Here is a 57424-nt window from a genome sequence, read left to right as displayed (position 1 = left end):
GCTGGGCGGCGGCGGCCACCGCGTCCGGGTCGCGGGCCGAGAGCACCACCCGCGCACCGTCGGCGACCAGGCTCTGCGCGGTCGCGTAACCCAGACCGCGGGAGGCGCCGGTGAGGACGTACACGCGGTCGGTCAGTCCGAGATCCATAACTCCGATCCTGCCGCATCCGGTACGGCGTCGCCAGCAGGGCCCGATCCCCGTGCGGCGGGGCGCAGCAGGCGTACCCGGCCGGCGATCTGCACCGCGACGGCGCCGCCGGCGCGGCCCACCGCCGGCGCCCGGCGCGGACGCGGCGCCCGAAGCCCGTCGTAGCGCAGGCGTGCCTCCCGGACGGCCAACTCCTCGGCGGCCGCCGGGGGAAGCGTGTGCTGGGCGTGCAGCGCCCGGGCCAGGTCCCAACCGTCGCGCAGCGATCCGGCGGTGGGTCGCCGGGCGGCCCAGTCGGCGAAGGTGGTCGACCACCTGGCACCGAGGCCGGCGGCGAGCAGTGGCCAGTGCCGGGCCACGTCGCCGGCGCGTTTACGCAGCACTGCCGCGCGGGTGGCGGCCAGCGGTCCCGGCGCGAACCCGGGCGGGGGTGGCCCTCCGGCGACCAGCGCCGCGACCAGTTCGGCCTGCCGCTCGGCCAGCCCGGCGCGGGGCGTCTGCGCGGAGGGTGCGCCGGTCATGTCACGGCCGGAAAACCCGCGGCGGTGGCCAGGGCGTCCAGTTCGGCGCGGAGTTCGGCGGCCGGCGGGTAGTGGCCGTCGCGCTCCAGCAGCAGCGCCGGCGGTCGCCGTCGGGCGCAGAGCGCGCCGACCAGCTCCAGCACCGCCGTCGGCACCGGGTCGGTGTGGGTGTCGTGGTAAAAACCGCCGTGCTCGGCGCCGCCGGCCACGTGTGCGTACGCGATCCGGTCGAGCGGCAGGCGGTCCAGCAACGCCAGCGGGTCGGCGCCCCGGTTGCGGGCGTTGGCGTGCACGTTGGCCACGTCCAGCAGCAGCAGTGCCCCGGTCCGGTCGAGGATCTCGGTGAGGAAGTCCGCCTCGGTCAACTCGTCGTCGGGCCAGTCGACAAGCGCGGCGATCGGCTCCAGCGCGATCGGCACCGGAAGCTCGGCCTGTGCCCGCGCCACGTTGGCGCAGACCGCGTCGACGGCTTCCCGGCTGCGCGGTAGCGGCAGCAGGTGGCCGGCCTCCAGGCCGCCGGCCCGGACGAACGCGATGTGCTCGCTGACCAACGGGGCGTCCAGCCGTTGCGCCACAGCGGCCAGGTGGGCGACCCGGGCCATGTCGACCGGCTCGGCGCCGCCGAGGGAGAGCCGCACCCCGTGCGGTACGACGGTCACCGCGCGGTCCCGCAGCTGCGCCAGACCGGGCGGGAGCGGCCCGGAGGCGGACACCCCCTCGGCCACCACCTCGACGAAACGCAGGCCGGGCAGCTCGGCCACGAAGCCGGCGATCTCCGGACGCCAGCCGATGCCGACCCCGGACGGGCCGGTCATCCGCCGCACCCGCCGCCGCCCCCGCACCCGCCGCCTCCGCCGCCGTCCCCACCGGAGCTGTCGCCTCCGCCACCGGACGATCCGTCGGACCCGCCCGTCCAGCCGCCGTTGCCGGAGAGGGCTTGGCGCTGAATCTCGGCCTGCTCGGCGAAGCCCGGGTCGAGAGCCCAGAGCGAGGCGGTGCCGTACAGGGCCACGCCCATCGCCGCGCCGGCCGCTCCGTAGGTGGCGTAGGCCGGCGCGGAGGCCGGCGCGAGGTGGGTGTGTTCGCCGCGGACGGAACGGAGGGCGGCACGACCGGCCCGGGTGCGGACGGGTACCCGGGCCAGCAGCAGGACGGCGCCGAGGAGCACCGCCAGGGTGAGCAGCAGGTAACCCACCGGACGACCGCTGAACAGGCCGGAGATCACCCGGAGCACGCCGAGGCCCAGCAGGGCCAGCAGGAACCGGCTCCAGAGGCGGGCGCGGGCGCGTTGCGCGTCGTTCGTCAACAGCCCGCGCTGCTCCAGGCCGTTGCGGATCTGGTCCAACGCGGTGCGTACGCGCTCGTCCTGCGGCAGGTCCCGGACCCGGGAGTGCTGGTGGGCGGCCCAGTGGACGGCCTGATCCAGTGGGGTGAGCCCGGTCGGCGGGGCGCCGCCGGTGGTCAGCCGACGGTCCGGTCGTACGCCGACCGCGCCGCTGCCGCGCAGCCCGCCCAGTGAGGCGTGCACCGCGAGCTGCGGGCCACCGTTGAGGTACGCGACCTGCTGCGCCCCGAGTGGATCGACTGTGGTGTGCGCCGGGGTGGTCAGCAGGCGGATCCGGTAGTACGCGGCTATCGCCACCACCAGGATGGCCGCCGCGACGTAGTACCGGAGGAAGGTCGGGCCGGAGATGCCCCAGGTGTCGCCGGACGCGGCGTGGACGTTCATCGACTGCTCCTGTCACCGGAGGGGATCGGCGGCCCCATTGTGGAGGAGCCTCGCCACGGGCCTCCGACCGGTGTGCGCGTGGTCAGTGGCGGCGGACCGCCTCCTCCACGAGGTCGAGCACCGGGCCCAGGTCACCGGCCGGCCGGCCCATGGCCAGGTGCAACACCAGGCCGTCGTAGGCCAGCTCCAGGAACTGGGCCAGCACGTCAATGGGTACGTCCTCGCGCAGCACGCCGGCGTCGCGCTGGCGGGCCAGCCGGTCCCGGGTCGCCTCCGCTATCGCGGCGGACCGCTCCGCCCACCGCCTGGCGAACGCGGGGTCGGTGCGCAGCCGCCGGGAGACCTCCAGTTGGCTGCCCAGCCAGCCGGTGGTGTCGGGCGAGACGGCGCGGGCGAGTAGATCGCGCATCACCTGCACCAGGCCGTTGCGGGCCACCGTCTCGACCATCGCCGCGGCGTCGTCCTCGGCGACAGCGAGGAAGAGCGAGTCCTTGTCGCGGAAGTGGTGGAAGATCGCGCCACGGGACAGGCCGGTGGCCTCCTCGAGGCGGCGTACTGTCGCCCCTTCGTAGCCGAGCCGGGCGAAACACGCCCGGGCCGCGGCGAGGATCTCCTGCCGGCGAGCGTCGAGCTGGTCCTGGCTTACTCTGGGCACACGTCGATCGTCGCAGGTCACACGGGGGCATGCAAACCGTACGTACGGCTTGGGATGTCGCCGATTACCATCGCCCGGTGACCCAGCCCCGCACAGTGCCCAGCTCCCCGCTGACAGTGGCCACCGTCCAGGCCACCCCCACGCCGGGCGACGTCGCCGGCAACGCGGTCATCGCCGCCGACCTGGTCCGCCGAGCCGGCGAGCGGGGTGCTCGGGTGGCCGTCCTGCCGGAGCTGTTCCTCTGCGCGTACCACCCGCCGGTCCTCGCCGCCGACCCGGCCGGCACCGACGTCGCGGCCGATCCGGCCGGGATGGTCGCGGATCCCCGGCTCGACCCGCTGCGCGTCGCGGCGCGAGAGGCCGGTGTGACCGCGCTGGTCGGCGCGGCCGTCCGGCACCCGGACGCTCGGCGGACCATCGCGGCGCTGGTGGTGGACCGGACCGGCGAGGTGCGGGTCGGGTACGACAAGCAGCAGTTGTGGGGCGACGAACGGGAGCTGTTCACCCCCGGCGATCGGGGTGCCACGCTGCTCGTCGACGACTGGCGGCTCGGGCTGGGCATCTGCTACGACGGCTGTTTCCCCGAGCACGGCCGAGCCGCCGCCCTCGACGGCGCACACGCCTACCTGTGCCCCAGCGGATACCTGGCCGGCTCCGAGCACCGCCGGGATCTCTACTACGCCGCACGTGCCCTGGACAACACGATGTTCGTGGTCTTCGCCAACGCGGTCGGCGGTGTCGACCCGTGGCGGTTCAACGGCGGTGCGGCCATCTACGACCCCGAGGGACGGGTGCTGGCCCGCGGGGCGGACGACGGCACTGCGGTGCTCGTGGCGACGCTGGATCCCGTCGTGCTGGCGGCCACCCGCACGGCCCACTCGATGCTCGTCGATCGGCTGTCGGACCAGGGCGGCCCGCGGCTGTCGATGCCTGGCTGAGCCCGTCGTCAGCTCGATACCCGCCGCATCTGTTGGCGGACACGTCGGTCCCGTAGGGTGCCCGAGTGCCACTGCTCCTGCTGGACCTGGACAACACCCTGCTGGATCGGGCCGGGCCGTTCCGCCGCTGGGGTGAGCGCTTCCTGGACAGCATCGGCGCGCCCCACACCGACATCGACTGGCTCTTGTCGATCGACGCCGACGGTCTGACCGACCGCTGGGACCTCGCCGACGCCATCCGGGACCGTTACGAGCTGCGCATTCCCTCGATCGACCTCGTCGAGGAGCTGCACGACGGGGTGGTGGCGCAGACCCGGCTCGACCCCCTGACCGCCTGCGCGCTGCGGATAGCCGACGACGCCGGCTGGGTGCCGGTGGTGGTCTGCAACGGCACCGTACGCGTCGAGGACGCCAAGATTCGCCAGACCGGGCTGGACCAGTACGTCGCGGACTGGGTGATCTCCGAGGAGGCCGGCGTCAGCAAACCCAACCCGAGAATCTTCGCGCTCGCCGCCCAGCGGGTCCGGATGCCGCTGCGGGGGGCGTGGGTGATCGGCGACAGCCCGGAGGCGGACATCGGCGGCGCCGCCGCCGTCGGGCTGCCCAGCGTCTGGCTGCACCGCGGGCGTACCTGGTCGGACGTCCGGTTCGCGCCGAGCCGCACCGTGGACGGGTTGATCGCCGCGGTCGCCACCGTCCTGGCCCGCTGAGGGTCTTCGCGCCGCCGGTCGGATGTCCGAGCGACCGTTCGGTAATTCGGTTGACCGGCGGACGTGGTGGTACGAGCATTGTCCGCGCATGGTGCATCCCGGGCGTGGGCCCGGTCGAGGAGAGGGGGTCGGTCATGGCCGTCTTTGCAGGTCGCTTCCAGCTGCCTATCTCAGCCTCGACCAAGGGAACCTCACCACAGTGCGCGATCATGACCTTCCGGCGCTCGAGCGCCGCCGCGGCAAGAGCCGCTTCGACGACGACGAACCGCAGTTTCTGAAGCGCGGGCGGCCCACCGAGCCGCTCGCCGACCCGGACAGTGAGCCCGACCCAGACACCGGCGAGCGCTGGTCGTCCTGGGACGACGCCGTGCACGGGCCACAGCCGCACCCCGCCTGGCTGGTCACCGAGTTGGCCGCCAAGGACACCGAGTTGGGTGTGTTGAAGACCGGCAAGGAGGCGGACGTCCACCTGGTCCGTCGGGCCGTGCCGGACACCGACCGGTCCTGCCTGCTCGCTGTGAAACGCTACCGCGATCCCGAGCACCGGTTGTTCCACCGCGATGCCGGCTACCTGGAGGGCCGTCGGGTGCGCCGGTCCCGGGAGAACCGGGCGATGGCCGGGCGGACGGCGTTCGGCCGGCAGATGATCGCCGGGCAGTGGGCGGCGGCCGAGTTCGCCGCGCTGAGCCGGCTCTGGGAGATCGGCGCCGGGCACGACCGGATCGCCGTGCCGTACCCGGTGCAGGTGCGGGGCACCGAGCTGATGCTGGAGTTCGTCGGTGACGCCGAGTCGGGGGAGGCGGCGCCCCGGCTGGCCCAACTGCGCCCCGACCCGACCGAGTTGCGTGACCTGTGGGCCCAACTGGTGGAGGCGCTGCGGGTGCTGGCGCGGGCCGGCTACGCGCATGGTGACCTGTCGCCGTACAACCTGCTCGTGCACCAGGGTCGGCTGGTCGTGATCGACCTGCCGCAGGTGGTCGACGTGGTGGCGAACCCGCAGGGGCCGGAGTTCCTGGCCCGCGATGTGCGGGTTGTCGGCGCCTGGTTCGCGGCCCGGGGTCTTCCCGCCGAGCAGGTGGACCCCGGCCTGTTGACCGGAGAGCTGCTGCGCGAGGCGGGCCTGCGCTGATCGGAGCGGGTCGGGCGGCCACACCGCCCGACCCGCCATGCCGGCTATTGCAGGTAGCGCTCCACCTCGGGCTTGGGGCGTTCGCCCTGGGCGTCCGGGTCGCCGTGGGTCTCCCGGGCGGCCCGTCGGCGGCGCAGCAGGTCCCAGCACTGGTCGAGGGACTCCTCCAGGGCGCGCAGTCGCTCGCTGGTCTCGCCCTCGGTGCCCGACTCGTGGGCCTGGGCGTCGGCACGCAGCTTGTGTTCCTCGTCGACCAGCTCGGAGATCCGGTTCAGGATGGTCTTGTCGTCCATGTCACAGAGCCTGGCACAGGGTGCCGGGCATCGCCCGGATTCGGGGGTACCGGTGCGTCCTGGGTCACCGCCCGCACCGGCCAGCCCGAGGCCGCCCGTCCGGTGCCGATGCCGCAGCCAGGTCGGCGGCATCGCGGCCGTTTCGCCCACAGCGCTGGGTCGTCGGCGCACCCGGCGTGGTGTCGTTCCTGAGTATCCATTCAGGATTCCCGCAAGGTTCATACATCGACGAACGTGCACGCGCTTAGATGGAAATTGCGCCGTCCGCAAGTCTGGAGGTGCCCCTCGTTTGGTGAGATGCTTCCGGCGGCCCAGAAGGTGAAAGTTTTCATCAACCCGCGCGACCGAAGTGGACCGCTGCGGTCGCCGGGACGACGAGGAGACGTGGTTCGATGTCACAGGTGTCCGAGGCGCGCCCTGTCACCGTCAGCACCGAGCCCCGGACGATCCCGTTACGAAGCGCTCTACCGGCACTGGTCCGCGATCCGCTGGGCGCGCTGGTCGACTTCGCCCAGGACGCCGACGGCGACGTCGTCCGGCTCAACCTCGGCTCGTTCCGCCCCTATCTGGTCAGCCATCCTGAGCACCTGCAACGCGTCCTGCGCGACAACGTTGCCAACTACACCCGGGACGGCGACGGGTTGCTCTGGCGACCCGTGCGCCGAATCGTCGGTGACGCCATCCTGGTCGCCGAGGGTGAGATCTGGGAGTCCAGCCGAGGCGCGCTGCAACCGTTGTTCACCGCCAAGCGGGCCGAGACGCTCGTCGACAAGATGGCCGAGGCGATCAACGAGGCGGTCGACGAGTGGCTCGAACCGGCGCTCGCCGGTCGGCCGATCGACGGCGGCGCCGAGCTGACCCGGATCGTCCTGCGCACCACGATGCGGGTCCTCTTCGCCGACCGGATCTCGGTCCCCGACGCCCTACGGATCAGCGCCGCGCTGAACACCCTCACCACAGCGATGCTCCCCCGGCTACTGATGCCCGCCGTGCCGTACGCGGTCCCGATCCCCGGCGACCGGCGCTTCCGCGACGCGGTGCGCGCCATCGACGAGGTGGTGCTGCCGATCATCCGGGAGGCCCGGGCCCATCCGACCGACGGCGACGACATCATCTCCACGCTCTGCCGGCCACGCGCCGACGGCAGCGAACCCGACGAGTACGCGATCCGCGGCGACGTGGTCGCGATGTTCTCCACCGCCACCGAGACCACCATCGCCCTGCTCTCCTGGCTCTGGCCGGTCCTGGCGTCCCGGCCCGACGTGACCGAGCGGATGACCGACGAGATCGAACGGGTGGTCGGCGCCGAACGGGTCGGCCGCGAACACCTGCCCCACCTGCGCTACGGCCGGATGGTGCTCGACGAGATGCTGCGGCTCTACCCGGCCGGCTGGATGATCCCGCGCACCGCTGTCGGTGCCGACGTGCTGGGCGGGGTGCGGATCAAGGCCGGCGGCACCGTGCTGGTCAGCCCGTACGTCACCCAGCGGATGTCGACGTTCTGGACCGACCCGGCGCTCTTCGACCCGGAGCGGTTCGCGCCGGAGTTGCCCCGGCGGCGCTACCGCTACTCCTACTTCCCGTTCGGCGGGGGCCCGCACCAGTGCCTCGGGCAGTACCTGTTCCTGTTGGAGGCGCAGCTCATCGTCAGCACCGTGCTGAGCCGCTACCGCTTCCGGTTGCGCGAACCAGCCGACCTCACACCTCGGATGGGCGCCTCGCTGCAACCCAAGCAGCGCGCCGAGGTCATCCTCACCCCGGTCGAGCGACCGGCCGCATCGTGATGGAGACCCCGCCTCCGGCGCGGGCCGGTCAGGACGCGGTCGCCGAGCAGGGTCGGGTGTGCGCGCTCGCCGTGCGCGGCGTACGCGACCTCCAGGGCGTCACCGCCGCCCACCCGGAGCTGTTCGACGCCGCGCCGTTCGACCCGGCGCTGCTCAGCTCGGTGGCCACAGTGGTCGCCTTCATCGCACCCTGGCACACCGCCGCCGAACTGCGGATCACCACCCGTACCGTGCTCTGGGTCTTCGCGGCCGACTGGCAGGTCGACTACCTCGCCCGGTCGGTGGACGACGTCCGGCAGGTGGTGAACGACTGCCTGGCGGTGGCCGACGGCGCGGCGCCGCCACCGGGGCGACACCTGGCCCGGCTGCTGGCCGACCTGCGCGACGAACTGGCCACCGTGCCGGCGTTCGCCCGGTTGCGCCCGATCTGGCGCGACGAGCTGGCGCGGATGCTCGCCGCCGGGGCTCGGGAGTGGGACTGGAAGAACCTGCCGACCGACCCGACCACCGGGCGACGCCTGCCGGACCTGGACCGCTACCTGGAGAACGCCGACAACTCCGGCAGCTCCTTCGTCAACGTCACCCACTGGATAGCCACCGGCGACGAGAAGACCCTCGCCCAGTTGACCGACCTGCTGGACGCCGGACGTGGCGTGCAGCGGGTGCTGCGGCTGGTCAACGACCTCGCCACGCAGAAGCGCGACGCCGAGTGGGGTGACCTGAACGCGCTTTCGCTGGTCGACGACCCGGCGCAGGTGCACGACCGGCTGGCCGAGCTGACCGCCCGGTCCCGGGGAGATCTGGCCGCCCTCGCTGAGCGGTGCCCCCGCCAGGCGGACTACCTCAACCGGCAGATCTCCTTCACCGGCGGCTTCTACCAACTGTCGGACTTCTGGGGGGAGCGCGATGAGTGACTGCGCCACCCGGGTGCTCGCCGACGCGGCGACCACCGCTGCCGCAGTCGCCACCACCACCGCCCCGGTCGCCGACGCCGCCCGCGAGTTGATCGCCGGCCTTGGCCTGCGGCCGTGGGGGCAGGTCGCCGCGTCGGTGTACGAGACCGGGCGGCTGGTCGCCGTCGCTCCCTGGCTGACCGGGGACCACCAGCGGATCGCGTTCCTGCTGCGCGGTCAGCGCCCGGACGGGGCGTGGGGCCCACCCGAGGGGTACGCCCTGGTACCGACGCTGAGCGCCACCGACGCGCTGCTCGCGGCGCTGGCGGACGGCAGGGCCGGGACGGAGCTGCTCGCTCCGGTGGCCCGTGGGCTCGGCGCGCTCGTCGGCACGCTGCTCCCCGGCGACGCCCGGAATCTGCCGGACACCCCCGCGCTGGACCTCATCGTCCCGGCGCTGGTCGACGCGATCAACGACCGGCTCGCCGGGCTGGAGCGGGCCACCGCCGCCCGACTGCCCCGCCCACCGTTGCCGCTGCCCACCGGGCTCACCCGGGACCGGCTGCACGCGGTGCGGTCCGCGGTCGCCGCCGGAATGACGCTGCCACCGAAGCTGGCCCACTTCTACGAGATCCTGGACGCGGTACCCACCGACGCCGGCCCCACGCTCACAGCGGTCGGCGCGTCACCCGCCGCGACCGCGGCCTGGCTGACCGCGGCCGGCCCGGCCGCCGGCCCCACCGCGCACGCCTTCCTGCGGGCGTTGATCCGGGACGGAGGCGGTCCGGTGCCCTGCCCGGCGCCGATCACCGTCTTCGAGCGGGCCTGGGTGCTCAGCGGCCTGCACCGGGCCGGGATCACGATCAACCCACCGGCCTCCGTCCTGGAGAGCCTGACCGCTGCCACCGCCGGCCAGGGAATCGCCACCGGCGACGGGCTGCCGACCGACGCCGACACCACAGCGGTGAGCCTCGTCGCGTTGGCCCGGCTCGGCCGTCCGGCGGACCCGGCCAGCCTGTGGGCGTACGAGACGGCTGACGGTTTCTGCACCTGGCCGGGGGAGGACGGCTTCTCGGTCACCACCAACGCCCACGTGCTGGACGCCTTCGGTCAGCGCCTGACCCGGCACCCGGACGCGGGGGAGCGCTATCACCGGGCGGTCGACCGGCTGAGCGCGGTGCTGACCGGGCACCAGCGCGCTGACGGCGCCTGGCAGGACCGGTGGCACGCCTCGCCGTACTACGCCACCGCCTGCTGCGTGCTGGCACTGGCCGAGTTCGGGCGGGGTGCGGCCGCCGCCGAGGCGGTGGATCGGGCGGCCGGTTGGGTGTTGAACAGCCAGCGCCCGGACGGTTCGTGGGGGCGCTGGGACGGCACCGCCGAGGAGACCGCGTACGCCCTCCAGGTGCTGCTGACGGTGCCGACGACGGTGCCACGGGTCGACGACGCCGTGGCGCGTGGACACGCCTACCTACACGAATCCGCTGACCGGGAGCACCCTCCACTGTGGTACGGCAAGGAGCTGTACTGTCCGACCGTCATCGTTAGCGCCGCGGTGCTCGCCGCCTGTCGACTGGCCAGCATCCGTGCTTCCGGCGTGGACCGATCGGTGGTGGATTGCGGTTACCGGTCAACAAAAACAGCAACTTGAGGGGTTGTGTGGACACTGCTAGCGTACGCAGAGCCTCAGCCCCGGATGGCCCGCTGTGGTGGGACGTCGCCCCCTCTGATCATTCGTTGATGAGCTGAGTCAACGCCCGGCCTGGGACGGTTCAATGCGTTCTCGCGGTACGAGTATCCGCACCAAGGTTGTCGCCCTGCTGCTCTCCCTGGTCGCGCTCTGGATGTTCGCGGCGTGGGTGACCCTGCGCGACGGCTTCAACCTGCTCGGTGTCCAGCTGATCAACAGCAAGGTCTACGCGCCGAGTGAGCCGTTGTTGCAGGAGCTCCAGGTGGAGCGGCGGTTGAGCCAGGCGTACCTGAGCAACCCGGAGGCCGCGCAGCGGACGGCTCTCGAGGCCGAACACCGGAAGACCGTGCAGCTGGCCGCCGACTTCGCCGACTCGGTGCGCAACTGGCAGGTCGACGTCGCCGGCAGCTCCGCACTGGACACCCAGCTTGGCATGACGATCGCCCAGGTGAACACCCTGGAGCGGACCCGCGCGGAGGTGCTGGACCGCAAGATCGACCGGATCGCCGCCGCTGAGTCGTACACCGACGCGATCGAGTCGATCTTCCAGATCTACGACGTGACGGGCAGCCTGGACGACAAGCAGATCGCCGGCGAGGCCAGGGCCCTGATCCAGCTCAACCGGATGAAGGAGCTGATCTCCCAGGAGGACGCGCTGCTCAGCGGCCTCTTCGGCAACGGCCGGATGAGTGGGCCGGAGTACGTCCGTTACACCAGCCTGGTCGCCGCGGAGCGGTTCCTCGGCGAGGAGGTCCGGGTCCGCCTCGCCGACGCCGACCAGCGCCGTTACCAGCAGCTCGTCGAGGGTGAGGCGTTCACCCGACTGCGGGCCGTGCAGGACAGCATCATCCGCGAGGGCCGGCCGTCGACCCAGTTGCCGGTCGGCGCCGAGCAGTGGCGGGGCACCGTCGAGCCGGCGCTGGCCGAGGTGAACGACACGGTGACCACCGGCGGCGAGGGCATCGTGGACCGGGCCACCGGCGTCGCCGTGATGGTCGTCGTCCGGCTGGTGCTCGCCACCGGCCTCGGCCTGCTCGCCGTCATCGCCTCGGTCGTCGTCTCCATCACCACGGCCCGGACGCTTCTGCGCCAGCTCGAACGGCTGCGGCAGGCCGCCTGGCAGCTCGCCGACGAGCGGCTGCCCCGCGTCGTCCAGCGGATCGGCCGAGGCGAGGAGGTCGACGTCGCCACCGAGGCGCCCCCGCTGGAGTTCGGCACCGACGAGATCGGCCAGGTCGGCAAGGCGTTCAACGCCGTCCAGGAAACCGCCCTGCGCACCGCCGTCGAGCAGGCCGACCTGCGTCGCAACGTCCGCGAGGTCTTCCTGAGCCTGGCCCGACGCACGCAGGCGCTCGTCCACCGCCAGCTCACCCTGCTCGACGCGATGGAGCGCCGCGAGCACGACGCGGAGGAGTTGGAGGACCTGTTCCGGGTCGACCACCTGGCCACCCGGATGCGGCGCAACGCGGAAAACCTGATCGTGCTCTCCGGCTCCACCCCCGGTCGGGCCTGGCGGCGCAACGTCCCCATTGTCGACGTGGTGCGCGGCGCCGTGGCCGAGGTGGAGGACTACACCCGGGTCAACGTGCTGCCGCTCGGGCCGGTCTCGCTCGCCGGCCGCGCGGTCGGCGACGTGATCCACCTGCTCGCCGAGCTGATCGAGAACGGCCTGTCGTTCTCCCCGCCACACACGACCGTCGAGGTCCGCGGCCAACTGGTCTCCAACGGGTTCGCCATCGAGATCGAAGACCGGGGCCTCGGCATGAGCGAGGAGGACCTGGCCGCGGCGAACCACCGGATCGTCGACCAGTCCGAGCTGAACCTTGCCAACGCCGCCCGCCTCGGGCTCTACGTGGTGAGCCGGCTGACCGAACGGCACGGCGTGCGGGTACGGCTCAAGGAGTCCGCGTACGGCGGCACCACGGCTGTCGTGCTGATCCCGCTGGAGTTGGTCACCGAGACCGGCGCCTCCCCGGAGGACTCCGGCTCGTTCCGGACCGGCTCGGCCATCGCGATGCCGTCGGCGCCGGCCCCTGACACCGGCCGTCCGGCGTCCCTCGCACCGGTCGCGCTCGCCGCACCGACGACCACCGCGTCGGAGGTGGCGGTGACCTCGGCGGCCCCGATGCCGTCCGACGCCACCGCGCCGACCACTGACGAGGAGGCCGAGGCGGACGCCGTTCTCCCCACCCGACAGCGGACCACCCCGGCGACCGGCGTCCCCGACCTGCCCACCCGCGCCCGGCGCGGGCCGGCTCAACCAGCGCTGGAAGCCCCGACCGTGCCCACCGGCCTGCCCGCCGTCGACCGCACCCGCCCGGAGACCCCCGACGCGGAGCCGGCCGCGGCCGGCGACGACAGCCCGGTGCCCGCCGGCGCCGATGCGGAGCGGACCGACTCCGGCCTGCCCGTCCGGGTCCGACAGGCGAACATCGTTCCCGAGTTGCGAGACGACCCGGCGGTGTCCGAAACCGACGACGAGGATGTGGTGCGCCCACCGGAGCAGGTTCGCCGGATGATGAGCTCCTACCAGACCGGCACCCGGCGTGGGCGGACCGACGCGGCTCGGCTGCTCGGCGGCGCCTCCGGCACCCCGGCGGCGACGCCGTCCGAGCCGACCGACGAGGATCCACAAGCGACCTGACCGAGCACCGACGACGCGGGTTGCCGCGCGGTGTGACGGTCGAGCCCAGACGAACAACGGCGCACAGCCGGGCGAGAAGAGGACGACGAAGTGACCCAGAAGACGGCTTCGAGCGCCGACCTGACGTGGTTGCTGGATGACCTGGTGGGCCGGGTGAAGCAGGCCGAACACGCGGTCGCGCTCTCCACCGACGGCCTCTTGATGGCCTCCTCCCAGGGGTTGAGCCGGGACGACGGCGAGCACCTCGCAGCGATGGCCGCCGGCATCCAGAGCCTCGCCCGAGGCGCCGGCAAGCGTTTCGGTGGTGGGCAGGTGCAGCAGACCATCATCGAGATGCAGTCGTCGTTCCTCTTCGTCACCGCGGCCGGCCGCAATGCCTGCCTGGCGGTACTGGCCAGCGAGGACGCCGACGTCGGCCTGATCGCCTACGAGATGGCGATGCTGGTCACCCGCGTCGGCAAGTACGTCGCATCACCGTCGCGGGGCACTGATCAGCAGGTCGGCGAGAGGTAGCGGCGATGACCGTCCAGGGGGAGTCGGCAGACCATCAGTGGGTGGATGACCACGCGGGTCCGGTGGTGCGTCCGTACGCGGTGACGCGTGGTCGGGCCCGCCCGGTCACCGGCACATTCGACCTGATCTCCCTGGTCACGGCGACCCGAGCCGAGGTCACGCCCGAGGTCGGTCTCGGTCCCGAGCATTTGGCGATCGTCGGGCTGTGCCAACGCATACAGTCCGTCGCCGAGATCGCCGCCCATCTCGACCTGCCGGTGGGCACCATCCGGGTGCTCCTCGGTGATCTGGCGGCCCGCAGCCTGGTGCAGGTCCGCGAGCCGCAGACCACGGCCGGTCTTCCCGACAACAGCATCTTCGAGGCGGTAATCAATGGACTACGGGCACTCTGACCGGCCGGCGGGAGCGACGCCACTGCCCACCGCGATCAAGATCCTGGTCGCGGGCGGCTTCGGCGTGGGCAAGACGACAATGGTTGGCGCGGTCAGCGAAACCCGGCCGTTGCGCACCGAGGAGGTGCTGACGGAGTCGGGGGTCGGCATCGACGACCTGTCCGGGGTGGAGGGCAAGACCACCACCACCGTGGCCATGGACTTCGGCCGGATCACCATCAGCGATGATCTGGTGCTGTACCTTTTCGGCACGCCGGGGCAGGACCGGTTCTGGTTCGTCTGGGACGAGTTGGCGTTGGGGGCGATCGGCGCTGTGGTGCTGGCCGACACCCGCCGGCTCGCCGACTGCTTCCCCTCCATCGACTACTTCGAGGGTCGGGGCACGCCCTTCGTGGTGGCGGTGAACTGCTTCCAGGACGCCCGGAAGTACCGGCTCGACGAGGTGCAGGCCGCGCTGAACCTGGACCCGGGTGTGCCGGTGCTGCTCTGCGACGCCCGGCAGCGTGAGTCCAGCAAGGAGGTGCTCGTCACGCTGATGGAGCACGCCATGAAGACCCGCGAGGCCCGTCGTCGCGCCGCCAACGGAGACTGACCGAAGTTTTTCGGGGGAGGGTGTCCGGAACGCCGCCCGCCGATCGTCATGCTGGCGACACCCCGAGAAACCAGGGAGCGACCAGATGAAGTACATGATGTTCGTTTGCAGCGACACCGAGCCGGACACCGACCCCACCGAGCTTCCCGACATCCACAAGTGGGTGGCGGAGAACGACTCTCGTGGCCGCCGCCTGACCGGCAACGTGTTCGCGTCGACCAGCGCGGCCACCACCGTCCGTGTTCGCGACGGTGAGCTGCTGGTCTCCGAAGGGCCGTTCGCGGAGACCGCCGAGGTGATCGTGGGCTTCGACCTGCTCGACTGCGCTGACCTGGACGAGGCGATCGAGGTGGCCCGCACCCACCCGATGGCCCGCGAAGGGCGACTGGAACTGCGTCCGTTCGCGGACCTGTCCGACTGACCGAGTTGTCCACCTCGCAGCGCCGGCCGGTGCGCACCCCGGCACCGGCCGTCGCGGCGGCGGAGGCCGTCGCGGCCGCCAGCGTCGAGGCGTACCCCCGGATCGTCGCGACCCTGATCCGGGTGACCGGGGACTGGGCGTTGGCCGAGGACTGCGCCCAAGAGTCGTTGACCGTCGCGCTGGAGCGGTGGCCCACCGACGGGGTGCCGGCCAACCCTGGCGGTTGGCTCATGACGGTGGCGCGCAACCGGGCGATCGACGTGCTGCGCCGGGCCACAGTGGAGCGGCGCAAGCTGCACGACCTGGCGTTGCTCACACCAGAGGAGGCGCAGCCCGAGCCCGAGATCAGGCAGGACGTGGTGGACGACCGGCTGCGCCTCATCTTCACCTGCTGCCATCCGGCGCTCGCGATGGAGGCCCGGGTGGCGTTGACGCTGCGAACCGTCTGCGGCGTGCCGACCGCTGACATCGCGCGCCTGCTGCTGGTCAGCGAGTCGACGATGACCCGGCGGTTGACCCGGGCACGCACCCGCATCGCCCAGGCCGGTATCCCGTACCGGGTGCCGAGCGGGCCGGCGCTGACCGAGCGGCTGCCCGGCGTCCTCGCCGTGCTGTACCTGCTGTTCACCCGGGGCTACGTCGCCGACGGCGAGCCGGCCTTCGCCGACGAGGCCGTCCGGCTAGCTCGCCTGCTCGACCGGCTGATGCCCGACCAGTCCGAGGTCGCCGCGTTGCTCGCCCTGGTGTTGTTCCAACACTCCCGTCGAGACGCCCGCCGCGACGCCGACGGCAACCTGCTCACCCTGGAGCGGCAGGACCGCGACCGGTGGGACCGGGCCGCCATCGCCGAGGGGCTGGCCGCCCTCGAACGGGTACGCCACGACGGGCCGTACGCGTGGCAGGCCCGGATCGCCGCCTGCCACGCCACCGCCGTCTCGGCCGACGCGACCGACTGGCCGACGATCGCGCGGGCCTACGACGCGCTCGCCGACCTCCGCCCCTCACCGGTGATCGCGCTCAACCGCGCTGTCGCGCACGGCTACGCGTACGGGCCGGCCGCCGGGTTGGTACTGCTCGACGCGGCGCGCGCCGGTGGCGGGTTGGACGGCTATCCGCTCGCCGTGGCGGTGCAGGCCGATCTGGTGGCCCGGCAGGGCGACCGGCCGCGTGCGGCCGGACTGTTCCGGGAGGCGGCGGCAGCGGTGGGCTCAACAGCCGAGCGCCGTGCGCTGCTCGACCGGGCCGACGAACTCACCCGGTAGCGGAGCGGCAACACGCCACCAGGAGCGGTACGTCGGTCATCTGGACCGGCACCGCCTCGCCGATCAGGGAGTTGGTGAACTGCCAAACCAGGCACCACCACTCCATGATCGACGTGCCGGGTCCGTCCCCCGCTCCGCGATCTTGCACTTTCTGTCCCGACGCAAGGGGCATAACCGCTCATGTCGACGACCGAAACTGCAAGATCGGCGCGATCTTCTCGGTTGAGCCGCCACCGTCCTGACGCAACGGTGCTGACTTGCACGGTAGGGCCGCATGGTTGACCGCGGAGAGGGTCAGCCGCTCTTGGCCAACACCAGGAACCGGGTCCAGGCCGCCGGAGTTTTTCCGGATCACCCGCCGGGCGATCCGCGACCTGCGCGGCCAGCCGGGCGGCCCCGGTCCGGTCGCCATCGTCCGCCGTTTCCTCACCGACGAGGAGGCCCGCTCGGTCGCGCCGCGGCTGCGCTGAGCGGTCACCCCGACGGGTGCCGGGCCCTGATCGACCGGGTCGAGGACCCCATCAGCGAGCGAGCGAGAGTCACGCCACCAGGATCGGCACGTCGTACTTCTGGATGCGGTCGTCCCGGGTCACCAGGGTCAGCCCTTCGTGTAGGGCCTGCGCGACCAGCATCCGGTCGAAGGGATCCCGGTGGATCGCCGGCAGCCGACCAGCCGCGATGGCGTGATCGTGGCGGATGGGGAGTTCCCGCAGTTCGGCGTCACGGAGCCGTTCGGTCAGGTTGGCCGGACCGGCCAACGTGCCGAGCGACTGTTTGATCGCGACCTCCCACAGCGTGACCGGGCTCAGGTACACATCGGGTTCGGTGTCGATGCGGTCCTTGATGTCCGCAGCGAGGAGCGGGTCGTCGGTTAGCCACCAGAGCACCACGTGCGTGTCGAGCAAGAGCCTCATCCGGACAGCCCGAAGCCACGAGCAACCTCATCGTTGACCTCGTCGGAATCCCAGTCACCGGTGAGATCCAGCGAACCGCGCAGAGACCCGCGACCGGTGCGTGTCGTACGACGAAGAGGAACGACCTTGGCGACCGGGTTGCCAGCCCGGCTGATCACGATCTCCTCGCCATGCTCGACCCGTTCGATGATGCGTGACAGGTTCGTCTTCGCATCGTGAATGTTGAACTGCGCCGCAGCTTCACCGGCCACCGAGCCACCTCTTTAGCTGAGGTTAGCCCGTGGCGGGGCCCGGAACGAGGAACGACCCGGGAACGACACAGGCTCCTTCCCGCCGAGGGCGGAAAGGAGCCTGGTGACGTCGCACCCCCGTCGCCAATCCCGTCGGCGCGACCGGTGACCGATATGGTGGCCGCATGGAATTGCCGTTCGTGGTTGCGCTGCGCGGTTATGACATGCGTCAGGTCGAGAGTCTCTTGGCCGAGGTCGATGGGGCTCTGGCTACCGACAGCGCTGTGGCACGGGCTGCCGCGCGAGACGCGCTGCGGGCGGCGACCCTGCGACGGCGGTTACGTGGCTACGACGTTCGGCAGGTGGATGCGGCGATAGACGAGCGACTCCGGGCGCTCTGACCGCAAGCCCTCCTCGGCGTGGACGGCGAAGGCCGCCCCCGCCGAAGCGGGAGCGGCCCTCGATCAGCCGTACGCGATCAGTTGGCGATCATGCGGCGCAGCACGTACTGCAGGATGCCGCCGTGCCGGTAGTAGTCCGCCTCACCGGGGGTGTCGATCCGCACCACGGCGTCGAACTCCACGCCGGTGTCGGTGGTGACCAGCACGGTGCGGGGGGTCTCACCGTCGTTCAGGGCGGTCACCCCGGTGATGGTGAACGTCTCGGTGCCGGTCAGGCCAAGCGACTCGGCGGTGACGTCCACCGGGAACTGCAGCGGCAGCACGCCCATCCCGATCAGGTTCGAGCGGTGGATGCGCTCGTACGACTCGGCGATGACCGCCCGGACGCCCAGCAGCATCGTGCCCTTGGCCGCCCAGTCCCGCGACGAGCCTGAGCCGTATTCCTTGCCGGCCAGCACGACCAGCGGGATGCCGGCCTCCTGGTACGCCACCGAGGCGTCGTAGATCGAGGTCTGCTCGCCGGTGAGGTGGTTGACGGTGAAGCCGCCCTCCACCCCGGGCACCAGCTGGTTGCGCAGCCGGATGTTGGCGAAGGTGCCCCGGATCATCACCTCGTGGTTGCCCCGGCGGGAACCGTACGAGTTGAACTCGTGGCGCGGCACGCCGTGCTCGGCCAGGTACGAGCCGGCCGGGGAGTCCGCCTTGATCGCGCCGGCCGGCGAGATGTGGTCGGTGGTCACCGAGTCACCAAGCTTGGCCAGCACCCGGGCGGCGGAGATGTCGACGACCGGGCTCGGCTCCTGCTGCATGCCCTCGAAGTACGGGGGCTTACGCACGTAGGTGGAGTCGCTCTCCCAGGCGAAGGTGTCGCCGGTCGGGGTCGGCAGCGACTGCCACCGCTCGTCGCCGGCGAAGACATCGGCGTACGCGGCGCTGAAACCGGTGGCGCCGATCGCCTGGGCGATGACGTCCTGGATCTCGGCGCTGTTCGGCCAGATCTCGCGCAGGTAGACCGGGTTGCCCTCGGAGTCCTCACCGATCGGCTCGTTGGCCAGGTCGATGTCCATGGTGCCGGCCAGGGCGTAGGCGACCACGAGCGGCGGTGACGCCAGGTAGTTCATCTTGACGTCCGGGTTGATCCGGCCCTCGAAGTTCCGGTTGCCGGAGAGCACCGAGACCACCGACAGGTCGTGCTCGTTGACCGCGGCGGACACCTCCTCGGGCAGCGGGCCCGAGTTGCCGATGCAGGTGGTGCAGCCGTAGCCGACCAGGTTGAAGCCGAGCTTGTCCAGGTACGGGGTGAGGCCGGCCCGCTCGTAGTAGTCCATGACGACCTTCGACCCGGGGGCCAGGGTGGTCTTCACCCACGGCTTGCGGGTCAGGCCCTTCTCCACGGCGTTGCGGGCCAGCAGCGCGGCACCGATCATCACCTGCGGGTTGGACGTGTTGGTGCAGGAGGTGATCGCGGCGATCACCACGGCGCCGTGGTCCAGCTCGTACTCGACGCCGTCGGCGCCGGTGACCCGGACCGGGTTGCTGGCTCGGCCGCCCGCGCCCACCGCAGCGGTCTCCAGGTCACGCGGCTCGTCGGCCGGGTCGCTGAACTCGTTGGCCGGCGGGTCGCTGGCCGGGAAGGACTCGGCGCTGGCCTCGTCGGCCGGGCCGTTGGCGCCGCGCGGCAGCTCCTCGCGGGGGACACCCGGCTTGAGGTCACGCTCACCGACGGAGTCGTCGGCAACGTAGTCGGTCAACGCGGAGCGGAACAGCGTCTTCGCAGCGCCCAGCGGCACCCGGTCCTGCGGGCGCTTCGGGCCGGCGAGCGACGGCTCGATGGTGCCGAGGTCCAGCTCCAGGCGCTCGGAGTAGTCCGGCTCGGCGTCCGGGTCGTGCCAGAGGCCCTGCTCCTTGGCGTACGCCTCGACGAGCGCGACCTGCGCGGCGTCGCGGCCGGTCAGTTCCAGGTAGCGGATCGTCTCCGCGTCGATCGGGAAGATCGCCACGGTGGAGCCGTACTCCGGGGACATGTTGCCGATGGTGGCCCGGTTGGCCAGCGGCACGGCGCCCACACCGGGGCCGTAGAACTCGACGAACTTGCCGACCACACCGTGCTTGCGCAGCATCTCGGTGATGGTCAGCACCAGGTCGGTGGCGGTGGTGCCGGCCGGCATCTCACCGGAGAGCTTGAAGCCCACCACCCGGGGGATCAGCATGCTGACCGGCTGGCCGAGCATCGCGGCCTCGGCCTCGATGCCGCCGACGCCCCAGCCCAGCACGCCCAGGCCGTTGACCATGGTGGTGTGCGAGTCGGTGCCGACCACCGTGTCGGGGTACGCCTGGCCGCCCCGCTCCATGATGGTGCGGGCCAGGTACTCGATGTTGACCTGGTGCACGATTCCGGTGCCCGGCGGGACGACCTTGAACTCGTTGAACGCGGTCTGACCCCAGCGCAGGAACTGGTAGCGCTCCTTGTTGCGCTCGTACTCCAGCTCGACGTTGCGGGCGAACGCGTCCTCGCGGCCGAACAGGTCGGCGATGACCGAGTGGTCGATGACCAGCTCGGCCGGGGCGAGGGGGTTGACCTTGCTGGCGTCGCCGCCCAGGTCACGCACTGCCTCGCGCATGGTGGCCAGGTCGACCACGCAGGGCACGCCGGTGAAGTCCTGCATCAGGACCCGCGCCGGGGTGAACTGGATCTCCACGCTCGGGGCGGCGGTGGAGTCCCAACCGCCGAGCTGGCGGATGTGGTCGGCGGTGATGTTCGCGCCGTCCTCGGTCCGCAGCAGGTTTTCCAGCAGGATCTTCAGGCTGTACGGCAACCGCGCGTGGCCGTCCACCTTGTCGATCTTGAAAATCTCGTAGCTCGCGTCTCCGACGCGTAGCTGGGTCTTCGCACCGAAGGTGTCGAGGCTCGCCACGTCGTACTCCTTCACACCAGCGACCGTGAGTAGTCCTGAGCAGTCTGTCGCACCGGTCCGGGTGCCGCCGAGGTTAGGTGACACTTACCGTCCGATTCCGCTTCCAACAAAACCGTACGTCCGTCTTGCTATCTGCGCAACCTGACATCACGGCTCGGGTGACCCGCGACCGCGCCGCGCCGTCGGGTCGGCGGGGTAGGGTCGGGGCCGATTCGGAAGGGGTGCCGAGTGATCGACGTTCAGCACTGGCTCTCGGCGCTGCCTCCGGGCGTGGTCTACCTGCTCGTCGCCGGCGTGATCGGCGTGGAGAGCATGGGCGTCCCGCTGCCCGGCGAGATCGTCCTGGTCAGCTCCGCCCTGCTCGCCGCCACCGGAGTGGTCGAGCCAGAGTGGGTGGCCAGCGCGGCGGCGTTCGGCGCCATCGTCGGCGACTCCGTCGGGTACGCCGTCGGCCGACGCGGCGGTCGTCCGCTGCTAGCCCGCCTCGGCAGACGGTTCCCCAAGCACCTCGGCCCGGCGCAGCTTGCCCGTGCCGAACAGAGCTTCGCGCGGCACGGCGTCTGGGCGGTGTTCTTCGGTCGGTTCGTGGCACTGCTGCGGATCCTGGCCGGCCCGCTCGCCGGGGCGCTGCACGTGCCGTACCGCCGCTTCCTGGTGGCCAACGCGGCCGGCGGGTTGGTCTGGGCCTTCGGCACGACGTACCTGCTCTACTCGGTGGGCCGGGCGGCCGAACACTGGCTGAAGGACATCTCCTGGGCCGGGTTGGTCCTCGCGGTGCTCGCCGGGCTCGGCAGCACCTGGTGGCTGCGCCGCCGCGCCCACCGCATCGAGTCGGCCGACGGTGCCTCCGGCGTGGCTGAGGTCGAGATGGCTTCCGGCGGTCAGTCCGTTGAGGTGGCTTCGGGCGGTCAGCCGGCTGTGGTCGCCCCTGGCGTTGAGCCGACCCGCAGGGGCGAGCACTGACCTAGGCATGCCGAAGGGCCGGACCCTGGTGGGGGTCCGGCCCTTCGGTCATGTGCTGCTGGTGTGGGGTCAGCTGGTGGCGTAGCCGCGGGTGGCGATCCAGTCGGCGAGGTGCTCGACGCTGATCTGGTAGGCGGCCTGGTTGGGGTCGGCGGAGTCGGCGATCGTGACGGTGTTGCCGTTGTCGCGGTAGCCGACGACGCTGATGTAGTGCCCGCCCTCGTAGGAGTGGGTGACACCGTCGGTGTCGGTGCTGGTGCCGGCGATGTTCGCGACCACGGCCCGGCCGTCGTCAACGGTCTTGACGATGTCGGCGCGCAGCTTGTCGGTCTGCGTGGCGTCGGCGTCGGGGGTGCTGATCTCCACCGACCGGTAGGCGTCGTTCTTGCCGGTTTCCTTGTTCAGGACGGGGGTGATGTCGTTGATGGAGTTGGTGCCGGCCTCGGTGGTGCCCATCTCCTTGGCCATGTCATCGACGTTGATGTTCTTACCCTGCACACTCAGGGCGTTACGGGTCGCGGCGGGCCCGCAGTAGTAGAAGTTCGGCTGGGCTTCGTAGCGCACACCGAGTTCCCGCTCGCCGTGGCCCTTGCGGTCGGTCTGAGTCTGCGTGGCCGGCTTGCCGCTGGTGGGGGCGGCGAACGCGGTGGTGACGGGGCCGGCGATGGCGCCTCCGGTGAAGGCGAGGCCGGCGGCGGTCAGGGCGGTCTTACGGATCAGATCGGTACGCATGATGGCGTGCTCCTCTGCATCGGGGGTGTGCCCGCACGGCACTCAACAGGGGGGTAGTGCGACCGTGCGGGAAAGCTTGTGCCCGGCGACCCGCAACGAGGGGTCGGCGTCGGGACAGGGTGTAACCGTTCGCGGTGGCGGGTCATTCCCGCGGGGGGTCGGCCTGTTGCGGTGCTCGGCCGGACGGGGGGTGTAACCGGGGCGGCCTGGCGGGTGTTCCCGGCGGCTGCCGCGCCTCACGACCCGAGAGTCGCGGTGGCATGCCAGGTATAACGACCCCGGCCGGCCGCCGATTCCGCCGCCGGGGTGGCCCCCACCACCCGACACCCCACGCCAAACCCCGACATACAACCCACCCCGCCCAGTCGGCCAACCGGACACGGCGGCCAGGGATGGCCTAATCGACTCGGGTTCACGGAAACTGCCGTGTCCGGGTGCCGGGATACCCCGACAGGAGACCCGAGTGGATCATGTCGGTCTGCGCTGGCTGCGCGCCCAGTCCGGCACGAGGCGCGGGCTGAACGTCGCACGGGCCCGATCCGACGTGTCAGGTTTAGGCCGCTCCACGGGGAATTCGAACCGAGCGGCGCCGGCCCAGCAGTGCCAGGTCCACAAGATCGTGCTCAATCCGGGAAAGGGGCCCCTGCCCGGGCTTGGGAGGCCACTACAACAAGGATCGAGCACGATCAGGCGGAACCGGCCGCTGAGGAGTCGACTACCTGGTCCACGACGCACTGCCACCAGGCAACATCTAGGCTCTGACCGAGAGGGGTGGATCATGGACGCTGCAACGTGCCAGGCGCTGGCTCCTTCCCGGCTCAGGGCCGGCCAATGAGCGCAGTGGCATTCCTGAACATCGCCATGCACGGGCACATCAACCCGACATTGCCCGTTGTGGGTGAGCTCGTTCGTCGTGGTCACTCCGTCACCTATCACACGACGCCGGCCTACGCCGAGCAGATCGCGGCCACCGGGGCACGGGTGTTCCTCTACCCCGGGGACGACCTACCGCTCTCCGGCCCGCCGACGCCCGTCACGGTGATGGAGCAGCTCGCGCGTACCGCCGTACGCGTGCTGCCCGCCGTCCTCACCGACCTGCGGGGCGCCCGGCCCGATCTGATCGTGCACGACTCCCTCTGCCCGTGGGGGCCGGTGGTCGCCCGGGAACTCGGCGTGCCGCCGGCATCGTCGTTCACCACGTTCGCCTTCAACCGGCACGTGCCCAGCCCGACCCGGGGCTCCTGGGAGCTGCTCAGCGCGGCCGCGGCCCTTCCCCGCTCTACCGCCGGATACCTGAAATCGCGGTGGGAGCTGCGCCGCCGGTACGACACACGCGCCTTGCCCCTGATCGACCTGGCCAACATCCGTCAGCCGCTCAACCTGGTCTACACCTCGCGGGCGTTCCACCCCGAGGCGGATAGTTTCGACCAGTCCTATCAGTTCGTCGGCCCGAGCATCGGTGCCCGCCGAGTGGACTCGTCGTTCCCGGTCGATCGATTGCGGGACCCGGTGATGTACGCCTCGATGGGCACCGTGTTCGACGCCCCGCAGTTGCTGCGCACCTTCGCCGACGCGCTGGCCCCGCTGGGTGGCACCCTGGTCATTTCCACCGGACACACCGAACCCGCCGCGCTTGGCCCGCTACCGGGAAACGTGCTCGCCCACCGTTCCGTCCCGCAGTTGGAGGTGCTGGCCCGTGCGGCGCTGTTCATCACCCACGGCGGGGTGAACAGCGTCAACGAGGCCCTGTACGCCGGCACCCCGATGTTGGTGGTCCCGCAGGGCGCTGACCAACTGCTGGTGGCTTCCCGCATCGTCGAGCTCGATGCCGGCCTGTCGATCCGCACCGAGGACGTCACGGTGGAGGCGGTGCGGGCCCTCGCCCAGCGCCTGCTCGACGAGCCTCGATTCCGGGCCGCCGCGAGCACACTGCAGGTCGCCCAGCGTCAGGCGGGCGGCTACGCGCGTGCCGCCGACGTCATTGAGCACTTCGTGCAGCAGACCGGCTCGGTGACGCGGCCGGGTATCGCCGATCTGCCACCACAGGGCTGACCGATGTCTCCCTTCGTCGTCATCCTGCTGCTGGTCGGCGGGCTGTCCGAGGCCGCCGGGCGTCTTCTGCCGGTGGTGGCACGCCTGTCCGGCGTGGCGCAGGTGAGGGTGGTCAGCCTGTTGCTGGGCGGCGCGATCGTTGACGGCGCGGTGTTCGCGCTCTGGCCGCTGTCCGCGTGGGCCGTTGCCGGTCTGGTGCTGCCCACCGCGCCGTCCGACGCACTGATCTGGACACCAGGGCTGGCCGCTCCGCTGGTGCTTGCCGGGGTCCTCGCGTTCCCGCTTCTTGGGCCACTGTTGCACCTGTTGCTCATGGTGGGAGTGGGCGCCGGCCTCGCCGGTGCACTCGCCACGGTGGCCGGAGTCGGATGGTGGGAGGCCGCCGGCTGCGTAGCGGTCGCGGGAGTCGGGCTCGGCGTCACCGTCGAGGCCGTCCGCCGCCTCGTCGTGAAGCTCAACACGACACGAGCACCGGAGTCGGTCGCGTGATCGGACTGGCGCTCCTGCTGCTGCTCGGGGGGCTGGGACTGGTGCTGATCGCCGAGGCCCTGCTGGCCCGCTACGAGGTGCTGGTCTACGCCGCCGGCTGGCGCACACCCACCATTTCCCGCCCCGAGGGCATGTCCTACGCCCGAGGGGCTGATCCGGACCGCCCTCCGGACGCCTACCTGGTCTATCTGGACGGCATCGGGAAGCGCCGTTTCCACGACACCCGCGATGGTGGCCGACTGGTCAAGGCCCTGATCAACCGAGCGCCGGAGCTCCGGGTGCTGGGCCAGGTGCAGCCCTACTCCCCGCTCGCCGTGCCGCTCGCCGACCGGCCGGTCTGGACCTGGGTGCGCCGCCGCATCGGCCTGCTGCTGTTCCTGCACAACGTGATGCAGATCTTCGTCGCCGCCGACCGCCGCTACCGACCCCTGTACAACCGTGCCGTCGGTGCGCAGATCGCCACCGAACTCCAGGTCGCCGGTTACCGGCCGGACAGCGGCATACCAGTGGTGTTGCTCAGCTACAGCGGGGGCGCCCAGGTCGCCAGCGGTGCGGTGAACGAACTGTGGTCCCAACTGCGTACCCCGCTTTGGCTGATCACTCTCGGCGGGTTCCACAACGGCGCCAACGACATCACCCATGCCCAGCACCTCTACCAGCTCACCAGTGCCGGCGACTGGATCGAGCGAGTCGGCACCTGGATCTTCCCGCAGCGGTGGCGGCTGTTCCGCTGGAGCGGATGGAACCGGGCCGACCGCGAAGGCAAGATCACCGTGCACCGGCTCGACCCTGCCACGCACATCGGTCCCCGCAGCTACATCGCCCCGGAGGCCCGCCTGCCCGATGGGCGCAGCCACCTCGACCGGACCACCGACACCGTCCTGGCGCTGATCCGGGACCGCCTCAACCTGACGGCGGAGACCGACGGCCCGCTGTCCTGAACGCTCACACGTCGGCGTTCAAACCGGCCCGCTGATTCGCCTCCGTCTGGGGAAGCCCGGAGATCTGGAGCAGTTGACTGACGACAACCCGCAGTTGCGAGACGACGACGTCACCGGAGGACCCGACACCCTCGGCGCATGCCTCGTTGATGTCACTGATCACCTGTAGCGCTCGCTCCCGCGCGCGGTCCGGCTCCCGTCCGGCCAGGAAGTCACGATGCAGGAGCCTGAACGCCTGGCCGAAGTGCTCGATCGCCGTGGAGAGGCCGGCCGGCAGCGTCTCCCGGGCGTGTAGTGCCGACACCGCCCACTGCACCATCTCGCGGCTGCTGGTGTAGGCGAGTTCAAGGTGCTCGGTCGCCCGCGCGTACCGACGCATGATGCCCAGCCGTCTCCTGCGCCACGGTGAGAGGATTGCGACTTCGCATGCTGCGGCGACCACGTCGGCCATGTTCCGTCGTGCCGCCTCTGCCGCACGCAATCGCTGTAGGGCCTCCTCGGCCTGTCGCGCGTCGCGGTGAGCCAGCGCATTGGCGATGGCGGTCATCTCCCGGGCGATGGCATCGACTGTCGGACCAGCGGCGCGGTGCACGATCCGCACCGGATTCAGCGGCAGGATCAGCAAGGCCACCACGATGGCCACCACCACGCCGACCAGCGCATTCGCCGTCCGGGGCACGGCCAGGTCCGGCCGGTCCGGAGAGACCGTGCCGAGTAGGACGGCGGTGCTTCCCGCCTGCACCATGACCGCTCCGGTGCCCCGGAAGACGGCTGCCGCCGAAATGGTCAGGGCTACGACCACGCCGGTCTGTATTGGTCCCGCCCCGATGAACCGTATGATCCCGTTTCCAACCAGAACGCCCAGGATCACCCCGGCGAGAAGTTCGATAGTGCGACGGGCCCGATTGCCGACGGCCGCCGCGATGGTGCCGACCGCGGCGGCGGGTGCGAACAGCGGCTGCGGATTGTGCAGCACGTCGCTGGCAACAAACCAGGCCAACCCGGCGGCCACACCAGCCTGCACCGCGAGGATGAGGTAGGTGCGAAGACGTTCATAGGCCTCTCGGCCCTCGCGCAGCGCACTCTCCGCCGGTCGGGCGCCCCGACGTCTGCCGCGCACCTCTCACCCCCCACCACCGATCGGCTCTCTCACGATCGTCGTACGGCGGCGAACCTCGGGTGCGGGAGATCCCCAATCTGATGCGGCACCGACGGAAGCCTGCGCCTCCGCGCGTGGAGAGGGTGTTCGGCCGGCCGGGGTGGGTCAGCCGGCGTCGAGCAGCTTCAGGACCGCGTCGCGGGCGGCCAGGACGGCTGCCTCGGACTGCGGGCCGTGGTTGAGAATCTCGAAGGAGTGCTGGCCGTCCGGCACCTCGATCACCTGCATCGGCCAGCCCTCGGCGGTCGCTGCGGGGAGGAACGCGTCGATGCCGGCCAGGACCGGCGGGATGTCCTGGCCGGCGCGGGTCAGCACCAGTGGCACGCCTGCGCCGGAGCTGAGTGCCTCGACCGGCAGGAACCGAGCGTCGACTTCCCAGCCGGGGAACGGGACGAGCAGCGGGTACGTCAGTGCGATCCCACGTAGCCATGGCGGCGGAACGCGTAGCCAGTCGGCCGCGAAGAGGCCGCCGCCGGAGAAGAACCACAGCACGACCCGCTCGGGGTCGACCCGTGGATCGGCGCGGACCTGCTCGACCATCGCGGCGATGTCGTCGGCGGCGGCGGGCAGTGCCGACAGGTCGGACACCTGGTAGCTGACCAGCGCGGTGGCCACGCCGCTCGCGGCGAGCAGTGCGCCGTAGCCGCGGTACAGCAACCAGTCACGGGGGTCGGGCGCGTCGGGTGGCAGCGGAGCGCCGTGCACCACCACGACGGCGGGCGAGGGGCCGGTGCGGGTGGGCAGGTGCAGGTCGACGTTGTCGTGTCGTTCGACAGGCGCGGTCGGGCTGGACAGGACGAAGGGCCGCTGTGCGACGGGCGTCGTCATCGTCTCATCGTATCGATCATCGACCTGTCCGGCTGCCCCAGGACGATCTACAGAGGACGATGGGTCAGGTTGGGTCGCCGGGTTTCGCGGCGTCGCTGGCCTGGGCGTGCCGCTCCAGCAGCCGCTGCCGGATCTCCTCGGGGGTGTACGCGCGCCGACGCCGTTCGGCCCGCGCGATGACCACACCGGAGGCCGCGACGCCGGCGAGCCCGGCCAGCCCGAGAACCTTCCACCACCGCATTCGTTGCCGCATCGGCCTAGGCTAGACCCTCATGAGCATCAGCCTGGATGAGGCCGTCGAGCTGACCCGCACCGGTGACGTGTGGGTGTTCCGGGGTCGCAGCGTGCCGGACCGGGCGATCCAGTTCACCACCAACAGCCCGGTGAACCACGTCGGGATGGCGGTGGTGCTGGACGACATGCCGCCGTTGATGTGGCACGCGGAGTTGGGCAGGTCGTTGCCGGACCTGTGGTCGGGCGGCCACCAACGCGGCGTCCAGCTGCACGACCTGCGGGACGCGGTCTGCGTCTGGGCCAACCGGTACGGCCAACGGGCCTGGCTGCGGCAGCTCGACCCGCCGGCCGACGCGGAGATGGAGCGGGCGGTGCTGCGGACGATCGCGCGGTTGGACGGCACGCCGTTCCCGTCAACCGCCCAGTTGGCGTGGCGCTGGGTGCGGGGTCGGGTGCCGGCGCTGCCGCGCCCCGGCCGGCTTCCCGCGCTGCCGCACCTCGATCGGCTGTCGGCGCTGGCACGCCTCGGCCAGCAGACACCTCGTCGCAACCCAGCCGACCGTGCCAACCCGGCCGACCGTGCCAACCCGGCCGACCGTGCCAACCCGGCCGACCGTGCCAACCCAGCCGACCGTGCCAACCCAGCCGACCGTGCCAACCCGTCCGGCCCGGCCACTCCGGCCCGGTCGGCGGGGGAGCGGGACCGGGCGCTGGAGACGGCGTACTGCGCCGAGGTGGTGGCGGTGACCTATGAGGCAATGGGGTTGCTGCCGGCGGGTCGGCGTCCGAACTGGTATGACCCGGGGCGGTTTTGGAGCGGGGACGACCTGGGTCTGGCCGCCGACGCCCGGTTGGGTTCCGAGATCGAGGTTCAGGTGCCGCCGCGCTGAGGTTTGACCTGGGCGGTGACCGGCAATTGCTGTGACCGTGAACGCCTCCACGGATCTTGACACGTTGGCCGACTTCTTCGACCGGTACGGCGTGGCGTTGACCTCCGGCGACCTGCCGGCCATCGCCGGCTGCTACGCCCTGCCGGGCCTGGTGGTGGCCGACACCTACAGCTTCTCGTTCACGTCCGCGGCGGCGGTGGCGCTGTCCTTCGTGGGCGCCGCACCCGACTACCAGGACCGGGAGTTGGTCGCGGCCCACGCCCAGATCGACGACGTGCAGCCCGTGTCCGCGCTGTTGACGATGGTGGCGGTGGAGTGGGAGTTCCTGGACAGTCGGGGGCAGGCGGTGCCGGGGGAGCGGTACCGCTACCTGCTGCGCATCACCGATGACGGACCACTGATCTGCACCGTCGTCCGGACGGGCTGACCGACGGGGGCCGGTCGGCCCGATCCGTACCCGCCCGGTTTCCGGTTCGTGCGGCGCTGGCTACGCTGTCGCGTCGGTGGGGGACGAGGGGAGACCTGATGGCGGTGCGGCCGGACGGTGTGGCAGATTCGCGGGCGGCTCGGGTGTTGGCGTCGGTGCCGTGGATCGTGGTGCTGCTCGGTGTGTGCGCGCTGGTGGTGCTCCTGGTGATCGCGCTGTTGTCGTTCCGGACCAGGGAGCGGGACGCGCCGCCGCAGGCCGCGCCTCCGGCGTTCCTGCCGACCGTGCCGGCCGCCGCGTCGGCAACCGGGGGACCGACTCCGGCCGCTGTGGAGCGACGCTCGGTGTCGCCGCGACCGTCCCGTAGTAGCCGGACGCCGTCACCGCGGGCCACCGTCACCGGCTCGCCGACTCCGGGGCGGACCAGCGTCCTGATGGCGCCGTCGGCGGAGGACACGGTCAGCGCCCGGTACGAGGTCGGATCGGACGGCTGGGACGGCGACGCGGCGGTGCTGGCGATCGCCAACGAGTCGAGTCGGTCGATGGACTGGCAGGTGGAGTTGGTGTTCGACGATGACACCTGGGCTCTGCGAGTGGGTGATGACTCGGGCGTCTCGGTGCGAGGGCGCGGGCACGGGGAGTTCGTGTTGCGCGGCACCCGTTCGCTGGATGCGGGTGACTCTCGGACGCTGCGGCTGCGCGTCGGTTGGAATGACTCGGCGCAGCGACCGGTCAAGTGCACTGTCAACGGGGTCGACTGCCGCATCGGCTGAGCCAGCGTTCCGCCGCCTCGCCGCTAGACCGCCCGGCGCCGCTAAGCCGCCCGGCGCCGCGTGACCGCCGCACCGCCAAGGCTTTTCGGGTCGGGCCGTCGATCGCTACGCTGCGCGGACGGTCCGCTGAAGGAGGTACATGTCCGGCATGCGCCGTGTTCCGCGCCCGCCACACGGTCCGGTGGCGATCGCGACGTCGCCCTGGATCGTGGTGGGCGCCGGTGTCGTCGTGATGGTGGTCCTGCTCATCGTGGCCCTGGGCGCTTACCGGGGACGTAGCCCCGCGCCGGACGGCGCGCGACCGCCGGCACTGCCGGTGCCGTCCGCGGTGGCGGCGCCGAGCGTGCCCACCTCGGTGCCGTCTCCGGCGCCGGTGCTGCCGGGGATATCCGGCCGTGCGAGCGGGCTGCCGCCGAGCGTCGCGGCCGGGTCCGGGTCACCATCGGCCGACCCGACGGCCGGTCCGATCGGGAAGCCGACGGCGACGCGGTCGCCGAGCCGGGCCGCGTCCGGGCAGCCGGCGATGACCGGGCGGTACCGGGTGGTGCAGAGCTTCGACGGGGGTTTCATCGGCGAGGTGGCGATGGTCAACACGTCCACCCGGAGCCGTGGTTGGACGGTGCGGTTGCAGTTCTTGGGTGGACGGCTGGTGACCGCGTGGGTGGAGGGCGTTCCGCAGGGAACGATCCGTCAGTCCGATGACGGCTTCACGTACGTCAGCGGGGTCGACGTGTCACCCGGTGGTTCGGTGTCGTTGCGGTTCCACATGGAGCGGGCGTCCAGCACGCCACGGGAGTGCACGGTGGATGGTGCCCGCTGCAGCGGGCTCTGAGCGCAACTTCCGCAAGGATGTTGCTGTGTTGCGACCATGTTTGCAAGGTATTGCAGAATGTTTCGGCAAGGGTTAGCGTGCGGCCAATCAGCGACCAGAGGAAGGCGTCGATGAAACCCCCGCCGATACCGCGCACTGCCCTGCTGGCCCTTGCCTCCCTGCTCACCGTCACGCTCGTCGGCGCTCCGGTCGCCGTGCACCCCGCCGCCGCGAGCCCCCGGCCGTCCGACGGCGCCCCACTCGCGATCGGCGGCGCGGCCCAGTGGCGTGCCGAACCCACCGCCGAGGCGCTGCTGAAGGCCGGCGGCAACTCCGCCCGGGCCGAGCAGTTCTACTTCGTCCTGCCGGACAGGTTCGCCAACGGAGACCCCCGCAACGACCGGGGCGGCCTCACCGGCGACCGGTCGCGGACCGGCCTCGACCCGACCGACAAGGGCTTCTACCACGGCGGCGACCTCAAGGGCGTCATCGACAAGTTGGACTACATCCAGGGGATGGGCACCACTGCCATCTGGCTTGCCCCGATCTTCAAGAATCGACCGGTGCAGGGCGCCGGTAACGACATCTCGGCCGGTTACCACGGTTACTGGATTACCGACTTCACCCAGGTGGACCCACACTTCGGCACCATGGAAGAGATGAAGCGGCTGGTCAAGCTCGCCCACCAGCGCGGTCTCAAGATCTATCTCGACGTGATCGTCAACCACACCGCCGACGTGATCAAGTACGCCGAGGACAGGTACGCGTACGTGGACAAGGCGACATCGCCGTACACCGACGCGCAGGGCCGGGCGTTCGAGGACCGCAACTACGCCGACGGCTCCCGGGCGTTCCCGCCGGTCGACAAGGAGTCCTTCCCGTACACGCCGACCTTCGCCGAGCCGAAGGACGCGAGCGTCAAGGTCCCGGCCTGGCTGAACGACGCCACCTTGTACCACAACCGGGGTGACTCCACCTTCGCCGGCGAGAACAGCGAGTACGGCGACTTCTTCGGCCTCGACGACCTGTGGACCGAGCGTCCCGAGGTGGTCCGCGGCCTGACCAAGGCGTACGGGGACTGGATCGGCGCGACCGGCGTCGACGGCTTCCGACTGGACACCGTGAAGCACGTCAACATGGACTTCTGGCCGCAGTTCAGCCAGGGCATCGAGCGGGCCGCGGAGAAGGCCGGCAAGAAGGACTTCTTCATGTTCGGCGAGGTGTACAGCGCCGATCCGGAGATCAGCTCCAGCTACGTCCGCCAGGGTGGCCTGCCGGCCACCCTCGACTTCGCCTTCCAGGAGGCCGCGCGGGGCTTCACCGCCGGCGCCGGCTCCGCCAAGGCGCTCGCCGACGTGTACGCCCGCGACGACCTCTACGCGGCCCGGGACACCGACGCTGGCCGGTTGACCACCTTCCTCGGCAACCACGACATGGGCCGGATCGGATCGTTCATCGCAGGTGGTGGCAGCGACCCGGCCAGCCACCTGCGCCGTGACCAGCTCGCGCACCAGCTGATGTTCCTGACCCGGGGTCAGCCGGTGGTCTACTCCGGCGACGAACAGGGCTTCACCGGCCCGGGTGGGGACAAGGACGCCCGCCAGGACATGTTCGCGTCGACGGTTCCCGACTACCTCGACGACGACCTGCTCGGCACCGACCGCACGCACGCCAGCGACCAGTTCGACAGGACCCACCCGCTGTATCGGACCATCGCCGAGCTGGGCCGGCTGCGCCAGGCCCACCCGGCGCTGCGCGACGGCGTGCAGGTCACCCGGTACGCGGACGACGGGCCGGGCGTCTTCGCCGCCTCCCGGATCGCCCCGGCCGACCGCACCGAGTACGTGGTGGCCGTGAACAACGCCGACACCGCGCAGACTGTCACGGTGGACACCTGGTCGGCCGGCGCCACCTTCACCGGCATCTACGGCGACTCAGACACTGAACAAGCCGGCGACGACGGCGAGCTGACCCTCACCGTGCCGCCGCTGTCGGCGGCGGTGTACCGGGCCGGCAACCCCATCGCACCGGCGGCCGACAAGCCGACCATCACCATCAGCAGCCCGGTTCCGGACGCGCCGGTCGCCACCCGGGCGGCGGTCACCGCCCGGGTGACCGGTGACCCGCTGGCCACCGTCACCGTGGCGGCGCGGGTGGCCGGCGGCCGGTGGACGCTGCTGGGCAGCGCCGACCACGCCCCGTACACGGTGCAGCACGACCTGACCGGCCTGGCCGGCGGCACCACTGTCGAGTACAAGGCAGTGGTCCGCGACGGCCGGGGCCGTACCGCCACCGCCCGGTCGACAGCCGTCGTGGGGACCCCGCCGCAGGGCAGCTCCCGGGAGTGGGCGGTGGTGCACTACCAGCGCCCGGCCGGGGGGTACGACGACTGGGGGCTGTACGCCTGGGGGGACATCGACCCGGCGTACGTCACCGAGTGGCCGAAGGGGCAGCCGTTCGCCGGGGAGGACTCCTACGGCCGGTTCGCCTGGGTGAAACTCAAGCCGGGCGCGACGTCGGTGAACTTCCTGGTTGTCGACAAGGCTGGTACGAAGGACGTCGCCCAGGACCGCAGCATCGACGTCACCCGGACCGGCGAGATCTGGCTCAAGCAGGGCGACCCGGCGATCTACCCGAGCAGGCAGGCGGCCGCCGGTGAACCGGAGCCGCCGGTCGAGGAGGGCACCGCAGTGCTCCACTACCGGCGGGCCGACGGCAACTACGACGGCTGGGGCCTGCACCTGTGGGACGGCGCGGCCAACCCGACCGAGTGGCCCGCCCCGCTGCGTCCGACGTCCGTCGACGCGTTCGGGGCGGTGTTCCGGGTGCCGCTGGCGGCCGGCGCCACCGGCCTGAACTACATCATCCACCAGGGCGACACCAAGGACCTGCCGGACGACCAGCGGCTCGACTTCGCCAGCGCCGGCCGGGAGGTGTGGCTGCTCGCCGCCACGCCGGGCCGCCTGCTGCCGTCGACGGCCACCACCGCCAGCGGAGACACCGACATCGGCAAGCAGAAGGCGCACTGGATCGACAGATCCACAGTGGCCTGGCAGACCCCACCGACCGACGGTAAGACGTACGCGTTGGTCACCGCGCCCACCGGCGGGGTCAGCGTGGTCGACGGCGAGCTGACCGGCACGTACACCACACTGCCGCTGCGGGCACAGCGCAACGGGCTCACCGACGCACAACGCGACGGGTTCCCGCACCTGTGGTCGTACCGTAGCTTCGCCCTGGACCGGGCGGACCTGGCCAAGGTCCCGGCGGCGCTGCGGGGGCAGCTGCTGGTCACCGAACGCGACGCCGAGGGTGCGCTGCTCGCCGCGACCGGCGTGCAGATCCCCGGCGTGCTCGACGACGTCTACTCCCGGGCGGCCGACGCCACCCTCGGGCCCACGTTCGCGGGGCGGACGCCGAGCCTCGCGCTGTGGGCGCCGACCGCCCAGAGCGTGCGCCTGCTCCTGTTCGACTCGCCCGCCGCCGCGCCGAAGACGGTGCCGATGCGCCGCGACGACCGCACCGGCGTCTGGTCGGTGCGCGGCGACCACACCTGGACCGGCAGGTTCTACCGGTACGAGGTGCGGGCGTGGCAGCCGGCGGCGCAGCGGATGGTCACCGCGGCGGTCACCGACCCGTACTCGGTGGCCCTCGCCGCGGACTCCACGCACAGCCAGCTCGTCGACCTGAACGACAGTGCGCTGGCACCCCCCGGGTGGCGCACGCTGCGCAAACCGGCACCGGTGCCGCCCGCGAAGGCACAGATCACGGAGCTGTCCGTGCGGGACTTCTCCATCGCCGACGACACGGTGCCGGCCGAGCGGCGGGGGACCTTCCTCGCGTTCACCGACCCGAAGGCCGCCGGCATGACCCACCTGCGGGCGCTCGGCGACGCCGGCGTCACCCACCTGCACCTGCTGCCGGCGTTCGACTTCGCGACGATCCCGGAGAAGCGGGCCGACCAGCGCCAGCCGGCCTGCGACCTGGCGGCGCTGCCACCGGACTCGGCCGAGCAGCAGAAGTGCGTGGCGGCGGTCGCCGAGACCGACGGCTACAACTGGGGGTACGACCCGCTGCACTACACAGTGCCGGAGGGCGGCTACGCCGTCGACCCGGTCGGCGCGGCACGGACCACCGAGTTCCGGCGGATGGTCGCCGGGGTGAACGACGCCGGGCTGCGGGTGGTCATGGACGTGGTCTACAACCACACGTCGGCGGCCGGCACCGACGCGAAGTCGGTGCTCGACCAGATCGTGCCCGGCTACTACCACCGGCTGCTGGACGACGGCACTGTGGCCAACTCCACCTGCTGCGCCAACACCGCCCCCGAGCACGCCATGATGGGCAAGCTGGTGGTCGACTCGCTGGTCACCTGGGCCCGGCAGTACAAGGTGGACGGGTTCCGCTTCGACCTGATGGGTCACCACCCGAAAGCGAACATCCTTGCCGTCCGGGCGGCCCTGGACCGGCTCACCGTCGCCCGCGACGGCGTCGACGGCAAGGCGATCATGCTCTACGGCGAGGGCTGGAACTTCGGCGAGGTCGCCAACGACGCCCGTTTCGTCCAGGCCACCCAGGCCAACATGGCCGGCACCGGCGTCGGCACCTTCAACGACCGGCTGCGCGACGCGGTGCGCGGTGGCGGACCGTTCGACGCCAACCCCCGGGTGCAGGGTTTCGCCTCCGGGCTCTACACCGACCCGAACGGCGACGCGGTCAACGGGTCGCCGGCCGAGCAGAAGGCCCGACTGCTGCACGCCCACGACCTGATCAAGGTGGGGCTCACCGGCAACCTGCGCGGCTACCGGTTCACCGACACCGCCGGGCGTGCGGTAACCGGGGCGCAGGTCGACTACAACGGCTCCCCGGCCGGCTACACCGCCGCGCCGGGGGAGGCCGTCACCTACGCCGACGCGCACGACAACGAGATCCTGTACGACGCGTTGGCGTACAAACTGCCGCAGGCCACGACGGCGGCGGACCGCTCGCGGATGCAGGTGCTGGCGCTGGGCACCGTGGTGCTGGGACAGGGCACCGGGTTCGTCACCTCCGGCACCGAGCGGCTGCGGTCGAAGTCGTTGGACCGCAACTCGTACAACTCCGGTGACTGGTTCAACCAGATCCGCTGGGGTTGTGAACGGGGTAACGGGTTCGGCATCGGTCTGCCGCCCGCGCCCGACAACGAGGACAAGTGGTCGTACGCGAGGCCGCTGCTGGCCGACCCGGCGCTGGTGCCGGACTGCGCGGCGATCAACACCACCGACGCCCGGTACGCCGAGTTGCTGCGCATCCGGGCGTCGTCGCCGGTGTTCGGGCTGGCCACCGCCGAGCAGGTCCAGCGGCGGGTGGCGTTCCCGCTGTCCGGCGCGCAGGAGACGCCGGGCGTGCTGACGATGACCCTGGACGCCAGTGGGCTGGGCGGGCCGTGGAAGTCGTTGACAGTCGTCTTCAACAGCACGCCGTCGGCGGCCGACCAGACGGTGACCGGACTGCGCGGTGCGGACGTGGCACTGCACCCGGTGCTTGTCGACTCGGCCGACCCGGTGCTGCGTACCGCCTCGTTCGACCGGGCGGCGGGCACGTTCACCGTACCGGCGCGCAGCGTGGCGGTCTTCGTCCAGAGGTGACGTGAACCGGCCCCCTTCCGCGTCTCGCGGAAGGGGGCCGGCCCGTTGTGCTGGTGCTACGCCGTCGTCACCCGAGGGTGATCGATCAGGCGAAGCAGTTGTCGATCGTGCCGCCCGGGATGGCCAGGCAGTTGGTCGGACGGTTCGCGGTGATGGCGGACTTGTCGTCCAGGTTCACGTCTCCGAAGAAGCTGAAGACGCCGCCCGGCTCGAAGGTGGAGAAGTTGTGGGCGACCTTCGTCTTCGACAGGTTGACCTCGCCGAAGATGTTGAAGATGCCGCCGCCGACTCCGATCGGGCCCACGGCCCGGTTGCCGACAACCTCGCTGTCGCGCAGCGTGGTGACGCTGCCGGCGTTGAAGAGCCCGCCGCCGAAGAAGCCGGCGGTGTTGTCCTTGATGCTGCTCTTCTCGAAGGTGGCCACGCTGTCGAAGGCGATGGCCACACCGCCACCGACACCGGCGGTGCTGTTGCGCTCCACAGTGACGTTGTGCAGGTTCAGCTGGCTGTCCGCCGCAGCGAGACCGCCACCGGCGAGAACCGCGGTGTTCGAGACGAACTTGGTCTCGTACGCCGTGGTGTTGCCCTCGATGTCGAGGTAGCCACCACCGAAGCCGAGCGTCTCGTTGTCGGTGATCTCGGCCTTCTTCAGCTCGACAGTTCCGCCGTCGACGTCGTCGGTGAAGATCTCCGCGGCGCCGTTGGAGATACCGCCACCACCGATGACGGCGGTGTTGTCCTTGATCTTCGACTCCTCGACCTTGAGCAGCCCGGCGTTGAAGACGCCGCCACCGAAGAAGAAGGCGGTGTTACGGGTGACCGTGCTGTGCCAGATCTTCGTGGTGCCGAAGTTGGCCACACCACCACCGTTGCCGCCCGACTGGTTCAGGACGACCTCGGACTCCAGGATCTCGGCGGTGCCACCCGGCTGAACCAGGATTCCGGCGCCGTCGTTCTCCTCCGGCTGCTCGACGAGCGGCGTGACGACGCCCGGCGTGGCCTTCGGGGTGACCTTCGGCGCGGCCTTCAGGCCCGCCTTCGGGTTGGCCTGCCGCGCGGTGAGCGCCTGGGCCAACGGGGTGCCCGCCTTTACCTGCGCGGCGAGCGCCTCGGAGTCCGAGTAGGCCGCCCAGACCGCGGCCGGCTCCACACCGTTCTCCAGTTCGAGGGTCTGGCCACCCTTGATGGTCAGGCCCTTGATGGTGAGGTGACCACCGGCCCCCACGTTGAGGATACGGAAGTAGTCCGCCGTGGCTTCCCGAGAGATCGTGGTGTGCTCGCCCTTGAGCGTGATCCGCTCGGTGATGACCGGCAGGCCGTTGCCCTCGTAGTCGTTGCGGGTCAGGTTGTAGGTGCAGCCCTTGGCCAGCTCCAGCACACCGCCGTGCTTGTTGTTGGCGAACACGATCGCCTGAATCAGCTTGTCGGTGTCGCAGGGCACCTCCTTCCCGCGCTCGTGGTCCTTGTCCCGGTCCTTGTCCTTGTCCCGGTCCTTGTTCCGGTCCTCGTCCTTGTCCCAGTCGCGCGCCTCGTCACCCCGCTGGTCGCCATCCTTGCTGACCTGCGCGGTGTTCCAGTTCAAGCCGACCGCTCCGGCGCTGCCCGCGACGCCCACCGCCGCGAGACTGATCACGCCCGTCAAACCGGCCACGCCACTGGCGAGCCAGAGCTTGCGGCGGCTCTTGGCCGTCGCCCGCCCGGAGGCTTCGTTGTTCGTTAGGTAGTTGGACATCGGAGCTCTCTGCCCTCTCCTCGTACCAGACAGGGTCGCCGCCGTCAGACGGGTGTCCCCTGCTACAAATCGGTTGTAGCTCCCAAAACCACCGTATGAGAAGGTTCCTCGCCTCGCGGGCTTATCCGAGAGAAGCCCACATTCGGTTCATGTTGCCCCCAGCGGGGCCCGGACCGACACACCGGCCCCCAAGCCGGCCTGCACGCTCCTGACCTGCCCAAATGGGTACGCCCCTCCGAGCCGTGACGGCTCGGAGGGGCGTTTTATGTGGTTCAGCCCCACCCGATCAGGCGAAGCAGTCCAAAACGTTGAAGCAGTTGGTCGGGCGGTTGGCAGTGACAGCGGACTCGTCGTCCAGCGTCACGGTGCCGCCGATGCTGTTGAAGATGCCCCCCGGCTCAAGGGTGGAGAAGTTGTGCGCCACCTTCGTCCGGTGGAGCGTGACCTCGCCGCCCTCGGTGTTGAGGATGCCGCCGCCGCGGCCGAACGGACCGACGGCCCGGTTGCCCGACACCTCGCTGTCGCGCAGCGTGGTGACGCTCTCCTCGTTGAAGAGGCCGGCGCCGGAGAAGCCCGCGGTGTTGTCGTTGATCCTGCTGTTCTCGATCGTCGCAACGCTGTCGTTGGTCACGGCCAGGCCGCCACCCGAGCGACCGGCGCTGTTCCTGACCACCGTGGCGTCCTTGAGGTTGAGCTGGCTGTCGACCACCGCGACGCCACCACCGTCGAGCAGCGCGGTGTTGTCACTGACCGTCGTCTGGTGCAACGTCGTGGTGCCCTCGACATCCAGTACGCCGCCGCCGAAGCCGAGCGTCTCGTTGTCGGTGACCTCGCTCTTGTAGACCCAGACCGAGCCGCCGTCGACGTTCTCGGTGAAGATGTCGGCAGCGCCGTTGGAGATGCCGCCGCCGCCGATGATGCCGGTGTTGTCCTTGATCTTCGACTCGTCGACCTGGAGTACGCCAGCGTTGAAGATGCCGCCGCCAAAGAAGAAGGCGGTGTTGTGCGCAACAGTCGTCTTGCTGAGCCTGGTGCTGCCGAAGTTGGCCAGCCCGCCGCCGTTGCCGCCGGACTGGTTGTAGAGCAACTCGCTGTCCAGGATCTCCGCGCGACCACCGGGCTGCACCAGCACCCCGGCGCCGTCGGTGAACCCAGGCTGCTCGACCAGCGGCACGACCGCCGTACCGGCACTCACCGGCTTCGCCGCCGCGGCTACCGGCTTGGCAGTGGCGGCCTTGGTGGCAGTCGGGGCGGCCTTGGTTGCTGCCACTGCGGGCTTGGCCGGCGCTGCTTTCGCGGCCGGCTTTGCGGGCGCTGCCTTGGCGGTGGCCTTTGCGGGCGCTGCCGTGGCGGCGGTCTTCGCGGCCGGCTTGGCGGCGGTTGCTGCCGGCTTGGCGGCCGCTGGCTTGGCGCCGGCCGCGGTCGCGATCGCCGACTTCGCGGCGGGCGCCGCCGCTGCCGGCGGCTGGGCCACGGTCGAGCGAACCTGGGCCGAGTACGGCGCCCAGACCGTCGCCGGGTCGGCGGTCATCGGGGACTGGAGGGTCTGGCCACCCCTGATGCTCAGGCCCTTGAGAGTGAGGTGCCCGCCAGCGCCGACGTTGAGGATGCGGAAGTAGTCGGCAGTGGCCTCGCGACCGATGGTGGTGTGTTCACCCTTGAGGGTGATGTGCTCGGTGATCACCGGGAGGCCGTTGCCGTCCTGGTTGCGAGTCAGGGTGTAGGTGCAGCCCCTGGCCAGCTCCAACACGCCGCCGTTCTCGTTGTTGGCGAACGTGATCGCCTGGATCAGCTTGTCGGAGTCGCACGGGATCTGCTTGGTGCGGTCCTTCTCGTCGTCCTTGCCGTCCTTGCCGTCCTCGCGGTCCTTGCCATTCTTGCCGGACCGGTCGTCGAAGCCGCTCCAGTCGTCGCCGCTCCAGTCGTCGTCCTGACCGCCGTCGTCCTTGGCGCCGCCCTTGTCCGCGCCGCCGTCGTCGCTGGCGTTCTGCCGGTTGGTCGACGGCTGCGCGTCCGACACCTGGTCGGCCTTCGGTTTGTCGTCCCGAGCGGCGACGCCGCCGAGGGCCGCCAGGCCGACCACGCCGGTCAGCCCGGCTACGCCGGCGACCCAGAGCGCTCGCCTTCGCCGTGTTGGCGGAGCCGTCGAGGCCCCGCCGTCGGTACTCGTTACGTCGTTGGACATCAGAGCCTTCCGCCCTTTCCTGCTACCAGACGGGATCGCACCGCCCCAGGCGCCACGACCAGCTACAAATGGGTTGTAGCCTCTGATCCACACCGTATGAGAACCATCTTCGCGATGCGGACTTATCCGAGACAACCACGCATTTGGCGCAGGTCAGGCGAGGGCGGCCAACCAGTCCGGGCCGGCAGAAAGGGCCCGTGCAGCGCACACACCGAACGTTGCCGGCCCCCTCGGCTGATCACGACAGAAACCCCTGGCCGCCAGCCCTCAAGAAGGGGCGGGCGGCCAGGGGTGGGCGGGCCAGGGGTGGGCGGGCCAGGGAGCGGGGCTTGATCCGTCAGCCCCGGCAGAACAGCCGGCTCAGCCGGGCAGGCGGGGGCCGGCTTCGCGCTGCTCGGCCAGCCAGGTCTCCACCTCGTCGGAGGTGCGGGGCAGCCCGGCCGACAGGTTGACCGCGCCGGTCGCGGTGACCAGCACGTCGTCCTCGATCCGGATGCCCACACCGCGCAGCTCGGCGGGGACCAGCTCGTCCTCCGGCTGGAAGTACAGACCGGGCTCGACGGTGAGCACGTAGCCCTCGCCCAGCGCGCCGTCGCGGTAGGTCTCCTTGCGGGCGTTGGAGCAGTCGTGCACGTCGATGCCGAGCATGTGGCCGAAGCCGTGCAGCGTCCACCGCCGGTAGACGGTCGACTTCTCGTCCATCGCCTCGTCCACGCTCACCGGCAGCAGACCCAACTCGGACAGGCCCTCGGCGAGCACCCGCATGCAGGTCAGGTGGACGTCCTTGAACTTGACCCCGGGGCGGATGGCCTCGATGCCGGCCTGCTGCGAGGCGTACACGATGTCGTAGACCTGGCGCTGTAGCGCGGTGAACCGGCCACTCACCGGCAGGACCCGGGTGACGTCGGCGGTGTAGAGGTTGCGGCCCTCGACGCCCATGTCCATCAGCAGCAGGTCACCCGGTCGGGTGGCGCCGTGGTTGTGCACCCAGTGCAGGATCGTGGCGTGCTCGCCGGCACCGACGATCGACCCGTACCCGACGTCGTTGCCGTCGTGGCGGGCCCGCAGCGCGAAGACGCCCTCCAGCAGCCGCTCGGAGACCGCCCGGTCGGCCGGCAGGATCCGGGCGACGTCCTCGAAGCCGCGTACGGTGGCGTCGATCGCGTCCTGGAGTTGGCCGATCTCCCACTCGTCCTTGACCAGCTTCATCTCCGAGATGGCGATCGCCAGCTCGCGGTCCCGGGCCGGCTGGCCCTCGGCGCGGGGCCCGTCGTACTGGCGGACGGCCGCGTCCACCTGGGCGTCGAAACCGCGCAACACCCGGGTACGCCCCGGAGCCAGGTCGGCTAGCGTCGCCTCCAGGCCGGTCAGGTCGGCGGTGGGCAGGCCCAGCTCGGTCGACTTCTCGCCGAGGGTGTGCCGCCGGCCCACCCACAGCTCGCCGTTGCGGCTGCGGAAGAACTCGTCGGTCTCCCGGGAGGACCGGGGCCGCATGTACAGCGTCGCGTCGTGCCCCGAGCCGTTCGGGCGCAGCACCAGCACGCTGTCGGCGTCGTGGTCGCCGGTCAGGTAGGCGAAGTCGCTTCCCGGCCGGAACGGGTAGTCGGTGTCGTTGGCCCGGACCTTCTCGGTGCCGGTGGGGATCACCAGGGTCTCGCCGGGGAAGGCCGCCGAGAGGGCCGCCCGCCGCTTGGCGTAGTTGGGCGTCTCCGGGCGGGGCGTCACGGGGAGCGCGGTGTCGCTCCAGCCCTGCCGCATGAAGGACAGGAACGCCTCCGGGAAGTCCGGATCGTGCGATTCCGTACCGTCCGTCGGCGTACCGTCGGTCTGTCCCTCGGTCATTGCGCCGCTCCCTCCGCTTCGTTGCTGGTCCCGACGGTACCGCGCGTCCGGTTGGCGCTGACGCCCCCTGTGAGTCGGGTGGATCGACGGACGGCTGCGAGGGCCGACAGCGCGCGTGGAAAGATGGCCACCATGTGCGGACTTCTGGCCTTCTTCAGCGCGAACGGCAACGCCGCCGCGCATCGCGACCACATCGCCGGAGCGTTGGAATGCCTGCACCACCGCGGCCCCGACGAGACAGGGGTCGAGGTGGTCGGCGACGCCTCCGGCCGGTACGCGGACGGCGTGTTCGCCCACAAGCGGCTGGCCATCATCGACGTCGCGTCGAGTCACGAGCCACTGCCCTACGCGAACGGCCGTTACCTGCTGACCTTCAACGGCGAGATCTACAACTACATCGAGCTGCGCGAGGAGCTGATCAGAAACTTTGGTGCCCAGTTCGCCACCGCCGGTGACGGCGAGGTGATCGTCGCGGGCTACCACTTCTGGGGTGAGCAGGTGCTCACCCGACTTCGGGGCATGTTCGCCTTCGTCATCTGGGACCGGCAGGAGCGCCGGGCGTTCGGTGCCCGCGACTACTTCGGCATCAAGCCGATGCACTACCTGGAGACCGCCGACGGCCTCTATCTGGCCTCGGAGAAGAAGGCGCTGCTGCCGTTCGCGCACAGCAACTACCAGGGCGACGCGGGCGTCGACACGGCGAACCTGAGCCACTACCTGACCCTGCAGTACGTCCCCGAGCCCGGCACCCTGCACAAGGGCATCAGCCGGATCGGCTCCGGGGAGTACCTGAACTGGACCCCGGGCGGCCGGATCGACGTGCGCCGGTGGTACCGGCCGGTGTTCCGGCCGGCGCCGGTCGACGACGAGCAGAAGCTCTACCACGAGATCCGCGAGACGCTGCGGGAGAGCGTGCGCATGCACATGCGCTCCGACGTGCCGGTCGGCTCGTTCCTGTCCAGTGGCATCGACTCCACAGCGGTGGTGGCGCTGGCGCGGGAGTTCAACCCGAACATCCTGACCTTCACCGTCGGCTACGACGTGCCGGGTTACTCGGAGATCGACGTCGCCCAGGATTCGGCCCGGCACCTCGACGTCACCACGATTCCCACCAAGATCGGTCCGCAGGACATGATCGACGCGCTGCCGAAGATCGTCTGGCACCTGGACGACCCGGTGGCCGACCCGGCGCTGGTGCCGCTCTACTTCGTGGCCAAGAAGGCCGCCGAACACGTCACCGTTGTGCTCTCCGGTGAGGGCGCGGACGAGTTCTTCGGCGGTTACACGATCTACCGCGAGCCGCTGTCGCTGGGCACCGTCAACGGTCTGCCCGGCGGTGTGCAGAAGGGGCTGCGCGCGGTCTCCAAGGCGATCCCGCAGGGGGTCAAGGGCAAGAGCTTCCTGGAGCGTGGCACCACTCCGATCGAGGAGCGTTACTACGGCAACGCCCGGATGTTCACCGAGGAGGAGAAGCAGCACCTGATGCGCCGCTACGACCCCTCGGTGCGCTACACCGACGTCACCGCCCCGATCTACGCCGAGTGCACCGAGCTCGACGACGTCACCAAGATGCAGTACGTCGACCTCTACACCTGGCTGCGCGGCGACATCCTGGTCAAGGCCGACCGGATCTCGATGTCGCACTCGCTGGAGGTGCGGGTGCCGTTCCTCGACCGTGAGGTCTTCGACGTGGCGGCGAAGATCCCGGTCGATCTGAAGCTGCCGCCGCGCTCCGACGCCACCAAGTACGCGATGCGTCAGGCGTTGCAGGGTGTCGTGCCGCCGGCCATCGTCAACCGCAAGAAGTTGGGCTTCCCGACCCCCACCCGGGTCTGGCTGCGCGGCGAGATGTACGAGTGGGCCCGGCACGTGCTCAGCACCTCGGGCGCGGGTGACCTGCTGGACCTGTCGTACGCGCTGCGGTTGCTCGACGAGCACAAGCGGGAGGAGGCCGACCACTCCCGCAAGGTGTGGACCGTGCTGATCTTCTGCATCTGGCACGCGATCTTCGTGGCCAAGACCCTCGACCCGGGAATCCAGCGCAACCAGTCCGCCCTGCTCACCAAGCCGGTGGTCGGCTCCATGGTCCGCTGACCCCTGCCCTGACCCCGCAGACCCCTGCCCCACCCTGTTGACCCCTGCCCCACCCTGTTGATCAAGAGGTTTGCGTCATCCGGAGCGTTTCCGGTGACGCAAACCTCTTGATCATTTCGGGGTGGGGCAGGTGGTGGTGGTGGGTGTTAGCGGCGGGCGCAGGTGACTGTGGGGAGCCCGTTGGTTCCTGTGGAACTCGCTAGGAAGCCGAACGTTGTGGTGCCGTTCGGTGCGACTGTGCCGTTGTAACCGACGTTCGTCGCCGTCACCGTCGAGCCGGACGATGTCTGGGTGGCACCCCAGATCTGACTGATCGCCTGCCCGTTGGGCCAGGTCCAGTTCGCTGTCCAACCGGAGAACGGCGTACTGCCGTGGTTCATGATCGTGACATCGCCCTGGAAACCGCCCTGCCAGGTGCTGGACACCTTGTAGGTGGCCATGCAGTCACCGCCGGACGGCGGCGGGGTGGTCGGGTCGGTCGGCGGATCCGTCGGGTCGGTCGGCGGATCGGTCGGCGGATCGGTCGGGTCGGTCGGCGTACCGCCCGGGCCCACACCGGTGACCTGGCCGCTGCCGCCGTCGAAGGTCACGTCGGAGCAGCCGAAGAAGTTCTCCTGCGAGTCCGAGCGGACCCAGCGGGAGTAGATGATGTGCCGGCCACTCTTACCCGACGGCAGGTTGCCGCTGAAGTAGTAGTGCCCGTCGTTGCTGCCGACCGAGCCGCGCTGCGGCGGGTTGGTCACCGTCAGGAACGGCTCCTCCAGGTCACTCCAGGCCAGCGCCCGGGTCGGGCTCCAGCTGTTCTTGGTGACGTAGAAGTAGAACGTGCCCGGGTGGTGCGCCCAGTTGCTGTACTTGAAGTCCAACCGCGCCCCGGCGGTCAGGTGGGTCAGCGGCCAGTCGGTGCGCGGCAGGTCGTAGCCGCGGAAACCGGTTGCGCCGCCGCTGCACAGTTGCCCGTCCGGGATGAAGCCGGTGGTCCGGCCGCCAGCGTCGGAGCGCAGCACGCTGAACCAGTTGTACAGCGAGTTCGCCCCGCTCTGGGCCACGGCCGCGGAGCAAGCGGGGTTGTTCGGCCTGATCTCACCGGTCTGGCTGCGGCCGTCCTGCCAGCACAGGTACGTGCGGCTGCCCGGCGTCATCGCCGCGCCGTGCGCGGCGGCCGGCTGAGGGTTGGACGCCAGGGCGACTGCGCCCAGCGCGAGGGTCGTGGCCGCGGTGAGCAATACGGCCATACGGGAACGGTTCACGGGTTCTCCTGACTCGCGAGGGGCGCTGGCTGAGCCGCCCCGCCGCAATCGGGTGGGATGTGGCGTGATCGCCTCGCTGTCGTGAGCGGTGCGACGATCACGGCGACGTGCCCCGGCGGAAAACAGCCAGTGGACGTGCGCCGTCGACGGTCCTGTCCGGGACCGGTGCCCTCGCGTCTAACCAACCCGGCAACCGGGGGGCGCCCGCAGCCCTCGCACCGCCCGGTATGCGTCATCCCATCACGCCGGGCGGCCGAGCGCAATAGGCATTCCTCGATGCATGAGAACACCCGCCGGTCGTCGTTGAACGCCATATCCTGCGTACGGGGAGCGGGAACGGAGAGGCGGCAGCCGGTGCCGGACGTGTTCGACGAGGTGCACCGCCGGTGCCGCGACGGCGAGCCGGTCGCGCTGGCCACAGTGGTGGCCACCTGGCACTCCGCCCCGCAGCCACCCGGTGCCGCCATGGTGGTCGCGACCGACGGCACCGTCACCGGCAGTGTCTCCGGAGGCTGCGTCGAGGCGGATCTCTACGAACGGGCCCGTCGTGTGCTCGACACCGGCCAACCCGAGCTGTGCCGCTACGGGATCGGCGACGACGACGCGTACGCCGTGGGCCTGACCTGCGGCGGCATCCTCGACGTGTTCGTGGAGCGCGTCGACGCGAGCGCCCTGCCGGCTCTGGACGCGGTCGCCGCAGCCCGCCGCAGCGGCCGCCCGGCGGCGATCGTCACCTGCGTGGCAGCCGACGCCAACGACGATCCACCCGCCGATGCCGGCACGTCTCCGGGCGCCGGACCGACCGACCCGGCCCGACGGCGTGGCCGTCGGCTGGTGCTGACCGGCCAACGGTCCGTCGGCTCGCTCGGCGACGACCGGCTCGACGACGCCGCCAGTGCCGACGCTCTCGGGCTGCTCGCCGCCGGACGCAGCGGCATGCTCCGGTACGGGTACCACGGGCAGCGCCGAGGCGGCGGCGTCAGCCTCTTCGTGACCGCGTACGCCACCCCGCCCCGCATGATCGTCTTCGGGGCGATCGACTTCGCCGCCGCGGTGGCCCGGATCGGCGCGTTCCTCGGCTACCGGGTCACCGTCTGCGACGCCCGGCCGGTCTTCGCCACCGCGCGGCGCTTTCCCGAGGCGGACGAGGTGGTGGTGCAGTGGCCGCACCGCTACCTGCGTACCGAGTTGGCGGCCGATCGGCTCGACGAGCGGACGGTGCTGTGCGTGCTCACCCACGACCCCAGGTTCGACGTGCCGTTGCTGGAGCTGGCGCTGCGCCACCCGCTGGCGTACGTCGGCGCGATGGGCTCACGGCGCACCCACGACGAGCGACACAAGCTGCTGAGCGAGGCGGGGCTCAGCCCGGCGCAGCTCGCCCGGCTCGCCTCCCCGATCGGGTTGGATCTCGGTGGTCGTACCCCCGAGGAGACCGCCGTGAGTGTGGCCGCGCAGATCGTCGCGGCCCGGTGGGGCGGTACCGGCCGCCCCCTCGCGGTGCTCGACGGGCCGATCCACCAGCCGGGGTAGCGCGCACGTCGGTGCCTGGCCTTCGGCGCCCATCGGGGCGCGCGCTGTGCCAGCCTGGTGCCACGGAGATCGGCTCGGCGACCGGCGGCCGGTGGCGACGACGAGAGGATCGGCATGGGATACGCGGTGGTGATCGGTGAAGCGCTCGTCGACCTGCTCGACAGCGAGCTCGACGGGGAGCGGGTCTACCGGCAGGCCATCGGCGGCGGGCCGCTGAACGTCGCCGTCGGGGTGGCCCGACTCGGCGGTGCGGCACAGTTCGTCGGCTCGCTCGGTGACGACGCGCTGGGCGGCCGGATCCGCGACTTCCTCACCGCTGCCGACGTCGGGGTGGCAGGTGCGATCACGGTCCCCGCGCCGACCACGCTCGCTGTGGTCACGTACGCCGGGCCCGAACCGGACTTCCGTTTCTACGGCGAGCCGGCCTCCTACGGACTGCTCGGCCCCGACGATCTGGACCTGGCGTTGCTGGAGGGTGCCGACGTGCTCTACTGCGGCTCGATAGTGCTGCTCCGACCCGACACGCTGGCGGCCGCCCGCCGTGCCTGGTCGCTCGCCCCCGGCCTGCGGGTCTTCGACCCGAACGTCCGCCCTCGGCTGCTGAACGGGCCGGCCGCGCTGGAAGGGCTGCGCGAGGTGGTGGCCGAGTTCGCCGCCGGCGCGCACCTGGTCAAGCTGAGTGCCGCCGACGCTGTGCTGCTCTATCCCGGTGAGCCGGTCGAGGGGGTGGCGGCGTACCTGCGGGAGTTGGGGGCGGCCACCGTGGTGGTGACGCTCGGCGCGGCCGGTGCGGTGCTGGCCGCCGCCGACGCCGACCCGGTCCGGGTGCCCGCCCCCAAGGTTACCGCGATCGACGCCACCGGCGCTGGTGACTCCGTGATGGCCGCGCTGATCGCCGACCTGCTCCGCGACGGCGAGCCGGCGGTCCCGTCGGGCTGGGCCGACCGCGTCGCCTTCGCGCTGCGGGTCGCCGGCCTGGTCTGCGAATCCCCGGGCGGTGCCACCGCCATGCCCACCCGCACCGCCGTCCAAAACCGCTTCAACACCTAACCCCCCGCCCCGCCCCGCCCCGCCCCACCCCCACCCCCACCCGCGCGTCGATCTTGCAGTTTCGGTCGACGTTTGGTCCGCTTTGCTCGCCTTTGACGGCGCAGAAAGTGCAAGATCGCGGCAGCAAGGGGGGCGGGGTGGGGCGGGGAGCGTTGGTTGACCTCGGGGTTTGTGAGCGTTAACATCGACGAATCACGATGGAAACGTGGGCATCGTCGGGAGGCTCTGATGCGGGTGGTTCTGGTACCTCTGGTGTTCCGCCGCGTCGCGGCCCTTTTGGCCCTGCTTCTCGTGGCCGCCGGGATGGTCGTCGCCGACCCGCCGGAGCGGGCAGCCGCGTGGGACAACGGGGTGGCCGACACCCCGCCGATGGGGTGGAACAGCTACGACTCGTTCAACTGGAGCGTCACCGAGGCCGACGTCCGGGCCAACGCCGACTACATGGGCACCAACCTGCGGCAGTTCGGTTGGGAGTACGTGGTGATCGACTGGGCCTGGTACTACCCCGGTCGGCACAACAACAGCCCCAACCAGGACGCGAACCTGCAACCCCGGCTCCGGATGGACGCCAACGGACGGCTGCTGCCGGACACCACCCGGTTCCCCTCCGCCGCCGGTGAGAACGGGTTCAAGCCGCTCGCCGACTACGTCCACGCGAAGGGGCTGAAGTTCGGCGTCCACCTGATGCGCGGCATTCCCCGCCAGGCGGTCGCCGACAACGTCCCGATCCTCGGCACCACCTGCCGCGCCAACCAGATCAACAACACCACCACCGCGAACTGGCTCAACCTGATGTGGGGCCTGAACATGTCCAACCCCTGCGCGCAGACCTACCTGGACTCGATGTTCCAGTTGCTGGCGTCCTGGGGGGTCGACTATGTGAAGGTGGACGACATCGCCGCCCCGACGTACCGGCAGTCGGAGGTCGAGGGATACCGACTGGCCATCCAGCGCAGCGGCCGCCCGATGGTGCTGAGCCTGTCGCCCGGCCCGACCTCGCTGGCCAGCGGCGCACACGTCCAGGCCAACGCGCACATGTGGCGGATCGTCAACGACCTGTGGGACAACTGGTCGTCGGTGGACGCGCTCTTCGACCAACTGCGCAACTGGACCCCGTACCGCACCACCGGCGCCTGGCCCGACGCCGACATGATCCCGATCGGCCGGCTCTCCAAGTACGGGCCGGTCGGCTCGCCGCGATACTCCAACCTGACCCCCGACGAGCAGCGCACCCTGATGTCACTCTGGGCGATCAATCGGGCACCACTGATGTGGGGTGGCAACCTGGTCGAGAACCGTGCCGCGGAGCTGGCGTTGATGACCAACGCCGCGGTCATCGGGGTCAACCAGAACAGCGCTAACAACCGTCAGCTGTACGGTGGCAGCCGGCAGGTGTGGGTCGCCGACGTGCCGGGCAGCGACGATCGGTACGTCGCCCTGTTCAACCGGGACGGCAGCGCGGCGCAGGTGTCGGTGAACCTCGCCGACCTCGGAATCGGAGCGGCCGCCGTGACCGACCTGTGGTCCGGCACGGCCCTCGGCACGGTGACCGGCACCCTCACCCGGTCGCTTGCCGCCCACGGGTCCGGGCTGTACCGGCTGACCCCGGACACCACTGTGCCGGTGCCGACCACCCACACCCTCGCCGCGCGGCACAGCGGCAAGCTGTTGGACGTCTACAACAACGCGACCACCGACGGTGCCGAGATGGTGCAGTGGGCCGCGAACGGTCAGCCCAACCAGCGGTGGCGCTTCCAGGACGCGGGCGGCGGCTACCAGACGGTCGTCAGCGTGCACAGCGGCAAGTGCCTCGACGTCAACGGTGGCGCGACCGCTACCGCGGACGGGGTCCGCGTGATCCAGTGGGGCTGCAACGGCGGCACCAACCAGCAGTGGCGCGTACAGGATGTCGGCTCGGGGTACGTGCAGCTCGTCGCCCGGCACAGCGGCAAGTGCCTGGAGGTGCTCAACGCCGCCACCACCGACGGTGCCCGCCTGGCCCAGTGGACGTGCGGCACCGGCACCCACCAGCAGTGGCGGCGTACCGCGGCGTAGAACCGGGTTAGCCCGTGCCGGTCAGTTCCTGGTAACCGCGGTGGGCGGCGACCAGGGCCGGGCGGGCCCCGAAGGGTGCCTCGGCGGCCACCCGCTCCGGCGGGGCGCTGCCGGTGTGCCCGGCCCGGATCAGCCAGGCCAGCTTCGCCAGCTCCGCGTGCTGGGCCCGGACGAAGTCGACGTCCACCGGGTCGCCGTGGCCCGGGATCACCACGGTGCGCGCGGTGGTCAGCCGCAGCAGGTCCGCGACCGCGTCCGGCCACTGCAGGGGGTACGAGTCCTCGAAGGCGGGCGGGCCGCTCTGCTCCACCAGGTCCCCGGCCACCAACACGTCGGCGTCCGGCACGTGAACCACCAGGTCGGCCTCGGTGTGCCCCCGCCCCGGGTGGCGCAGCAGCACCCGTCGACCGCCCAGGTCGAGGACCGTCTCGACGTGCACTGTGTGCGTGGGGGCGAGCAGCGGGGTGTCGGCCAGCTCGGCGGCGAGCGCCGGGTGCTCCGTGCGCAACTCCTCGTACGCCTCCCGGCGCAGCCGCTCCGGCTCCTCGCGCAGGGCGGCGGCGGCCAGGTCGTGCGCGTACACCGGGCGGGGTGGGTCGCCGGCCAGGACGGCGTTGCCGAAGCAGTGGTCGTAGTGGTGGTGGGTGTTGACCAGCGTCAACGGACGGTCGGTGACCGCCCGGACGGCAGCGGCCAGCTCGGTGGCCTGGGCGGCCGAGGAGAGCGTGTCCACCAGTAGCGCCTCGTCGTCGCCGACGACCAGAGTGACGTTGACCCGCAGCAGCGGTTCGGCCAGCACGTGCACCCGGTCGGCGACCTCGACGAAACCGGCGTTCACGACGCCCGCCCGGCCCGTTCGACGAAGCGTCCCCGGTCGACCAGGATCCGGTCCACCCGGCCCCGAGCCACCGTCTGGTCGCCGTCGCTGACAGTGACCTCGAACGACAGCCGGCGACCGTCGACGGTCGCCAGCAGCGCCTGCGCGCGGACCGTCCGGCCGACCACTGTCGGCGCCAGGTGCTCCAACTCGACCCGGGTGCCCACTGTCGTCGAACCGGGCGGCATCCCGGTCGCCGTCGCCGCGACGGTGGCCGCCTCGGCCAGTGCCAGCACCCGGGGAGTGCCCAGCACCGGTACGTCACCGGAACCGACCGCCTGGGCGGTGTCCGCGTCGGTGACTGTCAACTCGATCTGGGCGGTCAGACCCGGCGCGAAGGCCGGCTCGGGCTGCTCCTGCATGGTCGTCAGCCTAGGTGCTCGCTGGACGCGACGAGCACGCGCCCGACGATCCGGACGCGACCACCCCCGACGTGCAACGGGTGGTCCCCGTCCGTCGATGCCGTACCCGTCGTTAACCTTGACCCCGATGGCCGTCGTGACTGACCCCCAGCCCCCCGCCCGGACCGACCCGCCCGCGTCCCCGGACGGGGGTCGTCGGCGCGTCGTCGCCATGACCGTCTGGGCGGTCGCCTTCGTCGGTGCGTGGCTGGGCATCGGGCTGCCCACCGATCCCGCGTACGCCTTCGTCTGGATCTGGCTCGCGACCATCGCCTGGAACAGCGAACGGCCGTGGCGTAGCCACCTGCGCTTCGCCCGGGACTGGGTGCCGGTGGTGCTGCTGTTCGTGATCTACAACCTCTCGCGCGGGTTCGCCGACAACGGGGCCACGCCGCACGCGATGGAGTTGATCGTCGCCGACCGGTTCATGTTCGGCTGGGCCACCGGGGGTGAGGTGCCCACCGTCTGGTTGCAGCAGCACTTCTACCACCCGCAGGTGCACTGGTGGGATGTCGCCGCGAGCTGGGTGTACTTCTCCCACTTCGTGGTGGCGCTGGCCGCCGCCGCTGTGCTCTGGCTGCGCGACCGGCACCGGTGGGCCGCGTACATGAGGCGGTGGGGTTTCCTCTGCGCGGCCGGCCTGGTGACCTACTTCATCTACCCGGCCGCCCCGCCCTGGTGGGCGGCGCAGAACGGCCTGCTCACCGAGGTCGCCCGGATCTCGACACGGGGTTGGAAGGCGTTCGGCATGCACGGCGCCGGAAACGTCCTCAACGCCGGTCAGATCGCCTCCAACCCGGTCGCCGCCATGCCGTCGCTGCACACGGCGTGGGCGTTGTTCGTGGTGTTGTTCTTCCTGACCGCCACCCGTCGTCGCTGGTGGCCGCTGCTGCTCGCGTACCCGCTGGCGATGACCTTCACCCTGGTCTACTCGGGTGAGCACTACGTGATTGACGTGCTGGTCGGCTGGGCCTACGTGGGGCTGACCTTCCTGGTGGTCGGTCTGGCGGAGCGCGGCTGGGCGGCCTGGCGGACCCGCCACCCGAGCGCCAAGGCGGCTCGGTCCACGGAGCAGCCCACCGACCCCGCCGACCCACCGCCCGGCCAACCCGAGCCCCCAACGCCACGGGAACCAGACACCACCACCACCCACCCCGCGGTCCCCGCCGACCACTGACCCCACCCCGGCCCCCGGGCTCCGGCCCCCGGGCTCCGGCCCCCGGGCTCCGGCCCCCGGGCTCCGGCCCTCGGGCTCCGACCCCCGGCCTCCGGCCCGTTGATCATGAAGTTATTGCCCTCCCGCGCGGCGTGTCGGGGCAACAACTTCATGATCAACGCAGGGAGGAGTGGGGGCGCACGGGGGAGTGGGGCGCACGGGGGGAGCGGGCGCGCGGGCGGGTGGGGTGGGTGGGGGTCAGGATTGGGTTCGGGCTTGGTGTGCTCTTTCGGTCAGGTCGGCCGCCAGGGCCCAGGCCTCTGCCAGGTCGCGGTCCTGGGCGGTGGCGCCGGAGCCCCCGGCGGTGTCCGCGTGGACGGTGGCCAACCCGAGACGGCGCTGGAGGGGTCCCTGGACCACTCGCACGCTCTGGATCCGGGCGTACGGCACGATCACCAACTGCCGGGTGAGCCGCCCGGACCGGGTGGCGAACACCCGCTCGAACAGCCCCGCGCCGAACGCGGTACGGCCCAGCGGGTGCAACCAACGGGTGCGGCGCGGCGGCGGGCTCAGCGTGAGCGTGTCGAGGCGTACCCCGGGAAGCACCTCGGCGACGATCATCGTCGCCGTCGGCAGGTCGCCGACCGGCAGCAGCCGATCGGGCCGGTTGCGGTCGTCGGCCTCCGCGACGGAGTAACCGGCCACCTCCAGCCGTAGCCGCAGCCAGCCCTTCATCCGCCACAGCAACGGCCAGGTGGCCCGCACGGTCTGCACCCGCTCCAGGGGCACGGTCTGCGCCCGCGTCTCCAGCAGGCCGTTGTGCACCCGCAGCGTGCCGCCGTCGCGGGCCAGCCGGAAGTTCCAGTCGTCGAGGACCCGGCGGATCGGTTGCAGCAGCACACCCGCCATCGCGGTCAGGGTGCTCGCCACCGCCACGAACGACCACGAACCGGCGGTGAGGAACTGCACCACGACGAAGGCCACACCGAACGGGAGCAGGAACGCCTGCGGGGTGAGTAGTTGGCTTATCAGCAGGTTCTGGTTGCGTACCGCGTGCAGTGGCCGGCCCGGCACGGCAGCCGGTGGCGCCGTCGCACCCGGGGCCACCGGGGTCGCCGCGTCGCCGGGCGCGGGCTGCTGCGCCACCCGCCCGGCCAGCGCCAGCAGGCGCTCGCGCAACAGTGCCGCGTCGGCCACCCCGAGGTACGCCAGTGGCGCCTCGGTCTTGCCGCCGCCGACCACTTCCAGGCGCAGCTCGGCCAGGCCGGTGAGCTGGGCGAGCAGCGGCCGGACCACCTCCACGGCCTGCAACCGTTCCAACGGGATGGCCCGGGTACGCCGCCAGAGCAGCCCCTCGTACACCCGTAGTTCCCGGCCGACGACGTGGTAGCCGGTGTTGTACCAGCTGATCACCGACAGCACTGTCGCGCCGAGCGCCAGCACCGCCACCATGGCGGCGAACCAGCCGAAGCCCACCCGGGACAGCGTCGACCAGGACAGCCCGGCGATCACCACGACCAGGGACTTGGCGCCGTGCAGCACCGGGCTGAGCGGGTGCAGTCGTTGCCGGGGCTCGCCCTCGCCGCCGCCCGGTGGTGCCGGCCACGGCGCGGGCGTGCCGGGCGGCACCGGCCCACCAGGCGCCACGCCGGTCGGCACCGGCCCAGGCGCTGCCGCGCCAGCGAATGCCGAGTCAGCGGGCAGCGCCGGCCCCGGTGGCGTCGGGCCGGTGGGTGGCACGGTGCTCGGCTCGGCGGGCCCGTCGCTCATCGGAGCGGCCCTCGGCGCGGCCGGCGGCTGCCCGCGCGGGCGCTCACAGCCCCTCCGCCCGGTCCTCGCCGAGCGCTGTGAGTCGATCGCGCAGCCGAGACGCCTCCGCCGGACGCAGCCCGGGCACCCGGGCGTCGCTCGCCGCCGCCGCGGTGTGCAACTGCACGGTGGCCAGGTCGAAGGCGCGCTCCAACGGCCCGGCGCTCACGTCGACGAACTGCATCCGCGAGTACGGCACGATGGAGAGCCGGCGGACCAGCAGCCCGTGCCGGACCAGTAAATCGTTCTCCCGCTCGGCGTACCCCCAGGCGCGGACCGCGCGGACGATCGCGACGGCCCGCCACGCGCCGAGCACCAGCACGACGGCCACGGCGAGCCCGAACAACCAGTGACCGCTGAGCGCCCAGCCGACACCGGTCACCGCCAGCCCGACGGCGACCACGATCGCCAGCCGGATCAGCTCCACCCAGATCAGGTCCGTGGAGATCGGCTGCCAGGTGACAGTGTCCGGCCAGGGCTCCAACGGACCCCGACCAGCCGGCGCAGCCGTCAGCAGCGCGCCGGGGTCGGGCGGCAGGAGGCCGGGCGGGGGCAGGTCGGGAGCGCGGTGGTCGGCGGCTGGTGCCGGCCGGTGACCGGGCGGCAGCGCGCCCGGTGGCAGCGGGGCGGGCGTCGAGACATCCGGCGCGGTGGGCTCCGGGCCGAGCGTGCCGGGTGCCGGGAACGCGCCGGGCGGCGGGTCGACGCCGGGCGGTGCGGTGGCCGGGGTGGGCGGCCAGGACGGGGAGGTGGGGCCGGGGGAAGCCGGAGGGTCGCCGCTCACAGGTCGAGCGTAGGCGATCCGGGCACCGGAGTGACGGCACGCAGGAAGCCTCGAGCGTCGAGGAAGTCACCGAGGCTGCCCCGGTGGGAGTCGCAGGCCAACCAGGTCTTGCGCCGATCGGCGTCGTGCAGGCGGGGATTGTTCCACTCCAGCGCCCAAACGGCGGCGGACCGGCAGCCCCGGGCCGAACAGATCAGGGCCTCGTCGGTGGGGGAGGGGATGCTCATCCCGGCCAGTCTAGGGCGGCGGGATGGAAAGTTTGAGCGCCGGGCGACCACGGGGGGAGCCGCCCGGCGACGGGGTGAATCGTACACGCGGCGGGCCGGTCCGTGCACACCCGCGATGCGTGAATCGGCCGCTGGGGACGGCGCTGTCAAAATCGGCTTCTCCCCACCTCGACACTCAGCAAGGCGTGCGAGTCTTGATACCGCACGAGCCGCGACGACCGACAAACGCTGTGGAGGACCGGTGGCCCAGCCGACCATGCCCGACGCCCCGACGCCGAACGGAGCGGCACCTGCCCCGGTGACCACACCCGCGCAGGACGCCACCCTGCTGGAGAAGGGCCTGTTCGAGATCAAACGTGTGATCGTCGGGCAGGACCGGATGGTGGAGCGGATGTTCGTCGCGCTGCTCGCCCGCGGTCACTGCCTGCTCGAAGGCGTGCCCGGGGTGGCCAAGACCCTGGCGGTGGAGACCCTCGCCAAGGTCGTCGGTGGGTCCTTCGCCCGGGTCCAGTTCACCCCGGACCTGGTGCCCGCCGACATCATGGGCACCCGGATCTACCGGCAGTCGAGCGAGAAGTTCGACGTCGAGTTGGGCCCGGTCTTCGTCAACTTCCTGCTCGCCGACGAGATCAACCGGGCGCCGGCGAAGGTGCAGTCCGCGCTGCTGGAGGTCATGAGCGAGCGGCAGGTGTCCATCGGTGGGGAGAGCCACCGGGTGCCGGACCCGTTCCTGGTGATGGCCACCCAGAACCCGATCGAGCAGGAGGGTGTCTACCCGCTGCCAGAGGCGCAGCGGGACCGGTTCCTCATGAAGATCGTGGTGGGCTATCCGACCGACGCGGAGGAACGGGAGATCGTCTACCGGATGGGCGTGGCCGCGCCCGAGCCGACAGCGGTGTTCGACACCCCGGAGCTGATCGCCCTGCAACGCAAGGCGGACCAGGTCTTCGTCCACAACGCCCTGGTCGACTACGCGGTCCGCTTGGTGCTGGCCACCCGGGCCCCGGCCGAGCACGGCATGCCCGACGTCGCGCAACTGATCCAGTACGGGGCCAGCCCGCGTGCCTCGCTCGGTCTGGTCCGGGCCACCCGCGCCCTGGCGCTGCTGCGTGGGCGTGACTACGCGCTGCCGCAGGACGTGCAGGACATCGCACCGGACATCCTGCGGCACCGGTTGGTGCTCAGCTACGACGCGCTCGCCGACGACGTACCCGCCGACCACATCGTGCAGCGGGTGATGTCGACGATCCCGCTCCCGGCGGTCGCTCCCCGGCAGCAGGCCACCCCGCCGTCGATCGCGCCGCCGCCGGGCGCTGGCTGGCCCGGGCAGCGCCCGTGACCTCACCCACCCCTCGTCCGGCCCCCCTCGGCGACCGTAGCGAGGCCGTGTTGTCCCGGCTTCAGCTGCTCGTCACCCGTAAGCTCGACGGTCTGCTGCAGGGCGACTACGCCGGCCTGCTGCCCGGACCGGGCAGTGAGGCGGGTGAGTCCCGGGAGTACCGCCCCGGCGACGACGTGCGCCGGATGGACTGGCCGGTCACGGCCCGGACCACCACACCGCACGTGCGGCGTACGGTCGCCGACCGGGAGCTGGAGACCTGGCTCGCGCTGGACCTCTCCGCCAGCCTCGACTTCGGGACCGGTCAGTGGCTCAAGCGGGAGGTAGTGGTGGCCGCCGCGGCCGCCATCACCCACCTGACAGTGCGCGGGGGCAACCGGATCGGCGCCGTGA

At 71.2% G+C, this 57424-nt stretch carries 51 protein-coding genes (2 of these 51 cut by a window edge); 29 read left to right on the top strand and 22 right to left on the bottom strand.

Going from position 1 to position 57424, the window contains the following annotated elements; translation table 11 throughout:
- The 5 genes from OHB44_RS24105 to OHB44_RS24085 all read right to left on the bottom strand — a co-directional run.
- Positions 1-148: the 5' portion of an SDR family oxidoreductase gene (locus OHB44_RS24105; protein ID WP_330438375.1), read on the bottom strand. 614 nt of this gene lie to the left of the window's left edge; the window shows 148 of its 762 coding nt (coding positions 1-148); it begins with the start codon at positions 146-148; the stop codon falls past the left edge of the window.
- Positions 133-669 carry a hypothetical protein gene (locus tag OHB44_RS24100; RefSeq protein WP_266304965.1) on the bottom strand — a complete coding sequence of 179 codons (537 nt, stop codon included), beginning with the start codon at positions 667-669 and terminating at the stop codon, positions 133-135. Before OHB44_RS24100 ends, OHB44_RS24105 begins: the two co-directional genes overlap by 16 nt.
- Entirely contained in the window at positions 666-1484 is an 819-nt protein-coding gene (locus OHB44_RS24095; RefSeq protein WP_330438372.1) for a DUF692 domain-containing protein, read from the bottom strand. Before OHB44_RS24095 ends, OHB44_RS24100 begins: the two co-directional genes overlap by 4 nt.
- Positions 1481-2398, bottom strand: coding sequence for a TIGR04222 domain-containing membrane protein (locus OHB44_RS24090; RefSeq protein WP_330438371.1), 918 nt, complete (start codon positions 2396-2398; stop codon positions 1481-1483). Before OHB44_RS24090 ends, OHB44_RS24095 begins: the two co-directional genes overlap by 4 nt.
- 82 nt (positions 2399-2480) lie before the next feature.
- Positions 2481-3053, bottom strand: coding sequence for a TetR/AcrR family transcriptional regulator (locus OHB44_RS24085; protein WP_091403732.1), 573 nt, complete (start codon positions 3051-3053; stop codon positions 2481-2483).
- A gap of 77 nt (positions 3054-3130) precedes the next feature.
- Here OHB44_RS24085 and OHB44_RS24080 point away from each other — a divergent pair, with 77 nt between their 5' ends.
- From OHB44_RS24080 to OHB44_RS24070, 3 genes are all read left to right on the top strand, one after another.
- Positions 3131-3991 (top strand): carbon-nitrogen hydrolase family protein, encoded by an 861-nt coding sequence (locus OHB44_RS24080; RefSeq protein WP_330438370.1) that lies wholly within the window; start codon positions 3131-3133, stop codon positions 3989-3991.
- Between the two features lie 65 nt (positions 3992-4056).
- A complete protein-coding gene (locus OHB44_RS24075; protein WP_238682662.1) occupies positions 4057-4701 on the top strand; it encodes an HAD family hydrolase in 645 nt (214 codons plus the stop codon).
- A 199-nt stretch (positions 4702-4900) separates the two neighbouring features.
- Positions 4901-5830, top strand: coding sequence for a serine protein kinase RIO (locus OHB44_RS24070; RefSeq protein ID WP_238682661.1), 930 nt, complete (start codon positions 4901-4903; stop codon positions 5828-5830).
- A gap of 44 nt (positions 5831-5874) precedes the next feature.
- Here the strand turns inward: OHB44_RS24070 and OHB44_RS24065 are convergent, their stop codons facing one another.
- Complete coding sequence (locus OHB44_RS24065) at positions 5875-6123, bottom strand: DUF2630 family protein (protein WP_238682660.1); 249 nt, start codon at positions 6121-6123, stop codon at positions 5875-5877.
- A 446-nt stretch (positions 6124-6569) separates the two neighbouring features.
- Between OHB44_RS24065 and OHB44_RS24060 the strand changes: the two genes are divergently transcribed.
- The 9 genes from OHB44_RS24060 to OHB44_RS24020 all read left to right on the top strand — a co-directional run bounded on the left by OHB44_RS24060 (position 6570) and on the right by OHB44_RS24020 (position 16314).
- A complete protein-coding gene (locus tag OHB44_RS24060) occupies positions 6570-7907 on the top strand; it encodes a cytochrome P450 (protein ID WP_330441272.1) in 1338 nt (445 codons plus the stop codon).
- A complete protein-coding gene (locus OHB44_RS24055; RefSeq protein WP_238682659.1) occupies positions 7907-8821 on the top strand; it encodes a terpene synthase family protein in 915 nt (304 codons plus the stop codon). The genes OHB44_RS24060 and OHB44_RS24055 overlap by 1 nt, the downstream gene beginning before the upstream one ends.
- Positions 8814-10451 (top strand): prenyltransferase/squalene oxidase repeat-containing protein, encoded by a 1638-nt coding sequence (locus tag OHB44_RS24050; RefSeq protein ID WP_330438369.1) that lies wholly within the window; start codon positions 8814-8816, stop codon positions 10449-10451. Before OHB44_RS24055 ends, OHB44_RS24050 begins: the two co-directional genes overlap by 8 nt.
- Before the next feature lie 124 nt (positions 10452-10575).
- Positions 10576-13134: a sensor histidine kinase gene (locus tag OHB44_RS24045; RefSeq protein ID WP_330438368.1), complete on the top strand. Its 2559-nt coding sequence runs from the start codon at positions 10576-10578 to the stop codon at positions 13132-13134.
- A gap of 90 nt (positions 13135-13224) precedes the next feature.
- Positions 13225-13647 (top strand): roadblock/LC7 domain-containing protein, encoded by a 423-nt coding sequence (locus tag OHB44_RS24040; RefSeq protein ID WP_091403761.1) that lies wholly within the window; start codon positions 13225-13227, stop codon positions 13645-13647.
- A 5-nt stretch (positions 13648-13652) separates the two neighbouring features.
- Positions 13653-14039 carry a DUF742 domain-containing protein gene (locus OHB44_RS24035; protein WP_030337267.1) on the top strand — a complete coding sequence of 129 codons (387 nt, stop codon included), beginning with the start codon at positions 13653-13655 and terminating at the stop codon, positions 14037-14039.
- Entirely contained in the window at positions 14020-14631 is a 612-nt protein-coding gene (locus tag OHB44_RS24030; protein WP_330438366.1) for a GTP-binding protein, read from the top strand. Before OHB44_RS24035 ends, OHB44_RS24030 begins: the two co-directional genes overlap by 20 nt.
- 85 nt (positions 14632-14716) lie before the next feature.
- Positions 14717-15052 (top strand): YciI family protein, encoded by a 336-nt coding sequence (locus OHB44_RS24025; RefSeq protein ID WP_238681700.1) that lies wholly within the window; start codon positions 14717-14719, stop codon positions 15050-15052.
- 5 nt (positions 15053-15057) lie between these two features.
- Positions 15058-16314 (top strand): RNA polymerase sigma factor, encoded by a 1257-nt coding sequence (locus OHB44_RS24020; protein ID WP_330438364.1) that lies wholly within the window; start codon positions 15058-15060, stop codon positions 16312-16314.
- Between the two features lie 539 nt (positions 16315-16853).
- Here the strand turns inward: OHB44_RS24020 and OHB44_RS24015 are convergent.
- Positions 16854-17228, bottom strand: coding sequence for a type II toxin-antitoxin system VapC family toxin (locus OHB44_RS24015; RefSeq protein WP_330438363.1), 375 nt, complete (start codon positions 17226-17228; stop codon positions 16854-16856).
- Entirely contained in the window at positions 17225-17479 is a 255-nt protein-coding gene (locus OHB44_RS24010; protein ID WP_330438362.1) for a type II toxin-antitoxin system Phd/YefM family antitoxin, read from the bottom strand. Before OHB44_RS24010 ends, OHB44_RS24015 begins: the two co-directional genes overlap by 4 nt.
- Before the next feature lie 164 nt (positions 17480-17643).
- Between OHB44_RS24010 and OHB44_RS24005 the strand changes: the two genes are divergently transcribed.
- Positions 17644-17859: a hypothetical protein gene (locus OHB44_RS24005; RefSeq protein ID WP_238682652.1), complete on the top strand. Its 216-nt coding sequence runs from the start codon at positions 17644-17646 to the stop codon at positions 17857-17859.
- A 77-nt stretch (positions 17860-17936) separates the two neighbouring features.
- Here OHB44_RS24005 and OHB44_RS24000 read toward each other — a convergent pair whose 3' ends face one another.
- A complete protein-coding gene (locus OHB44_RS24000) occupies positions 17937-20789 on the bottom strand; it encodes an aconitate hydratase (RefSeq protein ID WP_330438361.1) in 2853 nt (950 codons plus the stop codon).
- A gap of 213 nt (positions 20790-21002) precedes the next feature.
- Here OHB44_RS24000 and OHB44_RS23995 point away from each other — a divergent pair, with 213 nt between their 5' ends.
- Positions 21003-21737: a DedA family protein gene (locus OHB44_RS23995; protein ID WP_330438360.1), complete on the top strand. Its 735-nt coding sequence runs from the start codon at positions 21003-21005 to the stop codon at positions 21735-21737.
- A gap of 69 nt (positions 21738-21806) precedes the next feature.
- Here the strand turns inward: OHB44_RS23995 and OHB44_RS23990 are convergent, their stop codons facing one another.
- Positions 21807-22469, bottom strand: a complete 663-nt coding sequence (locus OHB44_RS23990; RefSeq protein ID WP_330438359.1) for a C39 family peptidase — start codon at positions 22467-22469, stop codon at positions 21807-21809.
- Between the two features lie 831 nt (positions 22470-23300).
- On the opposite strand from OHB44_RS23990, the gene OHB44_RS23985 reads away from it, so the two are divergent.
- From OHB44_RS23985 to OHB44_RS23975, 3 genes are read left to right on the top strand one after another with little or no spacing between them, the layout of a single operon-like run.
- Positions 23301-24521 carry a macrolide family glycosyltransferase gene (locus tag OHB44_RS23985; protein ID WP_330438358.1) on the top strand — a complete coding sequence of 407 codons (1221 nt, stop codon included), beginning with the start codon at positions 23301-23303 and terminating at the stop codon, positions 24519-24521.
- 3 nt (positions 24522-24524) lie between these two features.
- Positions 24525-25010: a hypothetical protein gene (locus OHB44_RS23980; RefSeq protein ID WP_330438357.1), complete on the top strand. Its 486-nt coding sequence runs from the start codon at positions 24525-24527 to the stop codon at positions 25008-25010.
- Positions 25007-25951 (top strand): hypothetical protein, encoded by a 945-nt coding sequence (locus OHB44_RS23975; RefSeq protein ID WP_238682646.1) that lies wholly within the window; start codon positions 25007-25009, stop codon positions 25949-25951. Before OHB44_RS23980 ends, OHB44_RS23975 begins: the two co-directional genes overlap by 4 nt.
- 4 nt (positions 25952-25955) lie before the next feature.
- On the opposite strand, the gene OHB44_RS23970 is transcribed toward OHB44_RS23975, so the two are convergent.
- The 3 genes from OHB44_RS23970 to OHB44_RS23960 form a co-directional block, all read right to left on the bottom strand.
- Complete coding sequence (locus OHB44_RS23970; protein ID WP_266304977.1) at positions 25956-27071, bottom strand: FUSC family protein; 1116 nt, start codon at positions 27069-27071, stop codon at positions 25956-25958.
- Between the two features lie 144 nt (positions 27072-27215).
- Complete coding sequence (locus OHB44_RS23965) at positions 27216-27938, bottom strand: alpha/beta hydrolase (RefSeq protein WP_330438356.1); 723 nt, start codon at positions 27936-27938, stop codon at positions 27216-27218.
- 64 nt (positions 27939-28002) lie between these two features.
- Entirely contained in the window at positions 28003-28191 is a 189-nt protein-coding gene (locus tag OHB44_RS23960; RefSeq protein WP_238671532.1) for a hypothetical protein, read from the bottom strand.
- A 19-nt stretch (positions 28192-28210) separates the two neighbouring features.
- On the opposite strand from OHB44_RS23960, the gene OHB44_RS23955 reads away from it, so the two are divergent.
- From OHB44_RS23955 to pulA, 5 genes are all read left to right on the top strand, one after another.
- Positions 28211-29062 (top strand): hypothetical protein, encoded by an 852-nt coding sequence (locus tag OHB44_RS23955; protein WP_330438355.1) that lies wholly within the window; start codon positions 28211-28213, stop codon positions 29060-29062.
- 37 nt (positions 29063-29099) lie between these two features.
- The gene (locus tag OHB44_RS23950; protein WP_238682642.1) at positions 29100-29489 is read left to right on the top strand and encodes a hypothetical protein; all 390 of its coding nucleotides are present in this window, start codon (positions 29100-29102) and stop codon (positions 29487-29489) included.
- 98 nt (positions 29490-29587) lie between these two features.
- On the top strand, positions 29588-30262 hold the full coding sequence (locus OHB44_RS23945) for a hypothetical protein (protein ID WP_266304979.1): 675 nt from the start codon (positions 29588-29590) through the stop codon (positions 30260-30262).
- A gap of 139 nt (positions 30263-30401) precedes the next feature.
- On the top strand, positions 30402-31094 hold the full coding sequence (locus tag OHB44_RS23940; RefSeq protein WP_330438354.1) for a cellulose binding domain-containing protein: 693 nt from the start codon (positions 30402-30404) through the stop codon (positions 31092-31094).
- Positions 31095-31204: 110 nt separating this feature from the next.
- On the top strand, positions 31205-36700 hold the full coding sequence (pulA, locus tag OHB44_RS23935; RefSeq protein WP_330438353.1) for a pullulanase-type alpha-1,6-glucosidase: 5496 nt from the start codon (positions 31205-31207) through the stop codon (positions 36698-36700).
- 85 nt (positions 36701-36785) lie between these two features.
- Here the strand turns inward: pulA and OHB44_RS23930 are convergent, their stop codons facing one another.
- From OHB44_RS23930 to OHB44_RS23920, 3 genes are all read right to left on the bottom strand, one after another.
- The gene (locus OHB44_RS23930; protein WP_330438352.1) at positions 36786-38432 is read right to left on the bottom strand and encodes a hypothetical protein; all 1647 of its coding nucleotides are present in this window, start codon (positions 38430-38432) and stop codon (positions 36786-36788) included.
- A 286-nt stretch (positions 38433-38718) separates the two neighbouring features.
- On the bottom strand, positions 38719-40617 hold the full coding sequence (locus OHB44_RS23925; RefSeq protein WP_330438351.1) for a hypothetical protein: 1899 nt from the start codon (positions 40615-40617) through the stop codon (positions 38719-38721).
- A 360-nt stretch (positions 40618-40977) separates the two neighbouring features.
- The gene (locus tag OHB44_RS23920; RefSeq protein WP_330438350.1) at positions 40978-42459 is read right to left on the bottom strand and encodes an aminopeptidase P family protein; all 1482 of its coding nucleotides are present in this window, start codon (positions 42457-42459) and stop codon (positions 40978-40980) included.
- A 132-nt stretch (positions 42460-42591) separates the two neighbouring features.
- On the opposite strand from OHB44_RS23920, the gene asnB reads away from it, so the two are divergent.
- Positions 42592-44553 carry an asparagine synthase (glutamine-hydrolyzing) gene (gene asnB, locus OHB44_RS23915; protein WP_091405235.1) on the top strand — a complete coding sequence of 654 codons (1962 nt, stop codon included), beginning with the start codon at positions 42592-42594 and terminating at the stop codon, positions 44551-44553.
- A 146-nt stretch (positions 44554-44699) separates the two neighbouring features.
- Here the strand turns inward: asnB and OHB44_RS23910 are convergent, their stop codons facing one another.
- Positions 44700-45788, bottom strand: a complete 1089-nt coding sequence (locus tag OHB44_RS23910; protein WP_238682686.1) for a lytic polysaccharide monooxygenase — start codon at positions 45786-45788, stop codon at positions 44700-44702.
- 369 nt (positions 45789-46157) lie between these two features.
- On the opposite strand from OHB44_RS23910, the gene OHB44_RS23905 reads away from it, so the two are divergent.
- The 3 genes from OHB44_RS23905 (at position 46158) to OHB44_RS23895 (ending at position 50438) form a co-directional block, all read left to right on the top strand.
- Positions 46158-47333 carry an XdhC family protein gene (locus OHB44_RS23905; protein WP_238682634.1) on the top strand — a complete coding sequence of 392 codons (1176 nt, stop codon included), beginning with the start codon at positions 46158-46160 and terminating at the stop codon, positions 47331-47333.
- A 114-nt stretch (positions 47334-47447) separates the two neighbouring features.
- A complete protein-coding gene (locus OHB44_RS23900; protein WP_238682633.1) occupies positions 47448-48383 on the top strand; it encodes a carbohydrate kinase family protein in 936 nt (311 codons plus the stop codon).
- A gap of 228 nt (positions 48384-48611) precedes the next feature.
- Positions 48612-50438 carry an alpha-galactosidase gene (locus tag OHB44_RS23895; protein WP_330438349.1) on the top strand — a complete coding sequence of 609 codons (1827 nt, stop codon included), beginning with the start codon at positions 48612-48614 and terminating at the stop codon, positions 50436-50438.
- 7 nt (positions 50439-50445) lie between these two features.
- Here the strand turns inward: OHB44_RS23895 and OHB44_RS23890 are convergent, their stop codons facing one another.
- Both OHB44_RS23890 and OHB44_RS23885 read right to left on the bottom strand, forming a co-directional pair.
- Positions 50446-51276 carry an MBL fold metallo-hydrolase gene (locus OHB44_RS23890; RefSeq protein ID WP_238682631.1) on the bottom strand — a complete coding sequence of 277 codons (831 nt, stop codon included), beginning with the start codon at positions 51274-51276 and terminating at the stop codon, positions 50446-50448.
- The gene (locus OHB44_RS23885) at positions 51273-51677 is read right to left on the bottom strand and encodes a thioesterase family protein (protein WP_238682630.1); all 405 of its coding nucleotides are present in this window, start codon (positions 51675-51677) and stop codon (positions 51273-51275) included. Before OHB44_RS23885 ends, OHB44_RS23890 begins: the two co-directional genes overlap by 4 nt.
- A gap of 127 nt (positions 51678-51804) precedes the next feature.
- Here OHB44_RS23885 and OHB44_RS23880 point away from each other — a divergent pair, with 127 nt between their 5' ends.
- On the top strand, positions 51805-52893 hold the full coding sequence (locus tag OHB44_RS23880) for a phosphatase PAP2 family protein (RefSeq protein WP_330438348.1): 1089 nt from the start codon (positions 51805-51807) through the stop codon (positions 52891-52893).
- Positions 52894-53130: 237 nt separating this feature from the next.
- Here the strand turns inward: OHB44_RS23880 and OHB44_RS23875 are convergent, their stop codons facing one another.
- The 3 genes from OHB44_RS23875 to OHB44_RS23865 all read right to left on the bottom strand — a co-directional run bounded on the left by OHB44_RS23875 (position 53131) and on the right by OHB44_RS23865 (position 55692).
- Positions 53131-54642, bottom strand: coding sequence for a PH domain-containing protein (locus OHB44_RS23875; RefSeq protein ID WP_330438347.1), 1512 nt, complete (start codon positions 54640-54642; stop codon positions 53131-53133).
- A gap of 43 nt (positions 54643-54685) precedes the next feature.
- Positions 54686-55219, bottom strand: coding sequence for a PH domain-containing protein (locus OHB44_RS23870; RefSeq protein WP_266305305.1), 534 nt, complete (start codon positions 55217-55219; stop codon positions 54686-54688).
- A 242-nt stretch (positions 55220-55461) separates the two neighbouring features.
- Positions 55462-55692, bottom strand: a complete 231-nt coding sequence (locus OHB44_RS23865) for a hypothetical protein (RefSeq protein WP_238682628.1) — start codon at positions 55690-55692, stop codon at positions 55462-55464.
- Positions 55693-55933: 241 nt separating this feature from the next.
- Here OHB44_RS23865 and OHB44_RS23860 point away from each other — a divergent pair, with 241 nt between their 5' ends.
- Together OHB44_RS23860 and OHB44_RS23855 are read left to right on the top strand one after the other, a co-directional pair.
- Complete coding sequence (locus OHB44_RS23860) at positions 55934-57031, top strand: AAA family ATPase (protein WP_196924350.1); 1098 nt, start codon at positions 55934-55936, stop codon at positions 57029-57031.
- Positions 57010-57424 carry the start of a DUF58 domain-containing protein gene (locus OHB44_RS23855; protein WP_266305306.1) on the top strand. 587 nt of this gene lie beyond the right edge of the window, so only the first 415 of its 1002 coding nucleotides appear in the window; the start codon lies at positions 57010-57012; the stop codon falls past the right edge of the window. Before OHB44_RS23860 ends, OHB44_RS23855 begins: the two co-directional genes overlap by 22 nt.

The organism is Micromonospora sp. NBC_00821 (assembly GCF_036347035.1).
Lineage (GTDB): Bacteria > Actinomycetota > Actinomycetes > Mycobacteriales > Micromonosporaceae > Micromonospora > Micromonospora hortensis.
The sequence above is the reverse complement of the archived record's forward strand: the minus strand, read 5'-3'. Positions and strand labels throughout refer to the sequence as shown.

Excerpts from the sequence above, each read along its gene's own strand:
- OHB44_RS24100 (WP_266304965.1), bottom strand. The coding sequence starts at position 669 with ATGACCGGCGCACCCTCCGCGCAGACGCCCCGCGCCGGGCTGGCCGAG.
- OHB44_RS24095 (WP_330438372.1), bottom strand. The coding sequence starts at position 1,484 with ATGACCGGCCCGTCCGGGGTCGGCATCGGCTGGCGTCCGGAGATCGCC.
- OHB44_RS24090 (WP_330438371.1), bottom strand. The coding sequence starts at position 2,398 with ATGAACGTCCACGCCGCGTCCGGCGACACCTGGGGCATCTCCGGCCCG.
- OHB44_RS24065 (WP_238682660.1), bottom strand. The coding sequence starts at position 6,123 with ATGGACGACAAGACCATCCTGAACCGGATCTCCGAGCTGGTCGACGAG.
- OHB44_RS24055 (WP_238682659.1), top strand. The coding sequence starts at position 7,907 with ATGGAGACCCCGCCTCCGGCGCGGGCCGGTCAGGACGCGGTCGCCGAG.
- OHB44_RS24050 (WP_330438369.1), top strand. The coding sequence starts at position 8,814 with ATGAGTGACTGCGCCACCCGGGTGCTCGCCGACGCGGCGACCACCGCT.
- OHB44_RS24045 (WP_330438368.1), top strand. The coding sequence starts at position 10,576 with ATGCGTTCTCGCGGTACGAGTATCCGCACCAAGGTTGTCGCCCTGCTG.
- OHB44_RS24035 (WP_030337267.1), top strand. The coding sequence starts at position 13,653 with ATGACCGTCCAGGGGGAGTCGGCAGACCATCAGTGGGTGGATGACCAC.
- OHB44_RS24030 (WP_330438366.1), top strand. The coding sequence starts at position 14,020 with ATGGACTACGGGCACTCTGACCGGCCGGCGGGAGCGACGCCACTGCCC.
- OHB44_RS24025 (WP_238681700.1), top strand. The coding sequence starts at position 14,717 with ATGAAGTACATGATGTTCGTTTGCAGCGACACCGAGCCGGACACCGAC.
- OHB44_RS24015 (WP_330438363.1), bottom strand. The coding sequence starts at position 17,228 with ATGAGGCTCTTGCTCGACACGCACGTGGTGCTCTGGTGGCTAACCGAC.
- OHB44_RS24005 (WP_238682652.1), top strand. The coding sequence starts at position 17,644 with ATGGAATTGCCGTTCGTGGTTGCGCTGCGCGGTTATGACATGCGTCAG.
- OHB44_RS23990 (WP_330438359.1), bottom strand. The coding sequence starts at position 22,469 with ATGCGTACCGATCTGATCCGTAAGACCGCCCTGACCGCCGCCGGCCTC.
- OHB44_RS23985 (WP_330438358.1), top strand. The coding sequence starts at position 23,301 with ATGAGCGCAGTGGCATTCCTGAACATCGCCATGCACGGGCACATCAAC.
- OHB44_RS23980 (WP_330438357.1), top strand. The coding sequence starts at position 24,525 with ATGTCTCCCTTCGTCGTCATCCTGCTGCTGGTCGGCGGGCTGTCCGAG.
- OHB44_RS23965 (WP_330438356.1), bottom strand. The coding sequence starts at position 27,938 with ATGACGACGCCCGTCGCACAGCGGCCCTTCGTCCTGTCCAGCCCGACC.
- OHB44_RS23960 (WP_238671532.1), bottom strand. The coding sequence starts at position 28,191 with ATGCGGCAACGAATGCGGTGGTGGAAGGTTCTCGGGCTGGCCGGGCTC.
- OHB44_RS23955 (WP_330438355.1), top strand. The coding sequence starts at position 28,211 with ATGAGCATCAGCCTGGATGAGGCCGTCGAGCTGACCCGCACCGGTGAC.
- OHB44_RS23945 (WP_266304979.1), top strand. The coding sequence starts at position 29,588 with ATGGCGGTGCGGCCGGACGGTGTGGCAGATTCGCGGGCGGCTCGGGTG.
- OHB44_RS23940 (WP_330438354.1), top strand. The coding sequence starts at position 30,402 with ATGTCCGGCATGCGCCGTGTTCCGCGCCCGCCACACGGTCCGGTGGCG.
- pulA (WP_330438353.1), top strand. The coding sequence starts at position 31,205 with ATGAAACCCCCGCCGATACCGCGCACTGCCCTGCTGGCCCTTGCCTCC.
- OHB44_RS23930 (WP_330438352.1), bottom strand. The coding sequence starts at position 38,432 with ATGTCCAACTACCTAACGAACAACGAAGCCTCCGGGCGGGCGACGGCC.
- OHB44_RS23925 (WP_330438351.1), bottom strand. The coding sequence starts at position 40,617 with ATGTCCAACGACGTAACGAGTACCGACGGCGGGGCCTCGACGGCTCCG.
- OHB44_RS23920 (WP_330438350.1), bottom strand. The coding sequence starts at position 42,459 with ATGACCGAGGGACAGACCGACGGTACGCCGACGGACGGTACGGAATCG.
- asnB (WP_091405235.1), top strand. The coding sequence starts at position 42,592 with ATGTGCGGACTTCTGGCCTTCTTCAGCGCGAACGGCAACGCCGCCGCG.
- OHB44_RS23910 (WP_238682686.1), bottom strand. The coding sequence starts at position 45,788 with ATGGCCGTATTGCTCACCGCGGCCACGACCCTCGCGCTGGGCGCAGTC.
- OHB44_RS23900 (WP_238682633.1), top strand. The coding sequence starts at position 47,448 with ATGGGATACGCGGTGGTGATCGGTGAAGCGCTCGTCGACCTGCTCGAC.
- OHB44_RS23895 (WP_330438349.1), top strand. The coding sequence starts at position 48,612 with ATGCGGGTGGTTCTGGTACCTCTGGTGTTCCGCCGCGTCGCGGCCCTT.
- OHB44_RS23885 (WP_238682630.1), bottom strand. The coding sequence starts at position 51,677 with ATGCAGGAGCAGCCCGAGCCGGCCTTCGCGCCGGGTCTGACCGCCCAG.
- OHB44_RS23880 (WP_330438348.1), top strand. The coding sequence starts at position 51,805 with ATGGCCGTCGTGACTGACCCCCAGCCCCCCGCCCGGACCGACCCGCCC.
- OHB44_RS23875 (WP_330438347.1), bottom strand. The coding sequence starts at position 54,642 with ATGAGCGACGGGCCCGCCGAGCCGAGCACCGTGCCACCCACCGGCCCG.
- OHB44_RS23865 (WP_238682628.1), bottom strand. The coding sequence starts at position 55,692 with ATGAGCATCCCCTCCCCCACCGACGAGGCCCTGATCTGTTCGGCCCGG.